Here is a 57,671-nt window from a genome sequence, read left to right as displayed (position 1 = left end):
TAGCTAAAGAGTGTGACTTTTCACACCGTTTATTCGGATTTTCGTTGGCGTAGATATCACTCAGAGAGTTATGTGCCAATTCTACTTTTTTCATTTTAGTTTCTAAAGATCAATCAAAAATACATTGACAAACTGACCCAAACAAAGTATATTTTAATACGAAATCATTCTTATCAACGTACAAAAATACGATGATAAAGTAGTTGAAGCATTCGTGCTTCTTCCAGCCTGGTTCTTTTAGGATCAGGTTTTTTTGTTGTTTTTTAATAGATTAGATAAACCAAAATAAAAAAAACAGAAAAAGTCAGCAATCGCTTTTCCTGTTTTCTATTTTAATTAACCAATGTTAGTTTGTGTAAACTGAACAACAGTACCGTACGCAAATATTTCTACTACCCACTTACCTTGATACTCAACATATTTTTCTTCAAAGTGACAATTAATCACCGCATCTGCTTCGTATTCAAAAGCGATCACTTTCAATTGGCGATAGACACCACTGAACACATCATTCGGATTAACTTCTGGTGAAAATAAGTCTGTTTCAATTCGATCTGTTGCAAAAACGATGTCGCGAAGGATATATTTTTTATTCACATTTCCAGTAGATAATGTAATAGCATCTATTCGATTTTCCATTTCTTGTTCTGAAAACCCATCTTTTTTTGCTCGTCTCATAATAAAGACCTCCCCTTCTTAGTATCCTAATTTTACTGATAATACAGAATAAATGCAAAGCTAAAGACCGTGTATAATAAGTAAACAGTGTTGCGAAAATAAAAAAAATATGCTATTCTATGTCAAGAAATTAATAGGAATTGATGCAGTGAAAGTGCTAGATCCAACCTGAAAAAATAAGGGTGGAGTGGGCGCTTTTTTTGTAGCCAAAAACTGTTTTTACATAGTTTTATTGTGTTAATTAGAATCTAAAATACTAGCGAAATTAACTTAAAAGCACCAGTAAATGTTCATTTCAGCTGAACAAAGAAAGGAAGTCAATCATGCAACAAGTTACACTAGAATTTGATACAATTGCAGCTATTTCCACGCCACCAGGTGAAGGAGCAATTAGCATTGTCCGTTTAAGTGGGGACGAAGCGATCTCAATTGCAGCGAAAGTTTATCGTTCAGGCAATAAACAATTACTGGATGTTCCTACACATACGATTCATTATGGATATATTTTTGATCCAAAAGATGATAGTTTGCTAGATGAAGTGATGGTCTCAGTCATGCGGGCGCCCAAAACATTTACGCGGGAAGACGTTGTTGAAATTAACTGTCATGGAGGAATTGTAGTTGTTAATCAGTTATTGCAGCTACTTTTAAGAGAAGGGGCACGTTTAGCTGAACCAGGCGAATTTACGAAAAGAGCCTTTTTAAATGGACGAATGGATTTATCTCAAGCAGAAGCTGTCATGGATCTTATTCGAGCAAAAACAGATAAAGCAATGCATGTGGCACTGGATCAATTAGACGGAAACTTATCTTCATTGATTCGCTCACTTAGACAAGAGATTCTGGAAACCTTAGCACAAGTAGAAGTAAATATTGATTATCCAGAATACGATGATGTAGAAGAATTAACGACAAAATTATTACTTGAAAAAGCTGGTTTTGTTAAAGCGCAGATCGAGGGATTGTTAACCACTGCTAAACAAGGGAAAATCTTGCGAGAAGGCTTGAGTACGGCAATTATTGGTCGACCAAACGTTGGGAAATCAAGTTTGCTCAATCATTTATTACAGGAAGAAAAAGCGATTGTGACAGATATCGCCGGAACAACTCGAGACGTAATTGAAGAGTATGTTAATGTTCGTGGTGTACCTTTGAAACTGATCGATACTGCCGGAATTCGTGAAACAGAAGATATTGTTGAACGTATCGGTGTGGAACGTAGCCGTAAAGCATTGGCGGAATCAGATTTAATATTACTGGTGCTAAACCAAAACGAATCCTTAACCGAAGAGGATAAACAATTATTAGCAGCGACTGATGGTTTAAAACGTGTGATCCTATTAAATAAAATGGATTTACCATCAAAATTAGACCGGGAAGAGTTAGACCAATTAGTTAGTGATGAAGAAATTTTACCAGTCTCCGTTTTATCCAATACAGGAATGGAGCAGCTGGAGCTTAAAATCGCAGATCTATTCTTTGGTGGACAAACAGGCGAAAAAGATGCTACTTACGTTTCAAACACACGACATATCGCTCTATTAGATCAAGCTGCATTAGCTTTAGACGAAGTGATTCGCGGAATAGAAGCAGGTATGCCAGTTGATTTAGTTCAAATGGATATGACACGTTGCTGGGACTTTTTAGGTGAAATTGTTGGAGATAGCGTGCAAGACGAATTAATCACACAATTGTTTAGTCAATTTTGTTTAGGAAAATAGAGAGGAAGAGTCGATGAATCAATTTAAAGCAGAATCTTATGATGTTATTGTCGTTGGCGCAGGTCATGCTGGCTCAGAAGCCGCTTTAGCCTCAGCTCGAATGGGCAGTAAAACATTACTTTTAACCATTAATTTAGATATGGTTGCATTTATGCCATGTAATCCTTCTGTCGGCGGACCAGCAAAAGGTGTTGTCGTAAGAGAGATCGATGCACTAGGCGGTGAAATGGGTCATAATATAGACAAAACATACATCCAAATGCGGATGCTGAACACAGGAAAAGGGCCTGCCGTTCGCGCGTTGCGCGCCCAAGCAGACAAGCATGCTTACGCAACAGAAATGAAACATACAATCGAACGCACAGATAATTTATCCTTGCGTCAAGGAATCGTAGAACGTTTAATTGTTGAAGACGGTATCTGTCAAGGTGTTGTTACAACAACAGGGGCACAATATCATAGTAAAGCGGTCATTATAACGGCTGGAACTGCACTACGTGGTGAAATCATTATCGGTGAATTAAAATATTCTTCTGGTCCTAATAACTCATTGCCGTCAATCGGTTTAGCGGATCACTTAAAAGAATTAGGTCTTGAAATGGATCGTTTTAAAACAGGAACACCACCACGTGTAAAATCAAGTACCATTGATTATTCAGTTACAGAAGAACAGCCCGGAGATGAAAAACCAAATCACTTTAGTTTTAGCACACCTGACAGTGCCTATAACTTAGATCAACGTTCATGCTGGTTGACCTATACTAACGAAGGAACTCACGAAATTATTCAAGACAACTTACACCGTGCACCGATGTTTACAGGGATTGTCGAAGGTGTCGGCGCCCGTTATTGTCCATCAATCGAAGATAAAATAGTTCGTTTTTCTGATAAGCCTCGCCATCAATTATTTTTAGAACCTGAAGGCTTAAATACAGAAGAAGTATACGTACAAGGATTGTCTACATCTTTACCGGAAGATGTTCAGACGGACATTTTACACTCAATAGCAGGCTTAGAAAAAGCTGAGATGATGCGGACGGGTTATGCAATTGAATACGATGTTGTTGTACCTCACCAATTACGTCCAACCTTAGAAACAAAGGTCATTGAGAACTTGTTTACAGCTGGACAAACAAATGGGACTAGCGGCTACGAAGAAGCAGCGGGTCAAGGCTTGATCGCCGGAATCAATGCTGCCTTAAAAGTTCAAGAAAAAGAGCCTTTTGTGATGAAACGCAGTGATGGTTATATCGGAGTGATGATTGATGACTTAGTAACAAAGGGAACTAATGAACCTTATCGTTTACTGACATCAAGAGCAGAATACCGTTTGATTTTGCGCCATGACAATGCTGATTTACGTTTGACTGAACAAGGACATGAGATTGGCTTAGTCAAAGAAGACCGATATAACGCATACTTAGAAAAGAAAAAAGCTGTAGAAACAGAAATCGCCCGCTTAAGTTCAGTTAGAGTGAAGCCTACAGCAGATGTACAAGCATTTTTAGAAGCAAAAGGCTCAGTTCCATTAAAAGATGGCGTACTTGCCAGCGACTTTTTAAAACGCCCGGAAATGACTTATCACGAGGTCCTACAATTTATTCCAAATTCGGAAGAAACATTAGACGAAAAAGTTATTGAACAGGTAGAAATTCAACTAAAATATGAAGGTTATATCAAAAAAGCCTTAGATAAAGTTGAAAAATTAAAACGTATGGAAGCAAAACGTATTCCAGAAAATATTGATTATGAAGCGATTAATGGTTTAGCTACAGAAGCAAAACAAAAATTACAAAAAATTCAACCAGAAACCATTGCTCAAGCAAGCCGTATTAGTGGAGTGAATCCAGCTGATTTGAGTATTTTGATGGTTTATATCGAACAAGGGAAGATAGCGAAAACGACTTCTAAAAGTGAGTAACCATAAGGTTTCAGCTGGTTCAATATAAACCACCATATTTTTAAGTAGGGTATTGAATAGGGTTTTTTAAAATGACATATAGTTTGGAAAATTTTCAGCATCATTTTATTTCGCCTTAGTCACTTTGATATAAATATCCGTTTTGATCTTAGTTGACTTGTGACACAACTTTTGTGAAACATCCTTGATACTAGCACCATTTTCAAAAAGTACCGAAGCATTTGTTTATAGGTAAACTATGAGAACTCAACGCATAAGCTTACAGCTACACAAGTACCAAACGACTTAGGAACTAAGAACGATGGAATTTTTGCGGTAGTAGGTGGCTTTACTAGGCTATGATATGGTTTCCGTACTGGTGTGACGATAGGAGTTACTTGTGTTACTGGTGATGCGTTCAGTAACCTTAAGTATAAGCTTCGTGCTTACTTGCGTGTAGATGTACAAACGATTCATGAACCACACTTCATTATTCTTGATGATATCAAGTAAAAATAGTGATTAAGTGAGTGGTGTTTAGGTATATTTTTTTCCTAATTTAGTAGAAAATAGCATAGAAAGATAATAACTATAAGGTAGATAAGTAGAGAGGTGTTCTTTTTGAAAGAGCATCTCTTTTTCCCTTTATATCAATGTTTATAATGTTCCTGATCCCAATATTTTCAATCAAACTTGTTGAACGGGATATTGGTGGATGGGGTCAACTCCGAAGATGTGAGTACTTATGCACGATCTTCCCTTCCCTCTATAGTGGTCACAAATTGAAAGGAAGGAACGATACAGCCCTTCCTTCGCAGAACTATCGTTTTGTAAATGAGCTTTTTTTAGATATAAACATTGATATAACAGTATTTAACTTCAAAAAATAAGTGTAAAAAAGAGGGGAAATTGCATTTTTTTAAAAGTATATTTTGTTGTTTATTTTTGTTATAATGAAATAAATATAAAAGGAGGCGTTTTGATGGATGAGATTATGAATAAGATTAATGAGTGGGGAATAACCAAGATTATCATTGTTGCTATTATCGTATTAATGGCATTAGTGTTGGTTGGATTTTTGATAGAGAAACTAATTTTGTTTGCACTAAGAAAATTAGATGATGTCAAAGTATATAAAGAAGATAAATTAATAAAAAAATTATTGAAGACTAAAAGAAGAATGAATAAGAGTTATCATGATCCGAAAAATGGACAGATGTATTATGCATGCGAATATTGGAAATGGCAAGAAAATAAATTTTATAGTCTTGATGAAGCTTGCAAAAATAGACCAGATTTAGAAGTAACCAAAGTTATTAGCACAGACCTCAAAAAAAGAAACAATAAACCAAGAAGATATAAAAAACAAATAAGAGCTTATTTCTTAACATGATATTTTTTGAGATATAGGCAAAAACAGCTATTTTCTTGAAATTTATATCAATGATTAAATATTTTTAAATGCCTCCAGCTAACCGTTAAAATTGAATACAGAATATATAAAATATACGTGATTCGTTTTAGTATAAACCTTATATAAAAATCTATGAATCAATATTCATGATTATTAGGTATTTAACTATTCGAGTATATCGATAGCAAAGGTACAACCTTAAAACGTTCATACACTAATGTTTAAAGCTTGTTCAATATGCATCGATAATTTCTAGTTCTAATGTTGAAGGAAATCAAGCTAGTGATTCTAAGCCGATTACTTAAAACAGATTAGATAAATAATATTTAAAAATAAAGTAAAAAGCTTTTCTGAAAAGAGGAGTTTTTTATTTTGCTCGTGGTAATTGATATATTTTTGACTAAGATTTTGACTAAGAAAAATATTTTCTCAGTGGTGTATACTGGTAAAATTTAGGTTATTTTTTGTTTTAAAATGCTTGTATGATGCGTAATGCCTAGTAGTGGCTGTGAAAGTACCGAATATATCGAACAAGGCAAGATAGCGAAGGTACAACCTCAAAACGTTGATGTAGCAGTAGTTCTGAGTTGTTCAATATAAACCCCAATTGTATTGAATAAACTTTTTTAAAAAGCCATGTATTGTAAAATTTTTTCGGCTATTTCGCCTCGCTCTCTTGTGTGATTGAGAAATAGTAGAAATATCTATATACATTTCTATTATTTCATTTCTTTTTGATATATAATTAATTGAAGAATAATAACATACGTGCTACTATTTACTGAAATAAAAAAGTATACATACCCCACAAACTGGTTCGATTCCAGTCTTTTAAAAAAATAATGTATGATGCAATCTTTACTAACCTAATATGGGAGCTTGTCACTTTGGTTTTCAAAACATATTGTGAGGTGAGTTGTGTGGAAAAGAGTACCCTTATTCTTTTGTCACTAGTCGTTATTGGTTGCTTTGGTAAGTTGTGGGGTCATACATAAACATATGCAATCGCGTTCTGTAACAGAGTTAGCGATTGCAATTTTACGGAGCTTGTAACTGAGCTCTTTTTTGTTTTTTATTTTTTAGAGTAATACTTGAAAGTAAATAACGCAATAAAGTATCGTTTTATTTGTTTTGAATAAAAGTTTAATTATAATTAAAAGTAACAAGAATGAAGGGGTAAAAATATGATAAATGAAAAATTATTACTTTCAAAGACTTTTTCAAAACAATTAAATATCGGTACAGCACTCTCAACCTTCATTGAAAATATACTTGGAGTATTCGGTGATGGCACAGTTGTTTTCGATCGCAAACCAATCACCTTTTCCGAATATTTTTACGTGGAATTAATTACTTTTTCAAATGGATGCCAAGTTAGAACTAGTTTGCGGAGAGATCCAACGACACTTGAAATTGAAGCACTAGCATTTTCTGAACCTAACCAAGCTTATTTATCTGAACTGGATTCTGCTGAACTGAGTATGATGTGTTCTTTAGTTAAAAAGGAGCGAGCACAGATAGTCGGTCAAAAATATTCAGAAGTAGACCAAAAAGAACTAGATATTATTTCTTCTTTACTTGCGAAACTAAAAATAATCACTGGTGAAATTATTTAAAATATTTTTTGTTTCATGTGAAACATTTTCTTTGCAAAAACCTTATTATAACAAGAATTAACCAACTATAATTGGAGTGAGAATAAGTGAAAACCAATTTTGTAGAAAGTGAATTTGCACCATTGAAAAGAGTTGTTTTAGCTCAGTCACAATTTTACATCCCTGATGAAAATCAAAACTTAGACACAAATTTTTTATCTGAAACAAATCTTAATTTATTCAGTAACAAAGCTGGAGACATAGCTGAACTTTATCCCGAAATGCAAGAAAAATGGGAACTTGAAAAGGTACGAATGGAACAATTACTAACTTCTTATGGTGTAGAAGTGATCAGACCACGAATGTTATCGGAATACGAAAAAACGGTAGGGAAAGAATCAGGTACTGGCTATGCCAATTTCTTTTCAAGAGATCCTTTTTTTACTGTGGGAAATTTTATCGTTGAAGGAAATTTACGATTTGCTCACCGACGTTTAGAAATATTACCAATTCGAGACATTTTGCTGACTGAATCGAATCATTCAGAAGCTTTCTATTTAGCAGCGCCTCAACCTGATATTTCAGATGGACCAGAAAGTGAAGTAGGACCATTTTTAGAAGGCGGTGATGTTTTAGTTTATGGAAAAACTATTTTCGTCGGTTATTCCGGTTTAGCAAGTAATCTAACTGGTATCCATTGGCTGGAAGCTCTTTTAGCTCATTGGGACTATAAAGTTGTTCCTATCCGCTTGCATCCAGATATCTTACACTTAGATTGTGCTTTAAGTATGGTTCGAGATGGTTTGATGATCTATTGCGAAGAGGCTTTTTTAGACGGATTACCTGAAGAATTAAATGCTTGGGACAAAATAAATATTACTTTAAAAGAAGCATCTCTATTAATGGCAAATGGACTTCCGATCAATGAATCAGTCTATATTACAGATCAATCATTTACCAAATTAATTACAGATTTAGAAGCTTATGGGGTAAAAGTAGAATCCTTGGATTATGAAATCTCCCGAATTTTTGGAGGTTCATTCCGCTGTACAACTCAAGCTTTATTAAGATCAGAAAAATAATGATAGATTAACAATTGAAATAAGCAAAAATTGGTAAAAAAGCAAATTCAGTTTTTTATCAAAAAAACGTAATAAAGAAACCAACTTTTATACACAAAATAGTCACAATTCAGAGTTATTATATATTCATACCAAACAAACAACCCTAACAAAACACTTTTTCATTTTTTAACTCCTTTTCCCGCCTTTCCCCAGAAGGCGGGTATTTGCTGCGAATCACTACACTTCGTTACGATCTCATCAATTTCTAAGAGCTAAAGCTCAAAGAATTGAAGGACTACGATTGGCTTTGCCAGAGTAGATGATGAGCAGTACTTGGCGAGCGCAGTCGAGCGAAGTTACCTTTCTAATAGTCTCCAACACTTCGTTACGATCTCATCAATTTCTAAGAGCTAAAGCTCAAAGAATTGAAGGACTACGATTGGCTCTGCCAGAGTAGATGATGAGCAGTACTTGGCGAACGAGATAACTATCCTTGAAACCCCTCCATTATTTTTCCGCCTTTATAAAATTCTATAAACCCAAACTTCAAGAAAAGAAATACTAAGACAGCAATTCCCTTTTCTACAAATCCCTTTAATTTAGTAAAAAAAATTGATGTTCATTTTTCGAAAGAACCTTCTATTAAGCAGTAGTAAAATAGAGATACAAAATGAAGGGAATGATTATCAATGAAAAAAAATAAAGTAGCATATTTCAGAGAAGTACATAAAAAAGATAAACCCATTGTATTATTAAACATTTGGGATGTAGCAAGCGCGCATGAGTTATCCACTCAAAAGATCAACTTAATTCCAACTGGTAGTTACGCAATGTCTGATTATTACGGCTATCAAGATGGCGAGCAGATGCCATTTAATGAAATACTAGATTATGTAAAACAAATGGATCCAATAAATAATTACATCACAGTAGATATAGAAGCAGGTTATGCAGCAAATTTGGCTGAGTTAGCCAAGAACATTGAGACAATCGTAAAAAGTGGCGTAGTTGGGATTAACATTGAAGATAAAAAATCAAATACAGATGCACTTTATTCTGTAGAGGAACAAAGTGAACGTTTAGTTACATAAAACAAAAGCTTGCAACTCTTAAAAAGGACCTGTTTATCAACGTTAGGACAGATACCTATTTTACTGGCGATAGTAATGAAAACAATCAAAATGAACAGATCTTGGATCAAACAATCACTAGAATCAAAGCCTATGAAAAAACAGGAATAGATGGTATTTTTATACCAGGTTTAAAAAATAAAGAACATATCAAAAAAATTGCAGCACAAACAACATTACCAATTAATATTATGTTGGATATCAAGGAAGATTCAATCTCAGACTACTTAAACATTGGCGTTTCAAGAATCAGCTTTGGTCCTGCTATCTATCTGTTTTATAATGAAAATAAAGATATAGATGAATTTTATCCTTCGATATTGGCTCGTTTCGCTAAGTATGAGGAACAAGATTCCATTGAACTACTTAAACTAACCTAGAAAGGAGAGGATCTTATGATTGGTGAAAGAGAAAAAAAGCAATACTACCAAGCCTTAGTAGCAAAAGATTCCACGTATGACGGAATTTTCTTTGTAGGTATAAAATCAACAGGTGTATTTTGCCATGCAACTTGTCCAGCGAGAAAACCTAAATATGAAAACTGTACTTTTTATGAAACTGCTGAAGAAGCTCTTTTATCAGGTTATCGTCCGTGTAAACGCTGTAAACCATTATCTTATCCAAGGGAAATTCCGCCATTGGTACAACAAATGGTAGAGTTGGTGGAAGAAAACCCGGAAAAACGCTGGAAAGACCAAGATTTTGCTGAATTGGGCATTCATTCAATGACAGCAAGAAGACAATTTAAAAAAGTGTACGGCATGACCTTTGTCCAGTACGCACGCTCAAGAAGGATGGGCATGGCCTTGAAATCAATCAAAAATGGTGAAAAACGCATTGATACGCAATTAGATGTGGGGTACGATTCTCCCAGTGGTTTTTATGATGCCTTTTCAAAAATCATGGGTAGAAATCCCAAACACTCTGATGAGATTAAAATTTTATCAGCTGATTGGATTGATACAATTCTTGGACCGATAATGAGTATTGCAGATGATAACTATTTGTACCTATTAGAATTTGTTGATCGCCGTGGTTTAGAACGAGAGATTGAGCGTTTACGCAACCGAATGAATGCGTCAATTGTTCCTGGGAAAACGAAGATCAATGAGCAGATCAAAACAGAGTTAGAATTATACTTTGAGAAAAAACTGGATCATTTTGAAACGCCGTATATCTGTCTTGGGTCTGATTTTCAAAAAAGTGTCTGGCAAGCTTTAACACAAATTGAACGAGGCAAAACGTCTTCATATAAAGAACTAGCAACAGTGATCGGTAATCCTAACGGCATGCGGGCTGTCGGTAATGCCAATGGAGCCAATCAACTGGCGATTATTATTCCTTGTCATCGTGTAATCCAAACTGATGGCAGCTTAGGCGGCTACGGCGGAGGAATCGAACGGAAAAAATGGTTGCTAAAACATGAAAAAGAGTATGAAATAACGAAAGAATAAATAAAAAGCGATGCGTCCATTTTTACGATGGAACATTGCTTTTTTTATATATTTAGCTTAAAAAAATAAAATTCGTTATTTTATAAAAATTCAAATCAAGACAAAAAAGTAACTATTTTGGTCTAAATGATTTATAAAAACATGTTAATGTAGAGCTGTAGTTAAATAAACGTTTAAAATCTTAAAAGAAAGAGTGGTAAAGAAATTGAAAAAATTGCTATTGAATTTATTACTTGTTGGTTTAAGTGGAGCAGCTTTCTTATCGGCGACAACGAGCGCAAGTGCTCAAAATATCGATATAACTGAAGCGAATAACAATGTCATGGGAAATAACATGAAAAAAGTAGAAGGTGCTAGAAGCAAACGTTCTATATCTGATCCAACGTTGTTACCAAGAATGGATTTCATTGATATTTCTTCATGGAATGGCGAGCTTTCTGTTGAATCGTTTGAAATGATGAAGTCCCAAGGTGTTAAAGGTGTGGTGGTAAAATTAACGGAATATACTACGTACAAAAATCCTTTTGCTAAAATTCAAATAGAAAATGCTAAAAAAGCAGGTTTAACCGTTTCTACGTATCACTATTCTTGGTTTGTAGATGAACAAAAAGCGGTAGAAGAAGCCAATTACTTTGCTGATTTTGCAGAAGAACTAGGCTTGAACAAAAATACAGTGATGGTTAACGATGCTGAAGAAGCTGAAATGATTCCGGCAGATGTAACAATCACCTCAACAGCTTTCAAAAACCAATTGAACAAACGCGGATTTAGCAATGTTATTCATTACAGCATGGCAAGCTGGTTCACCAATAATTGGCTGGAGTTTGATGTTTTAGGTAAGGAAAATAGCTGGGTAGCCGAATGGCCGAAAAATCCATCAAGTGATAATCTCTTACACTCAGATACAGCAGCTTGGCAATGGAGTTCACAAATTGAATTTGCAGGGATTTCAGGAGTGTTTGATGTTAACGTAGATTATTTAGGCAGATTTACTAATGCACTGGAATTTAAATTAGGCACATATACCAAACCTGTTCAGTATTACCAAGGCGAAAGAGTTGCTTACCAAGGGAAAAATTATACTGTTACTCAAACACATAAAAATTATGGTGATCCAAATGGAGTACCAGGAGTAGCGAAGGATTTATTTGAATTAGCGGAATGATTTAGATGAAAAACTAGTATGGAAACAGTAGTTACTTTGCTGTGGGTCCATGCTAGTTTTTTTAGAGTAGTTATCTTGAGGTCTTCTTGAACAGCATCTATATAAGCATAATGAAGAAATAAAAAATTAATATGATACATGATTAAAATCAATTTCTGATTTTCTAAAATAAATGAAATCGGATTAGAAAAAACATTAGTAAAGGTTAAAATTGTAAAAATAGCAGTAAATAATTATTTAATAAAGATAGACTGTTGACTAATAAAGGAAGCCATACAGTCAATTTTTATTAATTACAATATAGTGAATGAATAATCATTTTAGAAAAAGACAAAAATAAAAAATTATTGAATGCTTTTTTCTGTGACTAACTCTTTATCAATACTTTTTTGGGAATATTCTTTAGGGAATCTATATTTCATAAATGAAATAATTAGATATCTTGCTGAATAGATTGATATGAAGTATATACAGAATATCAACAATAACAATAAGAGATAAGGATTCTTATTGAATAATCCGATAGATCCTATTCCTATAAAAATTGAGTATAAAAATATATTTTTTCCTTCCAATAAAATGCTTTGATTTTTATATTTCTCTTCAAGCTGTTTTGATTTTTCGGAATCTTTATGTGAGACCTTGTTTTTTATTTTAAATAAAATATTTAATAAAGAATATAAGAATAAAACAAGTGGAATTATAAATAAAAATTTGTTAATTAACACGTCAGTTTTAGTTAATAGTTGTTCACTAGAAATAAAATAATTGTATCCAACTACGATTATTAGGTATGAAAAAGTCCACCTGTAAAATATATAAAAGCTTCATAAGTTCTTATTCTTGATAAAAAGAAGGAGGCTACTTGTATAAAAAGCATGAGTATGAAAAAATAAAATGCTATTTTAAAAATTATAGAGCTTTGGTATATTTCAGTATTTGATTTTTTTATATACATGAAAAAAATAAAGGTACTTATGATGCTCGCTTTGATTAAAAACTTCATGCTTTTTATATCAGAATAATTTAATGTGTATTTTAGCGGTAATATAAACAAGTAATAATCGTCTGCAGTATTTTTCAAAGTCCTCTCTCCTTCATTCTTAGCCGAATGCCCATTTTCCAATGTGTATATTGGAATCCATCGCTGTATTAACAGTTTTGCTTAGGAATCTTTTAGAGTCCGTTAGTACTTGATTAGTTTTTTCTTTAGAAACATTTGCAATTTCTTTTGGTTGGGGGAAAAATCTGGATAAATTTCATAGACTTCATAACGGAGCGACTAGGTTTCGCAAAAATCAAATTTTATAACGATAGTTTAATTTAAGATACATTCTATCTAATGATAACACAAAGGAAGAATAATTTTTGTCAAATAAGAAAAGAGTAAAAAAGTACTACGAAATAGTAATTTTTTACTCTGCGAATAGTTACGTATTAAATTTTTTTGTCTTAATTCATCAAGTTGTTTTTCCATTTTTGGTAGTATTTGCGAAAAGTCGTTATGAAACGAAGAGAAGATTTTGGAGTAAGCATAATAATCGCTTGCGATCTTTTTTTTATTGATTGGCATTTGTTTATCACTAAAAAAATCATTTAGTAGATTCAGTGTATTTTGCCAAGAGTTGAGTTGATCTAAAAGATCGTGTAATGAGTAGATATCTTGATGGCTGACATCTTCATGGTAACTATCAATCGTTAATAAATTAGCGAATAATAAAAGAGAAAAGGTCTATTTACCGCATATTGAAAGGATAGCTGATGCCTTAGATATTAGTGATATATCTGAGATAATTCGATTAAAATAAAAAACATGTGTAAATATCCTAGTTACGATATTTACATATGCTTTTTATTATACTGTTTGAAAAGATGTTTTTATTCAGTAGCTCTAGAAATGGCGCTTTTATAATTATAATATCTAACCATAAATACTATAACGCAAATAACTAATATAATCTCAAAAAGGCCGTAGTTAAAGAAAATCATGTTCTGGCTCACAACAGAGCCTAAACTTGCAAAGCCAACACCTAAACAGCTTATAAAGATTAGCCATGCAATTATAGCAGATAGGCTAGTCTTCATTTTATTAATTAAATAAATTGTTATGATACCTTGGAGGAGTGATCTGAAGATTACTCCTCCAAACGGTGTACTGCTTGCAACAGTTGTCGTCATAATGAATAATGCCCAAGCAACTGTTTTAAGCATAGTAATTACTTGCATTACTAGTAAAACGTTTAACATGTTATCTAGTTTATTTAGTGAAATACTTACTTTCATGCAGTTGTCTCCGTAGTTTCATTTTCAGTATATTCAATTTCTCTACAAAAATGAATAACTAAATCATAATCTTTAGGTGTTATCTCTTGATCTTCGTAGCGATCATTACCAAAATCAATTAAATCAAGTCTGGCATTTTTAGGTGATAACTCTTGGTAACAATTTTTATTTGTTCTCAAAAGCCCTTGGAAATAAGGCTTTCCAAAAACAGAAAGTGTTACACCTATTTCAACTTCTTTGATTGGTTTTCCTGTTTGGTTAACTAAGAGATATTCTAAAACCATATTACCTTCTTGGATTGTCATGTTTCCTGCCAAAATGACTAGTTCATTAGAAGGAAGAGTAGTTTTTTGATGGTCTAGAAAGGCTTGCCAAGCATTGATATAGTCTCGGTTTTCAACCATAAGTTTGTATTCGGGTATTTCTTGTAGATACTTTGACCATTCAATTTTCATTATTATTGTCCACCTTTTCTCCGTTAATTTCTAGGTCAGTGATGTCGAAACTTAAATCAGCTACTTTAATATCTCGCAATTTAGGCTCATATTCTATCGGAGCGGAAATATTCATAGGGAATGCAACTATCCCTTTGTATGGTAATAAGCCCAGTTCATTCTCTGACAAAGTAATATCTAAAGGTGGGACGTTCTCGATTGTTTTGAATTTTGGTGTTCCTATTATATGAATTGAATGAATATCTTTGTTGAAATTATTTACTAAAAAGTAATTTATGGTTAAGGTTTCTTCACTTAAATTGTATTGAATACCAAATGGGAGTACTTCTATTTTTTTATTTTGAGAGATTCTATCTTTATAATTATCAAAATTATTTATTATGGTAGTATCAAAATTCTGAAGTAAAGATGTTGATGCTGTTTGATTTTTTTTTTGAAAGTCCATAATATAAAAATGGTAGTCCCCTAGATTATACCCATGTTCAATTATGTCCAAATGTTTTTTACTAATCGTTTGCCCTTCACTAGTGCCAGTTTCTTTGTGTTCCTTATCTGTAGCAATTTTCTCACTTACACATCCACTTAGAAATATTAGAAGAGAGATCATTAAACATAATTTAAGTATTTTTTTTAATGTCATTTTTCTTTTCTTTCCCTTCTCTTAGTACTTTTAAAGATCTATATTGATATCTATTAATTCTATTCTCCCACCAGATACGCTAATCCCGACTAAGCCAGGAGTCCCTACTTTTATTCCATCTGCTGCTAGCTTTGCTTTTATTTCTGCAGATAGAATAGTTACATCAATACCAGCTTTATAACGATACAAATCATCTTCTGAAAATATATACTCAAAATTGAATTCTGCCAAGTTTGCTCCTAAGGTTACTTCAGCTCCTTTTTGATTTATTGATGCGGAACCAGAAGCATTTCCTATACTATAGTTCATATTGCCAGTATCACCCTGTACCATATTTACTCCCATAGATGCATTTGCACCAAATCCTGAACTCATAGAGCCTTCTGTTCCAGCTTTTATATTCTTATCTAATGATGCAGAGGGGTTGAGTAGATTGGCATCAGCCGATGTCTCAAAGTTAAAGAAGCTGATATTATTCTCTAAATCAACATACTTCACTTTGTATTTCCCGTTTTCGATAACTAGTAGAGCTTTCTTATTATCCACATCTTTACCAGAAAGTTCATTTGCCTGATGCATATAATATTTTAATACTTCTGCAATATCTTCATCGCTTAAATTACGATAATGTTTACGTATTTCTTTTAACATTTCTTCTTCAGTTAGTAAAACTCCTTTATGTGCAAAACGATTAGCGATATCTCTGAAATAATACGGCTAGTACAGCTAAAAAAGTGTAGTTATCACAAACAATGATAACCACACTTTTTAGTTATATTAGAGCCAAATACCCTTTGGTACCAGCAGATGGACTAGTAGAACTACTAGCCAAGGTAGCGGTATTTTGATTCATCAAATCACTAGCCTGTTTGTCTGCTTCTTCGAATGCCTCAGCCATGCTATCTACATAAGTATTCAATTGTTTTAAACTTTTTCCTAAATGTTTATTACAGTTGCTTAATTGTTTCATAGCATTTTCTAAGACAGATTTACTATCATCGGTTATAGAGGTACTAATAGATTCCATAATTTCTGGTAAATCGTTTGATATAATCGTAGTTTTGATAGTGCCTACTTCAATTTTTTGCATGGTTTTACCTCACATTTATTATAGTTTAAGCTGTTAATTTTCTTTTTCTGAAAACCATTTTAAAAAGTCTTCAATAGAATGGATTGTGTGTTCCTCGTTATCTGTACTATATTTAGAATCAAGGACTACACCTTCCCAAGGATCTGTATTTTTAGGAACTAATAATTTAGCAAGTTCTTCTGCAGACGGAGGAGCTTGAGAATAGTCAATGTAACCAAATCCATCATTGTCAAAGATTTTTTTTGTTTCTGGATATTTTTCTTCTAAAGCAATTGATTTTGGATTTTCTTTTTTATTTCCTATTAGGATTTGTTGATTGGGGTTAGTTAGGGAAACAAAAAAACCACTATTATCAACGACCTTTCTATCTTGAAAATTTGTAACTGAAATAAATTTATATTCTTTTGGTACTTGGTTAGCTTCAGCAGTTTTCTTTAATATTTCTTGATCCATTTCTGCTTCTTTAAATATTTTTTCATCAGATAAATCAAGATAGAAACTTTCATTAACTGCATGGATTGAGAAGTTAACGAAATTCTCATCATAAGTAAAACTATATATATTATCTACTGTATAATTTTTATTGATCTCTTTAACTTTTTTTTGTAAATCGATATCTTTTATTTTTTTTATTGATTGTCTTTCAATTGAATATATTTCTAATTGATATGTTACAGAAAAATCAGGCTTATTCCCACCATTCATTGGAGAAAAACGTTCTTGATTTATAAGAATTAATTTTGTTAATCCAATAATAGGAGAAGTTGTTTCATATTCAATACTTTTATTACTTTCATAATAATTTTTAGGTAATTTTGTGCTCTTAGCACTAACCAATAACCATGTATTGTCATTCAGCCAATCTATTCCAGTGATATCTGGTTTTAAACCAGTTATCCATCGTTCAGTAATTTCAAGGATATCAAATTCTTCTTTCTTTTTTGATTCCTTTAAGAAAAGAAAGAAGATGAATCCGATAATTAAGATTAGGATAAATATTGAGATATATTTTTTTTTCATTTATAGTTTCTCCCTAAGCCTATTTGTTTTTAGGATCCATGAACCATTTACTTGCTTCTTTAGCGAGTTTCTCTTTATCATTTAAATTTGTACTGTTAATTGCATCTCTTAAAACATTCTGTATTTGGTCAATATTTACTTTGGACAAATCTCCACCATTTTTAATGAAATTTATTACAGGGAGAATATCTTTATTTTTCTCGCCTTTATTTTTTAAAGCATTTAATATCTCGCCTTTGGCATTATTATTCAGTTGGTTAAAGAAACTTTGATATCCATTCTCTGTAAAATCTATAAGTCTAAGTTGTTGTTCAAAAGTCATCTTATCCACTGGTGTTAGCAAAGTATGTGTTGTTGTATCATTCTGTTTGATTTCAAGTCCACCAATGTCTAATATATTATGAAGAACTTTCATTTCTTGCGCATCAATATCTTTAGTCATTTGATCCCAATTGGCCCATAGATCTGCAATTCCCCCCATAATATCTCCTGCACCGCCACGAATCTTATTTTTTATATTATTATCATAGTTGTTTTTCCAAACTTTGAATCCTTCAGTATCATCTCCAAAGCGTTGCTTTTGGTAAGTGATTATTCCTTTATCAAACAGTTCATTCATACTTTTCGTTTGATTTAGGCTGCTGCTGACAGTTCCTGCAGCATTAGCAATTGCTGAAACAATTCCAATGACACCTGCTACTTCTGGTGCAAAAATTCCTAGACCAACAGTAACAGAGGTTAATAAGACTTCTTGAACGAATTGAGCTTTTTTAGTTCGTAGATCTGCTAACTTTTGGTTATCTTCGGCTTTAGAAAAATCAAATATCTCATCGTAGCGGATGCTGGCAATTTCTTTTACACCATTTTTTAATCCATATTCCTCATACCCAACAAGAGATTTGTAATTCTTTAAATCAAAAGAAACGTTACCATCTTTTCCAAAATTTAAACCCTCTAATTTTGAATAGTAGTTTACCCATTGAGAGCCAAATCCCCAGTCCTCCATAGTCCTTTTTACAGGATTTAAAACATACAATGATTCAAAAAGTGTATCCACAGAACGTACTTTATCATATCGAGCGAGTAAATCTGGATCATTATTATCTAACATTAGAATTACCCCAAGTTGAGCAAATTGAAGTGCAGTTTGTTCGGAGAATTTTTCCAGATATTTGGCAACTCTCTCTCCTGCCCCTTCACCAGTTTGCGAAAGTAATGCACTTAAGAATTTTTCTAAATCAGCCGGAGCATCCTCCCCCAAAGTAACTTGATCAATTACTTTATTTGTTAAAACACCATGGAGCTGATCGCTGAGTTGATTTGGATCTAGTTTGAATAGCTTGTCATATTCGCCTTCACCTAAATAATTTAGTGCTTCTACATCCTTTTTATTCATTTTACCAGAAACTATAGCATTACCAAAGCCCTGTGAAATAAGTTTTATCATATTTGCTGGTTTCAATCCGCTTTTTGGGTCAGTCAAATTCATCGTATTTTCAATGGAAGTCAAACATTGTGCTAACTCACTGGCTACTTCTTCTAATTTTGATTTAAAAGCTGTTTGTGCTTGTTGGACTGTTGATCGAGTATTTTTTATTTCATTTGTCTTACCTTGTAAATCTGTATGGAGTGTATTCAAGAGAGTCTCTACTTTAGAATCTGGTACCTCGGGCAATACTCCAGCTATTTCAGTAATAACAGATTTTATGTCATTCGCTTTTTCTTCAAACGTTTGGAATTCCGTATTCGTTACTTTCTGGCAATAGTCTTCTTCTACAACGGGTTTTGTTGATTTTATTAAATTATCAAAACCTGCTCCTTTTAAAGCGGAATGATAATTTTGTAATGCTTGTGCGAAATTTGTTGTCGCTTCTGGTAGTTTTGCGAAAGCATCAGATTTTAATTGATTCATAACACCAACAAACTGATTAACAGAGTCTGCTGCTGATCCTTCAAGTTTTGCACTAAAGGTCGTTTGAGCTGAACTTGAAGCACTTGTCATAGAGGAGCTATACTGCTTGATCTTTGATCCTAGCTCTTCTAAATCATTAATTTGTTCAATTTTTACTGCCATGTTATGCCTCCTTTGTTTATCATTTGTTTTTTGCTTTTTCTGCTTTTTCTTTTGCCTCGGCAACTTTTCTTGCTGCTTCGGCTTTTTCAGCTGCAACAGCTACTTTATACTGTCCCTCTAGATTTTCTAGATCGGTTTCTAGTTTGCCAATTTTAGTGGCTAAAGCTTCCAAAGCAGAACTCTTTTCACTCGTTACACTACTTTTAAAAGTAGTAAAACTTTCTTTTACATTTTCGTGTTGTTCTTTATATTTTGTCCCAGCCATACCATCTGTATTTCTCGTGACAGACATCTTTCCAGGCATTGATTTCCCGGAAAGCTTTGTTTGTAAAGATTGTAATTGTGCTTTTTCTTGGCTGACGTAATTCATTGCACTTCGTATACTTGCTGAACTCATCTATTGTTCACCCCATTTTTTATGCTCGCTTTATTTGTATTGTTTAATTGGATAGGCAACGTTATTAACAAGATAGTATGCTTCGTCTTCAGCTAACATTGCTTCCTTATAGTTTTTATTACTTGGACTAAAGATGTTTTGGTCATTTAAACGAACATTTAAGATTACTTCCTCTGCACGTTTTAATACCTTACTAATATCATCATAACCTTTTGATAATTCAAAAATATCTGCAATTGAAACAAAGTAGATGCCGACTTGGTGTGCTTCTGTTAATAATTTTACCAATAAAGTTTGATTTAGGGTATCCATTTCACTAACGACCTTGTTAACATTGTTTAGTAAAATATACATTGGTTTTAAACCTCTATAAAAATCTGTAGGGGAAAGTTGACCTTGTTTTTCTCTTTCAATCGTGTATTGTTCTTCACGTTCTTGTAAACGTATTTTTAAAGCATTTAGCAAATCGTGATACTGTTCTTTTTCTGTTGCTAGTGCAGATACTTTATCGTGGAGCTCATATAATGGACTATTTGCTGTATCGAGTAAAATAACTTGGTGTTCTTTTTGTAATAATTGAGAGATGAGTTGTTTACCGAATTGCTCAGCTTCTTGTATTTTTCCATAAGCAAATAGGAGGTTACTTCTATAACTATCCCAAGAAACACTTTGTACTTCTTCAAAGTCGATCCCAACAGGGAACAGGTTAGGGGTGGTCATATCACGTTGTACGCTCGGTATGTTAACGAAATATTCTTCGGTCAATATTTCAGGCACCATCGGAATCGGTTCTGGTCTAGCCCCAGTCCAATGCTCATCCATCTGGCTAACTTCTTCTTGAATCGCTTCAATAATCTGTAACGTATCTTCACCTTCAGCTGGCAACGCAGTCTGGAATAATTCTGGTTCATCCAACTTAATCAACCCACGTCCAGGTAAATCATCAATCGTTAACGTTGTTCGTCCAACAATCGCTCTTGGTTCACTGTCATCAATCATCTTCAACACAACTTGCGTTTTGATATTACTTGAAAGCGTGGCTCTTATTGAATTTTGTCTCCCTGCAGAAAGAAGTAAATGAACCCCGATCCCAGCACCTTCACGAGCCACTTGGGTAATAACTTTTTCAAGAATTTCATTGAACTTCGCATCTTTCAATCCTTCAAAACCATCCAACAAGATAAGAATAATTGGTTCTTCTTTACCACTCGCTCGTTCATACATATCCAAACTAGCCACAGAATACTCACTAAGAAGTTTCTTACGGCGTTTCAATTCATCATTGATCCGACGTGCGAATTTCTCAATTTTCTCTTCTTCATCAATACTCATCGTATCAGCCACATGTGGTAATTTCTTAAGCGGTAATAGCCCATTCGTTCCGAAATCAAGCAAGTACACATTCAATCTTTCAGGATTATGTACACGCGCTAAATCCATCACAACTGTCTGCATAAACGTACTTTTTCCATATCCCGGACTACTAAACACGATCATATGTCCTTCTTGCGTCATGTTTAAGCGTAACGTTTCTTGTGCCTGCATGCTTGGCACATCGACAACCCCGAGTACAGGTTCAAGCGGTTGTTTCTCCGTCAACCATTCTTCTCTAAAGTTAATTGGATGAAGGGTAGAAGAAGCAATCCGTTCTTCCAATGGCGGTAACCAAGGTCTCGGTAGAGGCGTGATATTCTCACGTTCCGCTACTTCATGAATCCCATCAATAATCGCATCTAATTCAGTCGGAATCTGTTTCACATCATCCGCATTTTCCAGTCCACTTAAATCTTCACTTAAAATTTCATACTGACCAAGATCATTCACTAGGTAAATCGTATGATCTTCAATCTGCTGGTCATCTTTTTCAGGCTGGTAATCCGCGCCACTCCACGCGCTTTGGAACAATTCATAAATCTCATTATTCCCAACTTGTAGATACGCACGACCCGCTTGTGTGATTTCCGCCGCATCAGGTGTTTTTAACATTTCCATCGAATCGGCACGGTCTGCTACTTTTAAGGCAAGTTTAAATTTCGAGTTACTCCAGATTTGGTCATTCACGACACCACTTGGTTTTTGTGTCGCAAGAATCAAGTGAATCCCTAATGAACGTCCAATACGAGCAGTAGAAACCAATTCTTTCATAAATTCCGGCTGTTCAGTTTTCAACTCCGCAAACTCATCACTGATTAAGAAAAGGTGAGGCATGGGTTCATCCACATCGCCATTTTTGTATAATTTTTGGTACTGATTAATATGATTCACGTTATTCTCTGAGAACAGGCGCTGACGGCGTTTTAGCTCGGCATTGATCGAGATTAAGGCACGCATACTTTGAGCACCGTCTAAGTTGGTAATACTCCCTAATAAGTGAGGCAGATTACGGAACAAGTTCGCCATTCCTCCACCTTTGTAGTCAATCAGTAGGAAAGCGACATCGTACGGATGGAAATTTACCGCTAAACTCAAGATATAACTTTGCACAATCTCAGATTTACCAGAACCGGTTGTCCCGGCAACTAAACCATGGGGACCATGGGCTTTTTCATGCAAGTTCAAATACACAATATCGTCTTTTCCACGTAAACCAAGCGGTACAGCTAAGGTTTTATGTGGGGAATGTTCCGCCCAGCGTTGGGTCACGTTAAATTCATCAAAGGTTTCAATCCCGTACATTTCTAAAAATGTCACAGCTTCAGGAATACTTGATTTCAAGTTTTGTAAGTGATTCAACGGCGCTAATAAACGCGGTAATTGTTCTTTGTCAAACCCAGCAGGGAAGTGATCCAATTGGAACGGCGTGTTTTTCAACTGACCTTCTTCCAATAACAGAACCCCTGTATTGCGGTCACGGATATCAATAACGGTTTTGATATTATCGGATAAACTACTCATGACATCTTCTACAAAAATTACACTACAGCCAAGTTCACTTGGATCTTCGTTAAAGAATTCCATGATGACATGATCCAGAATCAATTTTTCATCGGTAATCATGACCACATAGTGAGGGGAGAAGATCGTACTATCGCGATTATTGCGGTTTTCTTCCATCGAGTTTTTCCGATTTTTCAAGATTTGATTTAAACTATTCAAAACTTGATCCCGACTACGTTGGTTATAGACAAAACCACGTACATTGACGTCTTGCATCTTCGCATGAGGTAACCAGCGCATCCATTCCCATTGGTCTTTTTCAGCTTCCGGGAAGATGGAGATAAATTGTAAATCATGGTAGCTATGAAATACCGATAATTGATTAACGAGTAAATGTAATTGTTCTAATACCAATTTTCTTGGCCCAATATACCCCACAGGTCCATTCATTAAATTGGCTAAAACAGGCATTTCGTTTAGTTCTAAACTTTTGGTATATAGTTCATATCCGCTTTTTTCCAAATCATCTGTTTCTTTCCCACGTTCTTTGTTCGAGTAAGAAATGTCACTAGATGACAGAACATTCCCTAAGCCTAAACGATAGAAGAGAAAGTCAAAGTGCAGCGGTGTTTTTTCATAAATCCGTGGGCTGTAGGTTTTGGTCATATCCAGTAATTCAGAAACGCTAGGATAATGATACAGCTGTCCTTGTTTTTGTTCTTGATTTAATTGGTGTAATTCAACTGATTTATCGACTAAATATTTTTTGTAGCTGATTTCTCTATCGATTAAGCTTTGTTTATGGTCTTTTCGACCTTTAAAATAGTTAGTAATCGAGAAAATAATGGTAATCATCGTTGTAGCAGCACTGGCTAAAACGAATAAGCCATTTGGACGGAAGAATGCCATAGCGACTGTTACCATCAACATCACGATTGGCGGTAAAATTGTTTTAATCAACTGATCTTTTGGTGCATCTTTTGGATCACTTGGCGCATTAATCGTAATTTTTTCTTCTGGCTCACGATAAATAATCCGTGGTGAACGGTGGAAATCTGGATAATCTTCGTAGACATCATAACGAGAGGCATAGATTTCGCATAAATCAGATTTGACAATCGTTCCTTCTGTTGCATGGATTTCATGTGGAAAGACTTTAAGAGTATGTTCTAAGAAAGATAATTCATCTCCTTTATGCAGCACATATTCTGTCTCGGTAAACAGCTGATTGTTAATCATTAATTCACCAGAAATCCGTGTTAATAGCCATTCATTTTCTTGTTTCTTCAAAATAACGGTCAGAGGTTCTGTATGTCCCTCAGTTGGTAATTCCAGTGTTGCGCCTTTATCCGTGCTTAAGATGATTTCTTTTTTATCTAATAAATCAAAAATATGCAGTTTTTTTACAGGTGCTAAAATGACCGTCGCTTTTTGATCGTCAGATAGTGAAAAAGTAAGGGGAGTAGCTAATTCAAGTACATGATCTTGGTCTTGATAAGTTAATACCCAGTTTTCTTTCATTTCGATCGTAAAGGCATCTGCCTCTGTCAATAAAGGTAAATGCAACGCAGCTTGGTTATCACTGCCGATTTGTTGGGCTTTTTCTTCATCAAGGATTAGTTGGTAACGGTATCCCTGAAGGTAGATGAGTGCTTGTATCTTATGCATCTAGTTTCCCTCCTGAGCAGTAGATCCTTGTGTTTCTTCAGCTGCAGCAGCGTTCACACTTTCATCACGTTTTTCTTTATATTTTTTGTAATCATCTTCAAGTTTATTGATTGTTTCTTCTTTTTCAGTTCCGGTCATTTTTGTATCTTTTCTAACTTGTTCGATTTTTTGAGTAATACCATAAAGAATTAAGTCAGAGTCTTCTAAGTTTTTCGCCACATCTAAGGCTTCATCCAGATTTCCGCGACCATTTTCGATCCAGTAATCTAAGTAGTTTTCGTCAGATCTTAGTGTAATGTTGTTTAAAATAACCTTTTTCTGTTGTTCCTGCAAAGCTTCTCCTTGAATAAAACTGTAAGCCAATTCGTATTTTTGGGTAAATGGAATATTGGCTGTTTGAACAGGTTCTAACGTTGTGATAACTGCTTCATAATCATTTTTCAAGAAAGCCGTATCTGTGTTTTGCATGCGATCTAAGAAAGGTAAACGGAAAAATAGTAGATACGCTAATGGAATCACTAAAATAACAGCTAATACAGACATCCAAATTGACAATTGTTTTGTGATTTGGAATTTTGTTTTGCTTACTTTCTTGATTGTTTTATTTGTGTGTTCCACTGTTTGATCGTAGTTTTCGATAAGGTATTGTCGAATCTCTTCAAAACTTTCTTTTTTAAGAATTGTTTGGATAAATTCTGAGCCTTTTTTGATCTCCAATTGACCTTCATATAATTTTGAAAAATCTTGATTTTTTTCGAATAAGGCAATGATTAAGCTTTTGTATTGTCTCAATAACAAGTCATAGCTTGTCAACTTAGGCGGCATTTTACCTGCTAGTCCGCGATAAGCGATTTTAGGCAATAAGTTATAGTCAAATAAGATATTTTCTGGATGGATAAAGAATGTTAAAGGTAAATCCAATAATTGCTCAATTTTCGCCATATTTGCCATTGCTCGTAATTTATCTTCTTTTGATGCTGTTTTTAATTCGTCAAAAGTAAGACGTTCTTTCGGCAACTCATAAGTAAAGGTAACCGTATCTTCTTCCCATTGGATAGTTGTATCCATCAACAATGGATGTGATACTTTCAGTAAAGCTAAATCTTTTTCTTCATTGACTTGGACTTCTGATTTTCTTAAAGCTAGCGTCCAGTTTTCCTCGGTTTTGTTAAATTCATATGTGTGTTTTTCAATAATTACGTCTAGTTTTTTCGTGGTTTCCATCAATTTTACTCTCCCAACACTTCTATTATGTCCCCATTAGTAATCGGATAATCTTTTAGTTTTTTTTCTTCATCTAAAAGAATTCCTTTATTTAACACCTTAATTTGGTATTTCTTCAATGCTTTTTCTTTATTAAAAATCTGATTCAACTCTCGAATAAAACGGTAAACAGTAATATTATTCGGAATTCTTAAATCAACTTGTTTACTCTCATTTTCTTGATATAACAAGGTAATATTGATATGTTCTTGATTATCTGCCATCTTGCTGACCTCTTTTTCTACTGTGATACAACACTAATGTTACGACTGTGACTAGTACCAATCCTAAAATTAAGGGAAATAACGCCATAGGGGAAGAAACTGTTGTAACAGTTTCTTCTTTCCTAATTGCTGCTTGATTATTTTCATTTCCTGCAAACAATTGTGTGTGATCGGTCTCTTTAGTTCTAGGTAGTCTGTTTAAAAATAATTTAGATTCTTCTTCTTCACGTTGTTTCGTTGCTACTTGTTTTGCGTGTGTAACCTTTTCGATCATTTCTTCTTCAAACAAACGGTCGGTTGCAACAAAACTTTGTGCATTTTTATTATCTTCTTGTTTTTGGTTTAGTCGATCTGTTTTTAAATCTAAGTTGTTATCTAATAATGTTTCGGTTGCAAATGATGTGTTAGAAAAGGAGAGGAGTCCTACTCCTAGTAAGAATAAGGTCATTAATTTTTTCACTTTTTCGCCACTTCCTTCACTCGTCTTCTTGGTTTCCAAATGAAAATATTGAATGCAACCAATGCTGCGATTATTAGTAGATATAAAATAATATGAACGACATTTAATGCATTATTCGCTAAAATATCAGCTAGATTATTTTCGCCAATAGACAATGGATTAATTGCACGAATTACGTCGACCATCGGGTTATTGCCTTTGGTTTTTCCAATTGCGTTGGTGACAAAGACATAACTAATAAATAAGAAGAGACTCACTGCAAAACCTGCAATATGGAACTGTTTTAGTGCATAGTGATTTAATAATGAGAAGATCAGCATAAATAATACGACCATCATTACCCAGACAATCTGTGCTTCTTTAGCGATTCCTAATTCGCTGATACTTAAAATACCTAAAATAATCCCCATACCAACGGCACTTAAGCTAAGAAGAATTGTTTCTAAGATATTGTCTTTCAACCAAAGTTTTTCACGTTTAAATTTATTTTTCACTTTTTTCACAACGGGTTGCGTAGCAAATAGGTAAGCTACAAATAAACTCAATGTAAACATAATCAAAATCCAAGTGAATGGTTCGTTGATTTCGGTTGTTTTAATCGTTGCTTCGGCTTTACCGTTAACAGGATTAGCGATAAATTGCAACAATGTGTTATTTGGGACACCGTCTTTATGAGCATTGTTCAAGACTTTGATAAATGCAGAAACAAAGTCATTGTTGTTTGCTAGTTCTTTGTTTAGGTTGTCCATGATTACGTCGGCGTTATCGGATAGATCTTCACCGTTTTTCTGGGCTTGCGCTACATCTTTATCAAAAGAAGTAAAGATCGATTTCACACTTTCAGCTTCTTTTACATTCATGTCAGAAGCATCTTTTAGCATTTCGGCTTGTGTTTTTATTGTTTCTAACATTGAGTTAATTGCCGAAATTTCTGTGTCAGTTTCAGTATTATCGGAAGCAACTTTTATTTCTGATTCGTTGATAGTAGACATGTTTTTTTGCCAATCTTCGAGTTGGTTTAAATGGCTTTGAACATTCGTATTTAGATTCATAGTGTTTCCTTGGATTTCTTGAAGCTTTTCTCCAATTCGTTCGGACTGCCGATCAATGTCACTAGCTTGTCTTTTTAAAGAATCAAGTTTTGTATACTGATCTTTATAATGTCCTGAGGCAAATGTTCCGTTAAGCACTTCTTTAAACATGTCAGTCATGTTCATGTCCAATAAATTGTTAAAAATATCGAATGGGTACTTGTCAAACTCCTGTAGCTCAATATTGACTGTTTTATATAATTCGATTGATTTTCCTAATTCTTCGGCATACTTTCTGTTTGCGTATTGATAGCTTTCTGAAAGGAATGCTGAAACATCTGTTTTCTGGTTCCATGAAATAGAGTATACTCCGTTAACTGCACGACTAGTATATGTTTCTACAGGTGTAGATTCCATTGATTTTTCTTCTGTTGATTGTGAGATAGTTGTCTTATCCTCTTCAGTATCTGTACTTGTAGTCTCTTCTTCTGGTTTTGTCTCATCCGGTATAACATCGACTGATGGAACAAGATCAGAAGTAACGGCACTTCTTGTAACATCTGGTGGAATTGTAGCTGTAACAGTAATTGGTATCTCAGGTGCTCCTTGCGTTTCATCAAAATCAGTAGAAAAAGTATACTTAACCCTAATTGAACTACTTGAATCAATTGGAATTGGACTATTTGGAATAACTGGAGTATCAGGGTAACCGTAAGTAATACTTTCTACACCCTCAGGAAAGTTACCAAACATGATACTGCCAATATTTCTATAATTTGTAAGTGAAATAGTGAAAGATTTTTCTTTTGTGAGAGCATTTTCTCTTTGATTAACTAGTCTATCGTAAGCCGTTCTTAAACTTTGGTGATAGGAACTAGCACCAATGATCTCACTGTCAACTTTCCACTCTAGTTCTTTTATTGGTGTATTTTCAGGATACTTTTCATTTGTTTCTCTAATTTTTTGATTTATCTTTTCTACATATTCCAGCATACCGTTATATCCATAGATATAGTCGCGAATTTTTTCAATTGCAGGATCAGTTGTGTATGGTAAATAACCATATAAGAAAACTTCATTGAATTCATTAATATCTCGCGTATCTTGTTTAAATGGTAGGCTGTCTAAACGTTTTTGCATTTTTTCTAAATAGCTATCATTGAATCTAGAGACGGAATTTAGTTGGCTATAGTCGTAATCCATTTTTGTTAGAACATCTTTAAATGTAACTTTAGTTGCTTCTTCTGGATTACTAATTCTAAATTGTTTAAAGAACTCCGTACTATACGTATCGAAATATTTCTCTTGAATAGCTTCTAACTCGGTAATTTGCTTTTCCACATCTGCTTTGGATGCTACTAGCTGATCATTTAATGCATTCATTTGCTGAATGTACTGTCCATCACCATCTTCTGAAGCCACAAAATCTGCTTGCAAAGATTGATTTAAACTCTCCAATGTACTGTAGATTTTACTTGTTTCTGAACTTAAGATGCTTTCATCCATAGAAGTTAATCTTGATACAAATTCTTCATATGTTAGTTTTCCATCTGCTCTTTGTTTTAACAACTGTTCCAATAACGAAGAGAAGTCTTGGTGACTACTAACAAGTGACTCAGGATTTTTGATAAATTCAGTTAAGGTGTTTGTCAGCATATCATTGGCTTGCAAAGCACTTTGGGATTGAGAGGTGATACTTGGCAAATACTCTTTAAAGTTAATCGTCGGTTGATAAAGAATATCTTGGAACGTGCCCACCGAAGCTGTTTGATTTGTATAAACTTTTTCAATATTTCTTTGTGCAGTATACAAATTGTCAACAATGCTCACTACATATAAATCCACGAGTTGCTGATTCAAGTCGCTAACAATTCTTCTCCCAACGCTTCTTGATTCATTTTCTAAAGTCGCATTTCCGTTTGCATTGATTTTATAATTTACTTGAACTTTTTCTGGTGCTTGGCTATCTAATTCTAGTAATTTACTTGAGAAGTTACTTGGAATCGTTACGAGCAAGTTGTATGTCCCATTTTTCAACCCATTTTCAGCAATTCCTCGACTGACTGTGAACCAATTATAGGTAACATCTTTTTCAATTTTTTTGACATAATCGGAACCAAGATTATAGTCTATGTTATTTTTATTAACTCCAGCATCTTCATTTACTAGAGCAATATTTAGCCTCATATCCTCTTCTTCTTGGTCTTTTTTAGCAGAGATATCCGTAAAATCCCGATTCATGAATATAAGCATAATAAGTAATATTAAAACCATCCAAACAGATTTTAAAATGTAATAAAGTTTTTTACTGTTCATGTCTCCATTCTCCTAAAAAAAGAGGAATAGTGAGAAGCAAGAAGCCCTCCCTATTCCTCAGTTATATGATTGCCTATAGGCCTCTTCCAATTGCAGAAGAAATATTTTGGTCTGTTTCTTCCATGATGTCAGCAACTTGGATTAATTGTTGGTTGATTTGCTCTAATAATTCAGCAAACTCTGATACTTTAGGTTTTAATGCGCTGAATTGATCGTTAAAGCTGTCAAAACCGCTACCTTCCCAGTTTCCTTGGATAGTATCTTGTTCACTTTGTAATTTTTGCAAGATATCGTTTACTTGGTTTGATCCGTCATTGTATTTTGTTGCTGAAGTTTTTAGTTCTTGTGGGGATAATTTAATTCTATCGCCTGCCATTTTTCATTCCTCCAAATTTTTATAATCTAGTAGGTATCTAAAAAGATACCTAGCTTATGTAAAGACTATCATATAAAAGTACTATAAAAACCATTGACGTAATAAAATGCGAATTTAATGTAATAAATAGCTAATTATTAGTTTTTTCGTTAGACCTTAGTGGTCTTTATATATGGTTATTTGCGTTTTCTTTCAAACTGGATGTAAAGAAAAATAATTTAATTTTTATTTAAAAATTTTACATATTTACTTCTTAATTGATCCTTAAATTTTCGACTTATGGGGATAGCAAGGATGTCGTGTTGTTCCGTGTTTTCCACATTTTTGAGAATAACTTCATTTTTAATAATTTCATTAACATAATTTAAATTTAGTACATAGCTTCCGTGCGTTTTAACAAAGTAGTTCAAATCTAGCTTATCCAATATTTCAGACATGGTTAAATAAGTTTTGTAGGCTTTTTCCCTAGTATGAATGTAGGCAATACGGCCGCTTTTCGCTATATATATAATTTCGTTCATTGATAAAACAATTGTTTTTCTATTAAATGAAAAATCAAAATATGTATTAGCTGTATTTAAATAGTTTTGTGCTCTAAGCATGGTTTCAAGCAGTTTTTCCTTAGTTAGGGGTCTGATTAAGTAGTCAAAGGCATGGACTTTAAAAGCTTCCGACATATAAAAGTTGCTGTTTGAAACAAAAATGATTAACGCTGCTAAATCAAACTCTCGAATTTTTTGAGCTAAATGAAGACCATTGTTTTTGGCCATTTCTATTGAAATAAAATAAATACTGTATCGTGTGTCTACTTTATGAATGTATTTTAGTAATTTTGTTTCGCTGCTAAAAAAATCAAAATCATATTTTTGTTGGTAATATAAAGTTAAAAACTGTTCAATTCTTCCTATTTCAACTGTATCATCGTCACACAATGCGATTTTCAAGAATTTACCTCCTTTTGCTATAAATTTTAATTTAGTAAGAAATCAATCTACCTTTTATCGTTATTTTTTTTCATTTATAAAGTTCTTGTGTACCTATTGTATTACTTATATTTATCATATCATAACTAGCAAAACATTTTAACTGAATTTTTATCATTTTTAAGTAATAATTTTTCTAAAAAAGATATAATTTTATAGCATCAGTAGGAATAAAGATAGTTATTTGTTAAACTAGTTGAAACAGGAGGCGATTATTTGGAAAAAGCAAGAACAAATAAATACAATCAACCAATTGGGTACCCTGTAACTAACTGGAATAAGCGGGAATTTCCTAAAAAAAATTTACTAGAAGGAACGTATTGCAATTTAGAAAAAATTGATCCGGAGAAACATTTTGCGGATTTATATAAAATTTATGGACCGGAAAGTAATCCTGAAACATGGACGTACATACCTATGGAAGCATTTCAAAGTGAAAGTGAATTTTTAGATCATCTGACATTTATCAGTCAATCACAAGAATTTGTTCAATATGCAATTATCGACAAAGTAAGTGGAAAAGCACTTGGTACATTAGCACTGATGCGTATAGATGAGCAGCAGGGGAGTATTGAAGTTGGTTATGTGATTTATTCAGATCAATTGAAAAAAACACGGATTGCCACAGAAGCGCAGTATCTTTTAGCTTGTTATGCTATAGATGAATTAGGATATCGTCGCTATGAGTGGAAATGTGATGCACTAAATGGACCGTCTAGAAATGCAGCACTACGTTTGGGATTTATTTTTGAAGGGATTTTTCGAAATGCGCTTGTTTACAAAAATCGTAACAGAGATACAGCTTGGTTTTCGATTATTGATAGCGAGTGGGGAAAAAACAAGGCTCGTTTAGAAGCGTGGTTAGCGGAAACTAATTTTACTGCTGATGGTAAACAAAAGCTTCGTTTAGAAGAATGTTAGGTTTTGAAAAAATTAAAAAAACTAGGATGGGATGACTCAAATGAATAATGTAAATGTCCAACTTGCTAAGATTGAAAAACCAATGATTTTTAATGATGTTGCGGCAACATATTTAACCGATGAAACGATGAATGAAAGAAAACAAAAAGTTTTGGAAAACATGGCTTCAGAAGGTTTTGATGCATTGGTAATTTATGCAGATAAAGAACATGGAGGGAATTTCGAGTATTTAACAGGATTTATTCCTCGATTTGAAGAAGCGTTATTAGTTTTATATAGTCACGGTGCATGTACATTGATACTTGGAAATGAAAATTTAAAAATGGCAAAAGTTTCTCGCATCGAAAATCAACTCGTTCATTCGCCATTGTTTTCTTTACCAAATCAACCGATGGATAATGAAGCAAGGCTGGAAACTATTTTTGAATCAATCGGTTTAGCTGAAAAAAATAAAATTGGCGTTGTTGGCTGGAAAATGTTTACAACCAATGAATCAGATAATTCTGAGTATTTTGATTTGCCGTATTTTATTATCCAAGCACTTTTAACAAGTAAAAATCCGCAAGCTGTGCTCGAAAATGCTGCCCACTTATTTATTCGAGGTGATAAAGGTGCACGTACAGTCAATAATGCTAACGAAATTGCTCATTATGAATATGGTGCGAATCTATCATCTAATTGTATTTTAAAAGCGATGGATGCTGTAGGCTTGGAAGTAACTGAAGCGATGTTAGGTAATATTTTAACAGCAGATGGGCAAACCAACACAGTAGTGACAATCGCCGCGACTGGTCAACGTTTTGAATATGCTAATGTTTATCCTACGCATAAAACAGTGAAACTTGGTGATCCATTATCACTGACAACAGCTTTTAAAGGAGGGTTATCTAGTCGAACGGGTTTTGTAATTGAAAATGAAAGTCAGCTTCCGGAAAATCAAAAAGATTATTTAGACAGAGTAGCAAAGCCTTATTATAAAGCTGTCGCAACCTGGTTAGAAACAATCAAAATTGGGATGGCTGGAGATGAACTTTATCAAACGATTGAATTAGTTTTTCCAAAAACTAATTATCATTGGCATTTAAATCCTGGACATCTAGTTTCTGATGAAGAATGGATGTCTTCACCAATCTATGCAGGATCTAATGAAAAACTTAAGAGTGGGATGATTTTGCAAATTGATATTATTCCATCAATTGCTGGCTATACAGGAGTTAGTGCAGAAGAATGTGTGGCTTTGGCCGATGAAAAACTACAAAACCAGCTTCAAACAGAATATCCTGAGTTATGGAAACGAATTGCAGCAAGAAAAGCTTACATTAAAGAAGTGTTGAATATTGAATTGAGTGAGGATATTATCCCATTGTCTAATACAGTCGGATATTTACGTCCATTTTACTTAGCAAAAGATCATGCTTTTCATTGCGAGTAATCAGTGAATAAAATTAGAGTTTGGATTAAGCGATGTTATTTGCTGGATTCAAACTCTTATTTTATGAGTAAAATACACTGTTACACGTGAAACATTTATGTCGTTAATCTATCTGTGTGCGAACCTTAAAAATACACGTATTTATGTTAGCAAAATAAACAAATAAATTTGTATCTTTATATAGAAAGAAAACTTTTATTACAACTACTATAAAAACATCTAAAACCATTGCAAGAAATCTCTATTTGCGTTAAAGTAAGAAAAGACAATTGTGAAACATTTTCTGTTTCACGCAAGAAAGGGAACTTATGACACCAGAAGAATTTAAGCAGTTACTTAGCCACAAAGGTATCCATTTATCCGAACAGCAAATGGCACAATTTTCCCGTTATTTCTCTTTGCTTGTTGAATGGAATGAGAAGATGAACTTGACGGCAATTACAGAAGAAAAAGAAGTCTACTTGAAGCATTTTTATGATTCAATTTCATTAGCATTTTTTGAAGATTTTGCTACAAATAAATCTATTTGTGATGTAGGCGCGGGAGCGGGATTTCCTAGTATTCCGTTAAAAATTGTTTTTCCTTCATTACAAGTAACGATTGTTGACTCATTAAATAAACGCATTACATTTTTAACAGAGTTAGTGAATCAATTAGGTTTAGAAAATGTATCATTATACCATGATCGTGCAGAGTCATTTGGTCAGCGTGAAGAATTTCGTGCGGCATTTGATTATGTGACAGCTCGTGCAGTTGCCCGTTTAAATGTGTTAAGCGAACTTTGTTTACCGTTAGTTAAAAAAGACGGATTTTTCTTAGCATTGAAAGCAGCTAAAAGTGAAGAAGAAATTTCAGAAGCGAAACCTGCGATTGCTTTATTAGGCGGGAAATTCCAAAAAGAAGTTTCATTTGAACTACCAGTCACCGCTGATGAACGGCATATTGTCGTGATTCAAAAGAAAAAAGAAACACCTAAAAAATATCCGAGAAAACCTGGATTACCAAATAAACAACCAATCAAGTAAGATGGAGGGACACAAATGGCACGAATTATTTCTGTAGCAAATCAAAAAGGCGGTGTTGGTAAAACGACAACCACTGTGAATCTAGGTGCTTGTCTTGCTTATTACGGCAAGAAAGTGTTGCTGATCGATATTGATGCTCAAGGAAATGCAACTAGCGGAATCGGCGTGCGTAAACCTGATGTAGCGCATGATGTTTATGATGTATTAGTTAATGAAGAGCCAATTAAAGAAGTAATTCAGCAAACATCAAGAGAAAATCTAGATATCGTTCCTGCCACAATTCAATTAGCAGGTGCCGAAATCGAATTGACTTCAATGATGGCTCGTGAATCTCGGCTAAAAGCTGCAATCGGTGAAGTCAGTGATATCTATGATTTTATTTTGATTGATTGTCCGCCGTCTTTAGGACATTTGACGATCAATGCTTTTACAGCCAGTGATTCAATTTTGATTCCGGTTCAATGTGAATATTATGCATTAGAAGGGTTAAGTCAGTTGTTAAATACTATTCGCCTAGTTCAAAAGCACTTCAATCCTGATTTACGTATTGAAGGTGTCTTATTGACGATGTATGATGCTCGTACTAATTTGGGGGCGGAAGTGGTAGAAGAAGTACGAAAATATTTCCGTGAAAAAGTCTATGATACGATTATTCCGAGAAATGTTCGCTTATCCGAAGCGCCAAGCCATGGTTTATCAATTATTGATTATGATCCCCGTTCACGTGGTGCCGAGGTGTACCAAGCACTAGCAAAGGAAGTGTTGGAGAATGAGTAAAGGAAAAGGTTTAGGTAGAGGCATTGATGCATTGTTTCAAGATTTTGCTAGTTTAGAAGATGTTGACGTTCAAAAAGAAGAAGTCATTGAGATTGCTTTAAATGAGCTTCGTCCGAATCCATATCAGCCAAGAAAGACTTTCGATGAGGCGTCTTTACAAGAACTAGCAAACTCAATTCAGCAATCAGGTGTTTTTCAACCGATTATTGTTCGAAAATCAGCTGTCAAAGGATATGAAATTATTGCAGGTGAAAGACGTTTCCGTGCTTCAAAATTAGCAGAGAAAGAAACAATTCCAGCAATTGTCCGTGAATTTGACGAAGAAGCAATGATGCAAGTCGCTGTTTTAGAAAATTTACAGCGTGAAGATTTAAATCCTTTAGAAGAAGCTGAAGCTTACGATATGTTGATGAAAAATCTGAAACTAACACAAGTAGAAGTCGCAGAACGCTTAGGGAAAAGCCGACCTTATATTGCAAACTATTTACGTTTGTTAACGTTACCTGTACAAGTTAAAGAGATGGTTCAAGGTGAAACATTATCAATGGGACAAGCTAGAACCTTGCTTGGTTTAAAAGACAAAGACTTGATTTTAACATTAGCCAAACGGGTGGTCGCAGAAAATTTGACTGTTCGTCAGTTAGAACAAATCGTAAATGACTTAAATGAAAACCAAGGCAAAAAAGCTGCTAAAAAAGAGAAGAAAGTAATAGCTGAAAAACCTTATTACATTCGTGAAAGTGAAGATCGCTTAATGGATAAGTTTGGTACAACAGTTGCTATCCAAGAAAAAGAAGGGAAAGGGAAGATCGAAATCGAATACCTTTCACAATCTGATTTAGCAAGAATTTTAGATATTTTAGAAATCAATTTTGATGAATCTTAATTAAAAAAGTGGTACATACAAAACTGTTTAAGTTTTATATGTACCACTTTTTAATTTTGTTAGATTTATGAAGTAGTTTATTAAATATTAACTTAAATAACTTTTTTGAAAATCAAATTTTTTAAAAATAGTTATATGTAATAAAAAAACATAATATTTCTTATTTTTGTATAAAATAAGAAATATTCATAATTGTTAAAATAAAGTATCTAGATATCGAATAAATAGGCGTTTAAACAGATGTTTCTCTTTTAAGTATACAATAACCAATTTGGACATGTCAATGAAGAATAAAAAATAACAATATATTTAATTTATGTATAATATAGTCAGCTTACTGAGCTTGAAACACACAATTAACGTTAAACATTGATATCTAGCTGAATGATTATGTAAAATTTTAAAAAATTACACTACTGTTTTTTATAGTTCCTATTAGAAAATAGCATAGGATAATTTACTTATTTTTATTCGCCGTCAAATGAACCGTCAAATAAATGATCTAAACCATTGATTTTTTCTCTGAAAAATAAAGAGGAAAAGAAAAAGGTTCTTTTTATCGTTCCAAAAGCAGCAAAGTTTCTTTATTTCTTGAATTCTTCTTTTTATAATTTTTTTCAATCTATTTTGGCATTTGACCGTCAATAGACCGTCAACTAAAGTTATAAAGAACCATATAATTCTGTATTAGACATAATATTTCTTATTTTATACAAGAATAGGAAATCTCTACTTTCTAAGTATTTTCAGAGTGCAAGAAATAAACTTCCTTTAAATCTACTAAAAGTACATGTGAAGGAACTTTGATTAAACATGAATGGTTGGCTATTTTATTATACAAATTACAAAAAACAGAGGAGGATTTTCTATTTATGAGGAAAAAAATTATTATACTAACAGATACTCTTAGTGCTAATGGATTATTGCAAAATAGTTTGTTGAACATGGATTATGAAATTATGGTTTCTAAAGATATACTTACTCAACCCAAAGATAAAGAATTTTATTTTCTGCAAAACTTTGATCTTATTATTTATCAACAATCTATGTACAGTGGGTTAAAAGAATCATTTTTGGATAATTTAGCGCTATTGAACAAACCGATCGTTGTTTTGACATTTGAATCAGAGGAAGCTAATACGTCCAAGTATTTAAATAGTGGTAATGTGGTTTTTATTCGCTATCCAATATCTGTGACAGATTTAGCAAGTCGATTGGCAACTATTTTTGAAGAAGAAGCTAGCCGCGCAGGCAAAAATGGTCAAGAAAACAATGTAACATCTTTTATCGATAGTGAAGGAACAAGCTCAAGTAGCACATCTTTCTCAAATATTGGCAAAGTTAAAAAACAACATTCTTATCAATTGAAGGATCGTACCTTAATCATTGATAGCTGGTTGATCCCTCTGACTAAAAAAGAACATCAAGTGTTGGAGCATTTTATTAAGTCGGAGCAAAGAGTATTTTCAAGTCAGGCTTTGTGTGAAGCGATCTGGACAAATGCAAAACAAAAGAACAAGCAAGCTTTGTTAAGTAACTTAATTAATAGAATCAAGCAAAAAATTATGGAAAAAACATCAATTTTTGAGCCCTTTATTCTAAATAAAAAAGGCATAGGTTATTATTTGAATCAAGAATTCATAGAAATAGATGAGCAGCAAAATGAAATAATAAGAGAATTACTCGTTGGTAGCGTTTAATGTAGAACAGAAATGGTAAAAGGGGAGCGGGAAATTTGGCAATGTTTAACAGAAAAAAGAAAAAACGGAACTACGATGATGATTATGAAGATTACTATGATGAACATGACGAATATGATGAGTTTGATGATTACGACGATGATTACGATGATGATGAATTTGAAGAAGAAATCTACAAGTCTACTAAAAAGAGTCGACCAGAAAATTCAATTAAGAGAGAGCCTTCGGAGGGCGCTATGAGAAAACAAGAACTAGAATTACAGCAGGAACAAGCAACTGTAATCGAGCATTTAACAAATGAAAATCAACAATTTCAAAAAGAAGTACATCGTCAAAAAACAATGTCTGAACGCTTAAAATCAGAAGTTGAAAACAAGCAGCAGGAAATTGATCAATTAACGATGAGACTAACAAGTTCATCAAAGTCTAAAGAACGAATCCTGTTACTAGAAGAGAAAGTTAGAAAAGCAGAAGAATTGGGAACACAATTGGAAGAACAATTATTAGATGAACGCAATAAGAATTTAGAAAATGAAAAACAAATGCGGCAGCAGGATTTAATGAAAAATCAAATTGCTGAAGTCTTAATGGAAGCAAAAGAAAAAGCACAGCAAATTATTGAACGTGCCACAATTGAAGCAGATAGAACAGTTGAAGCAGCAAGACATGAAACAAAAAAAGCAGTTTCGGAAGCTTCAATTGAGCTGAAAATGATTAATCAAGAAGCTGCGAATTACCACACTCGTATACTTCGTTTACAAAATGAGACAAGCATTTTGATGGAAGATTTATTGAATAAATCTAGCCGACTAGCTGACCAATCACTAGATTAAGGGGAGGAGGTTAGGAAGTGGTTTATCAAAATATTATGGTTGACATTTATCAAGCCGCTTCTCCAGCAGTGGGTGAACGACTCTTTGACGATGATATGTTACGGGATATCTACTATATCTGTGAAGAAATTTTTCAAAGTAAAAATAAGGGAATCCCATATCCTCGTAAAGATGTAGAAGAATATTTTGAAGAATTTCATACTATAATTTCTTTTTTTAAACATATGGAGATTACTCTAGATTTTGTGGATCTTGATTGGTCTGCATTGTTAGATGAGCTGATTCATACATTTCCTCAAATTGCTTGGATAGGCGGATCTAAAGAAAAAGAAGATAATCGTGTGATTTATTATATTGACTTTGTTCCTATTGCTTATAGAGAAGCAGGCTTTCCTTTTATGGTTAATTTAACGCAGTCATTAGAACAACAGTTGTTCGATGATGATGAAGATATTTTGGAATCGTTTGTAGATGAGATTGAACGACTAGTATCTAAATTTATCAAACCTCTACAGTCTATTAAGCCTACCCCAGTAGAAAAAAATGAAGTTAAAGAACCTGAAGAAGCTGATAATAGCACTGTAAACTACATCCAAAAAATTGAAGAAGAAGTAAACAGAGAAAGATACGCTAAAGAAAGAATGCGACTTGCAAATAAAAAATTGGAAGTTGTTATTGATCAAATGGAACGGCAGAATTTATCTAGAGCCATCACAGAGTTAAGTAAATCTAATAGTGAAGAAAATGAAAATTGGGATCAAGTATTGAGAGTGGACTTAAGAGAATATTCTCAGTTACTACAAAAGGCGAAATTTTTGGAACAATCTTGGCTAATGAATAAAGATTTAATGACAAAATCAGAAAAAATGACGATTTCGGATAATCAGCTTACTTATGAGAGAGAACAAGTTAGAAGTTTTAAAGATTCAGTATCTACAAATGAGATATACTTAATCTTGGATGAATGCAAGTTAATTGAATCTAGGGTGAAAATTAAAAAAAAGTCATGGTTTCATCAGCCGCATGCTCGGATTATGAAAATGGATTATGACAGTTTGTTAAACAAAGCAGCTTATTTTGATCTTATCCAAGGTGAAAATTACTTTTTAGAACGGCTTGTAATAAACGAAGATGAACTAAAAGATACTGAATTTGCATTTTAATTGCATAGAAAGCTTAGAAATAAAAGGGGTTGGGAAATTATCATTTTTTCCCATCCACTGTACATATATCTTTAGTGGAAACATCGATAAACTGAATAGAAATTATGCAGGTTTATTAAACATAATTCAAACTGAAGTTTGTCAAGAGCGTATAATATGTTTTTTCCAATGTGCTTACATATGATTTTATTATGCAGGGAGCTTAAAATTGATGACAAATAAACGAAAATCAGTTCATATGGGTATTGTGATGCTCGGATTTTTTCTTTTATTGTTTGTATCGGTAGTGGTCAAAACTGAAAGATGTTTGGCTGTTTCAGTTCAGCCGATTTTACCCAAAAATCAACATAATGTAGAGGCCACTTATTATGATCTAAGAGTAACCCCAGGACAGGAGCAAGAGTTAAAATTAGAGCTGATAAATACTTCAGATGTGGAACAAAAGGTTGTTATTCAAATTAACGATGCTACAACCAATGAAAAGGGCGATATAGATTATTCAGATCGCACGTCTGTCGCCGCTAAAGATGATAGTTTAAACATCTCATTAAAAGACATTGCAACAACTGATCCAGAAATAAGCGTTCCTGCTAAGGAAACTAAAATTGCAACGGTTCGGCTAAAAATGCCTAAAGATCAATTTAACGGGATGATTTTAGGCGGAATCAAAGTTATTTCATTTGAAGAAAAAAATACTGATAAGCACGAAGAAAAGGTATATATAGTAGCTGTTAAATTAACAGAAACAGATGTCCCTGTTAAAGCAGAATTGGATTTACTAAAATTATCTCCTTCACAAATATCTGGTGAAAATGTCTTTAAAGCGACAATTCAAAATAATCAAGCAATTAACTTAGAAGATATTGAATATGTTGCAGAAGTATATACAAAAGAATCAAATGAACTCGTCCAAAAAACGAAAGTAACTGGTTATCGAATGGCTCCTAATTCAACCTTTATTTGGACAGTTAAAGGTGAGAAACAAGCATTCCAGTCAGGAAAATATAAAATTCATCTTACGGCAAAATCTCAAGATACAAACCAAGAATGGCAGTGGGATGAAGATGTTGAATTTGCTCAAATAAAAGAAGAAAAAAATGGCAACTCTATAATGGGTACAGATAAAAAACATCTAATGTTTTACACAATTATTAGTGTTATTACATTTGTTTTCTTATTAGTGCTTTTACTGGTTTTATTAATTTTAAGAAAGCGTAAAGAAAAACGATACAAAGAAGCAATATATTATGAAAAGAAAAGGCGCAAAAGAAAGCAGGAGAATGCTCAACGTAACGGTAAGTCTCAAGTCAAGGGTCGAAAAAGGCGCCTACCAAGGAACTATCAAGAAAATAACTGATTAGATTTATCATTTTCTAACATTGATAGAATGTGGTCGGAAAATAATGTCTAGTATAGGAATTTTAGGAGCTGGCGGATATGAGCGAAATGGTAAATAAGCCTCAAAAACAAGGAAAGAAAATCTTAAAAAAATACATTCTCCATCAAAAAGTAAATCCCAAACTTTTGGGAGTAGAATTGTTTAATAATAATTTAATGACGCCATATGAAGCATTTTTGTCTTGCAAATTAATCTTTAAAGAAGATATTCAAACATTGGCGAATCTTGAAAAGATTGTAAATAAAGTACAAGAAGTTTGGTCTAAAAAAAATAATGTGGTGCATATAAAAAAAATAAATGTTTTTACAGCGCCGGCGTATATTGTCCTAACATTTACTTTAGGTTTTTTTGAGCAAGAACAAGCAGTCTATCTACGGGATTTAAAGCAATGTGCTAAGGAGCTTATTGAAGGATACGATCATATTGTTAGCCAAGAACAAGCTGCTGAGAACAAAAGAAAAGAAAGAGAAATTTATGATGTTTTAGAACGTTGTAATCTGCTAACTGAGAAATTAGAAGGACTAGAAGGCAGACTGATAAAGAATGAATCTATTGTTCTAGATTCAGGAGAGTTAATCAAAATCGAGTTGGACAAAGTAAGTAAAACAATCAAAGAGCAAATGAAACAAACGGAGCAAGGAATAAAAAATATTCAAGAATATGAACCAGTTCAAGAGCGCAATAAGGTAAAGTTAAATGAGAAAAAGGCAACTATAGGCTCAAATCATCTACCGAAAAAAAAAATAAATAAAACACGAAAATATTTATTTAATCGGACTCAGCAAACAGCACTTTCTATCAATGTAAAAGATTGGATATCTGCATCTACACAGTTATCATTAAAAAAAATAACTACAAAAAAAACTAGTCAGAGGATTGTAGCACATGAGAATACTTCTGTATTAGAAATAGAAATTTTAAAGTGTTTTACTGAGGCGAAAGACGTGCATAAAAAACGAATGATACCTAGAAAGCAATTTTTAGAGTTGAAGACAAGAGTAGAGTTTATAGATTATTTATGGATGTTGATTGAATTAGAGGGTAAAGACGAGATTATTATTGCTGAAAAACTAAGTTGTAGACAATTGGTAGAAGATTTAGGTCAGTTCTTGGAAAATGTAGAAGCAGTTATTTCGGGACCTGCAATTTTAAATTACTGGGTATATTGTTCCGAAGAGCTGTTAATCAAGTTAAATGGATATGTTGCATTGAAAAATTTTTTAAGCCGTTCCTTGCAGTTACAGTTCTAATAACAGTAGATGATTTCCAAGAGGGGTGGTAGGCATGGAACTATAATGTTTCTTGTGGACGACACCTCTTTATTTTTTGTTTAAATGGAATAGATTTAGTAAAAAATAAAACGTTACATTCAAAATTTTCTTGTTTTTTGGGATTTTTTGAAAGTATAAGAAAAAAATTTAAATCATACTTAGGATAGTAAAAAAACTATATTGTAAAATTAAAATAAAGGAAATTACAAAATGTTTGAATTAGTTTGAAGAGACATATAAAACTCAATTTAGAGAGGAGCTTAACAATGGCTAGAAGAGGAGAAAACATATATAAAAGAAAAGACGGCCGCTGGGAAGGTCGATACATAAAAGGCAGACAAGAAAATGGAAAAATTCACTACGGATATATCTACGGCTATAAATATTCTGAAGTGAAGCACCAACTTATTCTTATGAAATATGAAAAACAGTCAAATAATAATAAAAATGTGCAGCCTTACGAAGGAACTTTGGTAGAGTGGACGAATCACTGGTTGGAAAATTTTGTTCGCCCAAAAGTGAAGAGTAGTACCTATGCTAGCTATAAAAATAAAATAAATGTTCATGTATTACCATATGTTGGTTCAATTAAGCTTCAAAAATTAAAACAACAAGACATTAGACTCCTTCTAAAGGAGATGACTATCACGCTAAAAGCCAGCTCGATTAGATCTATATTTTCTGTGCTGAAAAACTGTATGAGTAAAGCTGTTTCAATAAATCTACTTACAGAAAATCCTTGTACAGGACTAGAACTTCCTAAAACAAAACGGAAAACTGTTCAAGCCCTATCAACAAAAGATCAAGAAAAATTACTCAAAGAAATTAATTCAAGCCAAAAGTTCTTTTCAATTACACTTGCTTTACAAACTGGTCTTCGAATAGGAGAAATTTGTGGTTTAAAATGGACAGATATTGATTTTGACAGTAATACTCTTTGGGTTAATCGAACTGTATTGCGTATACAAACAGAAGAAAAATCAGGAAGAAAAACAGAAATTATTGAAGTGACGCCTAAAAGTAACAATTCCCAAAGAAGAATTCCAATTACTGAAGCATTGAAGAAAAATTTGTTAGAACTTCAACAAATATCAACAAGCGATTATGTTATTTCAAATAAACATAAAGCACTTGAACCGCGAACAATAGCCTACCGATTCCAGATGATCCGTAAAAAAATAGGCTTAGAAGGTTTTTCATTCCACTCACTAAGACATACCTTCGCTACCCGGTGTTTAGAAGCTGGCGGGAATATTGCGACGATTAGTTCGTTATTAGGGCACTCATCAACAAAAATGACACTCGATTGCTATACAAATTCATTTTTTACAGAAGAACGTCAATTAGTCGAAAAGCTTGAGTTTGCATAAAATTTAGAGGCTTCAAATAGAGGTTACAATTGATTGAAGTGATATTCTTTGATAAAGCTATGCTGACCTATGATAGTTACTTAGCAGCTCGAAGAATAAAGATCATTTAATAGATAATCAAGGTTAATTATATCTAGGTTCTCTTGATAGTTAGTCAGAAAGTAGAAGTGTTTCCCTCTTTTTTGAAGTTGAGGATAATTAACATTACTGATAATTAAATCATAAGATTTGTTGCGGGACAAAGGTTCAGCTAATGCGATTGAAGTGAGCTCAATATGTTTAATCCACCATTCAGTAAATTTGTTTTTATTAAAGAAATCGCCTTCGAAAAAAATCCCAACAGATATTCTATTTTTCGTATGATCTTCATAAAAATTAATTATATGAGTGATTTTTGCAATAAGTATCGTATCATGAGCATCATTTATCGTAATTTCCGAATATTTTTGTTTTATAAATGTAGTGAAATAATCTATTTTTTTGAGTGGTTGTAAGTTATCCTGCTGTGGTTTCCAGTAGTTGTCGATATGTCCTCTGAATATAAGATGGCGGTAGATGCTAGATTTTAGATAATGATGAAGCAATGTTCTCTGCTCATCGTTAAAGCTAGTATTGGGATAGTGTTGTTCTATAAAATTTAACAACTCTGTACTCAATGACCAAACAAAGAATCGATTATTCGCTTCAATTAAGTTTAGTTTATTTAGATAAGTAGAGTCGTTAGGGATGATTTCTTCAGTAACCATAAAAACCAATAATAAAATTTCTTCATCAGGATGCATTTCAAAAGAATAGTAAACTAAAAATGATCTTAGTACTATATGAACTTGTTTAAATAATGGAGTTGTTTTGAGTACGTGTATGAATTTCTTCTGATTATGCTTATTAATCCGATCATAAAAAATTAGCCTGTGCTGATTGAAAGTCATTACGCAATTGTGTACATATCTTCTCTTTAGTAGACAAAAATAAATAATTAGCTTTTTTTTAGCAGAAAATGAAAATGAACTTTCCGACAATTGTTGTATGGTATTGACTAATGTTAAAATTCGAGGATCAATATTTGATGATGTTACTTTCTCTCCAAGATCAGTTATTAAGCAAAGTGACATGTAAAAAAAGCGAATTTGCAATTCTGATCCAAACAGTACTCCTTTTTGAATAATCAGCTCAAATTCCTCCAGCAATTCGTTTAGTTCCTTTATCTTTCTAAAATAAGTTGATTGGCTGATTCCAATTTTTTTACATAAATTCCGTGGATTAATTGTCCCATGTAGAAATAGTTCTTCAAGAATTCGATATTTTGGTGCATGTTTAATTAAGGCATTATAGAGCAGCTGGAGAGAGTATTCAGCTTTTTTTTGAAATAGGACATTTTTTCGATTCACTTCAATTGAAAAGTTAGTATCGGATTTTTGAGCTAAGCTGATTAGATTTTCAATTAATTTAGTTAAGAAATACTCACTTATGTTTAAATGAACTAATAGGTCTTTTTTTGTTGCTGATCCCCCTGTATCAATTAAATACATTAGTAATTCAATTTGATAAACTTCAAATTTTTCTAATAAGTCAAACTTTCTCAATAGAAAACTCCTTTAATCATTAGTCCTCAGTAATAATATTTTCATTATTATCCAATAAGGAACTAAAAAATACAATCTCATTTAAAAAGTATTTTTATATTCATTTTTTTGAAATAATATCGTGTATTTTTAATCGATTTTTGAAAATGTAAGACTAAAAAAAATAGTTTTTGCTTGATTGTTAAAAAAATGGTATTGTATCTTTGTATGTTTATGTCCAATTTGATGAAAATCATCCATTATTTTTAGAAGGGATATGGCTGTAATGTATGATCTTGGTGATATTGTAGAAATGAAAAAACCGCATGCTTGTCAGGCAAACCGTTGGGAAATTATTCGGATGGGTGCTGATATTAAAATAAAATGCACAAATTGCGGGCATATTGTTATGATGTCGCGTCGTGATTTCGAAAAGAAAATGAAGAAAATTTTAGAAAAAAAAGACTGATAAAGGAAGAGTGAATAATTAATGGCATTAACAGCTGGAATCGTAGGTTTACCGAACGTTGGGAAATCTACCCTTTTTAACGCAATTACAAAAGCAGGAGCGGAAGCAGCAAATTATCCGTTTGCAACCATAGATCCAAATGTGGGAATGGTTGAGGTACCAGATGATCGGTTGCTACGCTTAACTGAATTAGTAAAACCTAAAAAAACTGTTCCAACAACATTTGAATTTACAGATATCGCGGGAATAGTTAAAGGCGCAAGTAAAGGTGAAGGATTAGGGAATCAATTTCTAAGCCACATTCGCCAAGTAGATGCTATTTGTCATGTCGTTCGTTGCTTTGATGACGATAATATTACCCATGTTGAAGGACGTGTAGATCCTTTGGCAGATATTGATACAATTAATCTGGAATTAGTATTAGCCGATTTAGATTCAATTAACAAACGTTATACACGTGTAGCAAAAATTGCTAAAACGAAAGACAAAGACGCAGTAGCTGAATTAGCTGTATTAGATAAGCTTAAACCCGTTTTAGAAGAAGGTTTGTCTGCTCGTACAGTTGAATTTACTGAAGAAGAACAAAAGATTGTTAGAAGTTTGTTCTTATTAACTGCTAAACCAATTTTATATGTAGCGAATGTTTCAGAAGATGAAGTTTCTGATTCCGACAATAATCCTTATGTTCAGCAAGTACGTACGTTTGCAGCTAATGAGAATGCTGAGGTAATTGTTGTTTGTGCGCGTGCAGAGGAAGAAATAGCTGAGTTAGATGAAGAAGATAAAGCTGAGTTCTTAGAAGCACTAGGTATTGAAGAATCTGGATTGGATCAATTGATTCGTGCAGCTTATGATTTATTAGGTTTGGCAACATATTTTACTGCTGGTGAACAAGAGGTTCGTGCGTGGACTTTCCGCAAGGGAATTAAAGCTCCGCAAGCAGCTGGGATCATCCACACTGATTTTGAACGCGGTTTTATCCGTGCAGAAACAGTTTCTTTCGATGATTTAAACACATACGGAAACATGCAGGCAGCAAAAGAAGCAGGAAAAGTTCGCTTAGAAGGAAAAGAATATATTGTTCAAGATGGCGATGTAATGCTATTCCGTTTCAATGTATAGGAAAAAATTGCTAAAAACTGTTTTTCTCCCTAAAAAATGTGTTAGAATACTTTTTAGGTAAAGACTGCCCCGTTTGGTCATGGGCGAGGAGGACGCAAAAAATGGAATCAGAAACACTTCGAGATATTGTTTCAGAAAATCGTGAACTTGAACAGAAATTGACAAAGAGAAACGAACAATACATTTTTGATTTGAAAAAATCATTAGTCGCTGCCAATCTTTCAGAAGAAGCACAAACACTAGCTTTACATGAGATTTTACCACATTTGGTAGAAGGTCAAAAAAGCGGTAAAACGGCACGACAATTGTTTGGTACAGTCGCGGAACGAACGGAAGCAATTTTAAATAAGCCAGAAGAACTGCCGGAATCAACACCAGTTCTAATGTGGCTAGATAATACGTTGTTATTATTTGGTGTAATGACGATTATGTTTTCTATTATGATGATGTGGTCAAAAGGCAAATCACAACCATTAGGTCTGTTAACATTAGTGTTAGCTTCAATGGCAGGTGGGTATGTATTTTATCTGATGTATAAACATGTTTACCAATATGATCGTCCTGGTGCAGATAAATCTAAACGTCCAGGTTGGTTCAAAACCGGTTTAATTTTAGTTGGGGCAATGCTTCTATGGCTAGTGGTATTTGCAGGTTCGGCTATGCTGCCTGTTGTTATAAACCCAGTTTTAGATCCCGTTGTCGTGATTATTATTGGAGGACTAGCTTTAGGGGTTCGCCACTTATTAAAGAAAAAATACAATATGCGCAGCAGTTTAGCGCGTTAATTAGCATAGAGAGTGGGACAATAGCCCTATCTCCAAAAGAAAATAAGTCCGATTTTGATGAACAGTGTCAAAATCGGACTTGTTTTTTCTATTCTGTGTGCTTTTCTCTTCATGTATTTCTAAGACGCATTCTCAGAGGGGAATGTATCTTTTTTTATTTATCTTGAATTTAAACATTTTAAGAATCAAAGGGTTCTTATTTGAAAGAAAATCTTGGGCATTATACCATAGTTATGAGGAATGAAAATTTCAATTTATTTTCAATACATACGGAAGAGGTGAATGGATGAAATTATGGATTGATAAACATAGTAGGATATTGATAATTTTAAGTTTCAGTCTACTTAGTTTTCTATCGTTGTATATTGTATACTTTCGAAACGGAAATATTTTAATTGGGGATGACTATCATTTTCATCAAAATCGAATTGAAGGACTTGCTTTATCTTTGCAGCAAGGCACATTATTACCTAGAATCAGTTACTTTTTTATTGGTGGATATGGTTATGCATCAAGCTTGTTTTATCCGGATTTTTATTTATATTTTCCAGCAATCTTGCGAGCGTGTGGTTTATCGTTAGCATCTAGTTTTATTATCTTCGCTATTGTGATTAATATGGGTACTTTTGTGATTACTTATCTATCAGGTAGATGGATGACTTTGTCCAAAGGGAAAAGTTACTTATTTTCATTATTGTATACACTATCCATTTATCGTTTGCAGGATTTTTTAAACCGACAAGCAATTGGTGAACTGCTGGCAATGAGTTTTTTTCCACTCGTGTTAGTAAGTCTACATTATTTAAAAAATGGAGATTATAAGAAGTGGCCTCTCTTAACTTTGGCAATGACAGGGATTGGGTTAGCTCATTTTATTTCGTTGGAAATTATTAGTATTTTTATCGCTTGTTATATCTTGTTAAATGCAAGGATTTTTTTCAAGAAACAGCCTATAATAGCTATCTTAAAAGCGGCTGGGTTAACCATTTTATTGTTGGCTTTTTACTTATTACCTGTTTTTGAACAGATGGCGCATGTTACGTTTCAGGTGACTTCGAATCCTTTAACAATGATTTCAGATAGAAGTTATTCCGTAGGAGAATTGTTTGTAAATAGTTTTAAAAATAGTGTATTTCATGCTTCATCTGCAAATATCGGGATTATTTTGTTAATCGGTTTGGTTGTGTACACAATATCTTTGTTCAAAAAAAATTCAGCTAATCGGGATTTAATTATTCTTGCTTTATTTTTTATGCTTATGACGACAAACTTGTTTCCATGGCAATTATTTAATCAGACACCATTAAATACAATTCAATTTCCATGGCGTTTTTTGTCAGTAGTCACGTTACTACTTTCTTATCTAGTAGCAAATGATGATATTGGTTTCTTTCAAAAATTTCCTGGAAGCAAGGTCTTTTTAGTAGCGGTTATTTTGTTTGGTGTGGTAATTTATGAAGCTGAAAGCCTTAGCACGGAAGGAAAACGAATTCTCTCCCATCAAAAATACGATCAAACAAACAGCTACTATATTGGTGCCGGACATGAATACTTACCCAAAGAAGCGAATTATTCAATAATTAAGAAAAATAAAACCCGTAAAGTTGTCTATGATTCAAATGAGGTCGAAATAGCGAATGTGAAATTGGATTTTGATTCGGTTACGTTTGATTATGATGTTAAAGACTCCGAAAACAGTACGGTCACTATTCCGTTTATCTACTACCATGGTTACCAAGCAAAAATAATAGATGAAAATAACGAAGCACAAATCAAAACATCTTTAAATGCTAAAAACGGACTGGTTGATGTAAACTTAACTGGGAAAGGAAAAGCAACTATTTACTATCAAACTACTTTAGTGCAAAGGCTGGCTTTAGTTTTGTCGCTCCTAACACTTTTAATCTGTGTATCATGGAAGTTTGTTGATGTTTCTAAATACAAATCAAAGAAAAAAACTTGATTATCCTTTTATTTTGATAACAGAAAAATGAGAAAATGCTCATGTTTTGGAAAACAGTAAGAAAATCTCTGCAAACAAGGAAATCAGGTTGACTTCCCTTATAATATCTGTTATTTTCTTATATAAAATTAAATAGAGGAGTGGTCTAGAAAATGTCAAACTGGGAAACAAAATTCGCGAAAAAAGGTCTTACATTTGATGATGTTTTATTGATTCCTGCAGAAAGTCACGTACTGCCGAATGAAGTAGATATGAGTGTACAGTTAGCGAAAAATATTAAGTTGAATATTCCTCTAATCAGTGCAAGTATGGATACCGTAACAGATAGCAAAATGGCGATCTCAATGGCGCGTCAAGGCGGATTAGGTGTTGTCCATAAAAATATGAGCATTGCCCAACAAGCTGATGAAGTACGCAAAGTAAAACGTTCTGAGAGCGGAGTTATCATTGATCCATTTTTCCTAACACCTTCAAATTTAGTAGCAGATGCTGAAAATTTAATGAGTAAATATCGAATTAGCGGTGTGCCGATTGTAGAAACGATGGATAATCGTATTTTAGTTGGAATCATCACTAACCGAGACATGCGTTTTGTCACTGATTATCAAATGAAAATTGACGAAGTTATGACAAAAGACCACTTAGTAACAGCCCCAGTTGGCACTTCTCTGAAAGATGCTGAAAAGATTTTACAAAAACACAAAATTGAAAAATTACCAATCGTTGATGAAAATAATCGTTTAAGCGGTTTAATTACAATTAAAGATATTGAAAAAGTAATCGAGTTCCCTAACGCTGCTAAAGATGAGCATGGACGTTTACTAGTAGCGGCTGCGGTCGGCGTGACAAGTGATACATTTGAGCGTGCGGAAGCGTTATTAGAAGCAGGGGCAGATGCGATTGTCATTGATACAGCTCACGGACACAGTGCAGGTGTAATCCGTAAAATTAAAGAAATTCGTGATACGTTCCCGGAAGCTACATTGATTGCTGGAAATATCGCAACTGCAGAGGGTGCCAAAGCACTTTATGATGCAGGTATTGATGTTGTTAAAGTCGGGATCGGACCAGGTTCAATTTGTACAACTCGTGTAGTAGCAGGTGTTGGTGTACCTCAATTAACAGCTATTTATGATGCAGCTTCTGTTGCACGTCAATATGGAAAAGCAATTATCGCTGATGGCGGAATTAAATATTCAGGTGATATCGTAAAAGCATTAGCTGCTGGTGGACATGCTGTCATGTTAGGTAGTATGTTAGCTGGAACGGATGAATCACCAGGTGAATTCGAGATTTATCAAGGTCGTCGTTTTAAAACCTATCGTGGTATGGGGTCATTAGGCGCAATGGAAAAAGGTTCAAGTGACCGTTACTTCCAAGGCGGCGTAAATGAGGCGAACAAACTAGTTCCAGAAGGAATTGAAGGTCGTGTTGCTTACAAAGGTAGTGTATCGGATATCGTTTTCCAAATGATTGGCGGTTTAAAATCTGGTATGGGTTATGTAGGTGCGGCAGATCTAAAACAATTGCGTGAAGAAGCACAGTTTGTTCAAATGAGTGGTAATGGATTGAAAGAATCTCATCCTCATGATGTTCAAATTACAAAAGAAGCACCTAATTATTCTGTAGAACAATAAAATAGTAAAAGTGAGTGGGACAAAACTAAAGATCAGTTTTGTTTCACTCACTAGAACCGAATAAACGGCGAGAAAAAAGCAGCTCCTTCGGAAATAAGCTGAAATTCACAAAAATTTGAAGAGCACCGAGTAGGTACCAATTATCATCCATTCGCAAGCTCATGGTGATTCTTGGCAATTTTTGTGAATCCCTTCTTATTTCTCGGAGCTAGACGCTTTTTTCTCAGCCTCTTTTTTATTGTACCGGACGTTCATCTTTAGAACCATAATACATGTGTAAAGGTTTCGCTTTTTTACCTAATAATTCTCTAGAAGGTAAAATCTCATAACCTTCTTCACGCAAACAGTCAATGACTCTAGGTACTGCATCTACTGTATCCGGATGAATATCATGCATTAAGACAATAGTGTCATTATAGGCAGTTTCATTAACACGTTTGATGATGGCATCTGCATTGTGACTTTGCCAATCTTGAGAATCTACCGACCACTGGATAATTGGTTTACCAATTATTGCGGCAACATCTTTATTTACAGCTCCATAAGGTGGTCTAAAATCAGTAGGAAGCTTACCGGTAGCATGATAAATGGCTTTATCGGTTTTTTGGACCTCGTCTTTCACTCTTTGAGCATCAACTTTTGTTAATTGTGGATGAGAGTATGAGTGACTGGCAACTTCATGACCTTCGTCGGCTACCCGTTTAGCTAGCGCTTCATGTTTTACAACGTTTTGCCCTAACATAAAGAAAGTTGCTTTAACACCTTTTTCTTTTAAAATATCTAAAAGTCTTGGTGTAGTCTCAGGGTTGGGCCCATCGTCAAAAGTTAAAGAAATGTATTTTTTATTTGGATCTAAAGGTTCAGGCAGTGCATCTTTGACACTATCAGGATCAATTAATTCAGAATTGATATACCCAGCAATATCTTTGTACGGCAGAGTAATTTCTGTTTTACCCGCAATATTTTCAGGCAATGTCAGAGTGATTTTATCTGAGTAATACGTAAAGCTAGTTGTATCTAACGGAAGATTCGGCATATTAAGTACCTGGTCAATGACCGCATTACCGTCAGAACTTTCATCCAGTAATTTTTGCTGAATGACTTGTTTTACTGCGAGAAAGTTAGCATCATCCGTAAACAAATCTACCAGCTTTAGCTGTTGATTTGTTGTCTCATTAACGTAGGAGATGAGCTTACCGGTTTCCGTTTTTTCAGTCCAGTTATCTTTTTTTTGATCCCAAGTATACGTTTCAAGTTTTGCTTGGTAGCCAAGAATTTGTTGATTTAGCTGGAGCCTTTTTATCTGTCCTACAATTTTTATTTGTGTTTCTGTGGGTTGGATCTTTTTATTTGTTTCTATTAAAGTAGTTAGTTCATTTTTTAATTCTGGTAATTGAGGGATAGAGTCAGTGGCAACTGGTTCATAGAGTAGTGTTTGAATGTTGCCATCTGTATTTTCGTGCTCAGTACTTTCAATATTTTCTTGTTTTTGCGATGCGCGAATATTTTCTAGTAGAGCGGCTTCTTTTTGCTCATATTGCTTGTTGTCTGCAGCAGTGTCGTCTTGTTTCGGTTTTTGCTGAATAGTGTATGCAGCATATGCTCCACCACAGATCAAACATAGAGAAACGAAGGATATAACGCCCAAACCAATTTTTTTCGGAAATTTCTTTTTGTTTCTTTCACGACGAGTGTCTCGTCTAGCGCGTGGGTGATTATTTCTGTCCATAACGTTTAATCCTTCTATTTATAATTTAGCTCATGTAATAATCATAATGTAGCACGCACAATTTATACTTTCAATAAATATTTGAGGAAATTTCCTTTTATTTAATTAATTTTAAATTACCCATATAAGGAACTAAAACTTCTGGAATAGTTACTGAACCATCTTCATTTTGATAATTCTCTAGAATTGCTGCAACTGTCCGTCCCACAGCTAAACCAGAACCGTTTAGTGTATGCGCATATTGAACTCTATCATTTTCATCACGGTAACGAATCATTGCACGGCGAGCTTGGAAGTCTTCACAGTTTGAACAAGAACTAATTTCGCGATACGCATTTTGAGCAGGAATCCAAACTTCTAAATCATATGTTTTGGCAGCAGAAAAGCCCATGTCGCCAGTAGATAACTTCATCACTCGGTAAGGTAGGTTCAATTTTTGTAAGATTTCTTCCGCATTAGCTGTCATTTTTTCAAGTTCTTCGTATGAATGATCTGCATCACTAAATTTAACCATTTCAACTTTATTAAACTGATGCAGACGAATCAATCCGCGTGTATCACGACCGGCACTACCAGCTTCAGAACGGAAAGATGGGCTCAATGCAGTGAAATAAATTGGCAAATCTTTGCCTTCCAAAATTTCATTATTATAGTAGTTGGTTAATGGAACCTCAGCAGTTGGGATCAATGTTAAATCAGTGCCTTCCAATTGGAAAACATCTTCTTTAAATTTAGGGAACTGTCCAGTACCAAACATAGAATTGCTATTTACAATATATGGTGTCATCATTTCAGTATAGCCATGATCGTATACATGCATGTCCAACATAAAGTTATACAAAGCCCGTTCTAAACGAGCACCTAGATCTTTATAATAAACAAAACGACTTCCTGAAACCTTTGCACCTCGTTCAAAATCTAGAATGCCTAAGTTTTCAGCTACATCCCAATGTGGTTTTGGCTCAAAAGCGAAGCTTCTAGGCTCACTCCAACGACGGATTTCTACATTATCATCTTCGTCAGTACCAACAGGGACAGAATCGTGAGGGAGGTTTGGCAACGTAGTAGAAATTGTCAGAAGTTGTGCATCAATCTCCTCAATTTCAGTATCAAGCGCTTTGATGTTTCCACCGACTTCTTTCATTTCATTAATTTTTTCAGTAGCATCTTCTTTGTTTCGTTTTAATTGTGCGATTTCAGCTGAAACGTCATTTCGATACTTTTTTAATTCTTCAGCTTTTACCAATAAATTACGGCGACTTTCATCTAAACGTAAGAACTCTACAAGGATTTCTTCTTTTACTCCGCGCGTTTTTAATTTTGCCTGAACCTCATCAAAATTTTGACGAATCATTTTTACATCTAACATATAAACTCCTCCTTAAAATAAAAGCATAGCGGGATCATTCAGTTTTGACAGATTGTCGAAACATAACCCATAAAGCTAAATAACATGGTAGTAAAATAAAAAGCCACTCCATCCCAAAAAATATCTTGGGACGAAATGACTTGAATTTCGCGGTACCACCCAAGTTCAGCTTAAATGCTGCCCTTGTAAATGCAGATAACGGCTGCGACCGATCTAACTTATTTCGTCAGATACATCTAAAAGAGATGGAATTCGTTATAGTAGAATATTTGCTCACACCACCGCAAACTCTCTTTAATTCTAGGCTATAAGTACTTTTTCTCTTTGCTTGTCACTAGAATACAAAATTTTCATTTGAATGTCAACCGTAGTTAACAAAGAGCATCAATTTACTGCGGACATATTTCTTTTTAAGGGTAGATGAATGATGAAAGACGTCCAGTGGTTATCAGAAGTTGCATAGATATATCCACCGTGCAAAGCAACGATACTTTGAGCAATAGCTAAACCTAAACCAGTTCCGCCTGTTTCTTGAGAGCGGGATTCTTCCACACGATAAAACCGATCGAACAATTGATCCAAAGATTTTTTAGGAATTGGCGGGCCATCATTTCTAACAGAGATAACTGCTTCGGTACCGATTTTTTCGACATCAATGACAATATTTTTCCCGCCTTTCCCATATTTTAAGGCATTTGATAGTAAGTTGTTAAAAACACGTACAAGTTTTTCAGTATCTCCATCCATCTTAAGTGAAGCAGGATTAGCGTTTACTTGGATAACCATACCGTTTTTATCAGCTTCAAGTTCAAAATCAGCAGCCAGCTGTTCAATCAATTGGGCCATATCAAAATGGATAGCATTGATAGGAACAGTTGGTTGTCGAACTTTTGTATATTCAAAAAGATCATCTACAAGCAATTTCATTTGTTTAGCTTTAACATAAGCAGTATGTGTATACTTTAGTAAATCTTCTTCATTATGGAACTGACGATCTTCGATTAATCCCAAATAACCTATAATAGAAGTTAACGGTGTTCGAATATCATGACTAACGTTAGTAATTAATTCATCTTTTGATTTTTCGATTTTCCGTTCATCCTCAATCGCTGCTACAGTGCTGTCAACCAAACCATTAACACTTGTAACGATTTTAGCTAAATCACCACTTAGTTCAAAAGGAATTCGATGATCGTAGTTTCCATCTGCTATATAATGAAGTTCACTGATGATATGACGTAATTGCATTTGACGATAGCGCCGGATTAAACGCCAATATAATACGCCAACGTCTACCACAAAGAAAATGGGAATAATAAATTTCCCCCAACTCCAAAATAAATCAGTATTTAGTTCTTGAGCAAACGCACCTTTAGTTGCCCAGATTAAACCCTTGATAGTTGGACTACCACTTAAAATAACCGTAATAGAAACATTTAATAGAAGTAACAGAACAATTGTGACGATTCCCTCCGCTAATAATTCACTAATTTCTTTAGATGTTAAAGTAATACGCTTTTGTTTTTCAACTTTTTTTTGTCTAACGAGCATCGATTTTATATCCAACTCCCCAAACTGTTTGAATGACTTTTTCTCCACCGGTTGCCTCTTCAATCTTGTCCCTTAAGTGACTAACGTGAACCATAACGGTTTTAGCTGAAACAATACTTTCTTGCTGCCATACCCGCTCAAAAATCTCATCGGCACTAAATACCCGATTGGGATGACTTGCCAATAAATACAAAATCCCAAATTCTAATGCAGTTAATTGGATTTCTTTTCCTTCTATTGTTTTAACTTCATGTGAATCTTTATTAATAATCAAAGATCCAACTTCCAAAATATCTGGCTCATCAGCTTTTTGCTGCATTTGGCTGCGTCGCAAAATTGATTTAACACGAGCCATCACTTCTAATGGATTGAATGGTTTAGTTACGTAGTCATCTGCACCAGCAACCAAACCTTTGATTTTGTCCATGTCAGTTGTTTTAGCAGTAAGCATGATAATAGGTATTTGCGATTCTTTCCTTAACTCTTTAACAACTTGCATACCATCCATAATTGGCATCATGATATCTAAGATAAGTAAATCAATATCCGATATTGTTCTAATTTTAGATAAGGCTTCTTTACCATCATAAGCTTTAATTACCTCGTAGCCTTCATTATGAATATAAATACTCAGTAGTTCTACAATCTCTTTATCGTCATCAGCAACTAAAATTTTCATCTCTTTTATTTCCTCCATTACTATAGTAGAATTCTTCTCTTACATTCTATCAAAAAAAGCAGAAAATTGACAAAAACTAGGAGATATTACGTGAAATTTAGAATATGTTACTAAAAATTAAGAATTGAAGCAAAAAGGACTCTTTTTCGAGCCAAAAACGAACAATAAACAACAAAAGTAATAAAACAATCGGTAACGAAAAAAAGTTTAAAAAAAATGCAAATTTTAGTTGACCAAAGCTCGGAAACTTGGTATATTATATCTTGTCGCAAGGCACGGATGAAACATGCCGAGTGATGAAAATAGAATAACATTTCAAGTTTCAAAAAAACTTGAAAAATCAGGAAGAAAGTTGTTGACAAATAACAAACAACCTGATAAACTAATGAAGTTGTCGCGAAACATTCGATAACATCAAGCAGAAAAAACTTTGAAACTTTTTTAAAAAAAGTGTTGACATCAAATCGAAGATTTGATATGATATAAAAGTTGCTGCGAGGTAACAACGTAGACCTTTGAAAACTGAACAAAGTAAGACGAACCAAATGTGTAGGTTGTTTTTACAACGGTAAAAACAACCAACAATTTTTAACAAGCGAAGCAATATGCTAGCAAACAAATGAGCTTAACAATCGCAAGATTGTGTTCAACTTTTATTATGAGAGTTTGATCCTGGCTCAGGACGAACGCTGGCGGCGTGCCTAATACATGCAAGTCGAACGCTTCTTTCCTGCCGAGTGCTTGCACTCA

The 57,671-nt window shown here is 33.8% G+C and carries 46 protein-coding genes, 1 rRNA gene, 2 pseudogenes and 1 other annotated feature; of the genes and pseudogenes, 27 read left to right on the top strand and 22 right to left on the bottom strand.

Annotated features, from left to right (window positions below; translation table 11 throughout):
• Window positions 1-336: 336 nt before the first annotated feature.
• On the bottom strand, window positions 337-678 hold the full coding sequence (locus C240_RS06365; protein WP_271492454.1) for a hypothetical protein: 342 nt from the start codon (window positions 676-678) through the stop codon (window positions 337-339).
• Between the two features lie 323 nt (window positions 679-1,001).
• On the opposite strand from C240_RS06365, the gene mnmE reads away from it, so the two are divergent.
• The 10 genes and pseudogenes from mnmE to C240_RS06315 form a co-directional block, all read left to right on the top strand.
• Window positions 1,002-2,399, top strand: a complete 1,398-nt coding sequence (gene mnmE / locus C240_RS06360) for a tRNA uridine-5-carboxymethylaminomethyl(34) synthesis GTPase MnmE (protein ID WP_271492452.1) — start codon at window positions 1,002-1,004, stop codon at window positions 2,397-2,399.
• 13 nt (window positions 2,400-2,412) lie between these two features.
• Entirely contained in the window at window positions 2,413-4,320 is a 1,908-nt protein-coding gene (gene mnmG, locus C240_RS06355) for a tRNA uridine-5-carboxymethylaminomethyl(34) synthesis enzyme MnmG (protein ID WP_271492450.1), read from the top strand.
• Window positions 4,321-5,281: 961 nt separating this feature from the next.
• A complete protein-coding gene (locus tag C240_RS06350) occupies window positions 5,282-5,692 on the top strand; it encodes a hypothetical protein (RefSeq protein ID WP_271492448.1) in 411 nt (136 codons plus the stop codon).
• A gap of 1,205 nt (window positions 5,693-6,897) precedes the next feature.
• A complete protein-coding gene (locus tag C240_RS06345; protein ID WP_271492446.1) occupies window positions 6,898-7,329 on the top strand; it encodes a hypothetical protein in 432 nt (143 codons plus the stop codon).
• An 86-nt stretch (window positions 7,330-7,415) separates the two neighbouring features.
• Complete coding sequence (locus C240_RS06340; protein ID WP_271492443.1) at window positions 7,416-8,390, top strand: dimethylarginine dimethylaminohydrolase family protein; 975 nt, start codon at window positions 7,416-7,418, stop codon at window positions 8,388-8,390.
• Window positions 8,391-9,061: 671 nt separating this feature from the next.
• A complete protein-coding gene (locus tag C240_RS06335; protein WP_271492441.1) occupies window positions 9,062-9,463 on the top strand; it encodes an isocitrate lyase/phosphoenolpyruvate mutase family protein in 402 nt (133 codons plus the stop codon).
• On the top strand, window positions 9,460-9,882 hold the full coding sequence (locus C240_RS06330) for an isocitrate lyase/phosphoenolpyruvate mutase family protein (RefSeq protein WP_333908804.1): 423 nt from the start codon (window positions 9,460-9,462) through the stop codon (window positions 9,880-9,882). Before C240_RS06335 ends, C240_RS06330 begins: the two co-directional genes overlap by 4 nt.
• Window positions 9,883-9,897: 15 nt before the next feature.
• On the top strand, window positions 9,898-10,956 hold the full coding sequence (locus C240_RS06325) for a bifunctional transcriptional activator/DNA repair enzyme AdaA (RefSeq protein WP_271492440.1): 1,059 nt from the start codon (window positions 9,898-9,900) through the stop codon (window positions 10,954-10,956).
• 205 nt (window positions 10,957-11,161) lie between these two features.
• Window positions 11,162-12,121, top strand: a complete 960-nt coding sequence (locus C240_RS06320; RefSeq protein ID WP_271492438.1) for a GH25 family lysozyme — start codon at window positions 11,162-11,164, stop codon at window positions 12,119-12,121.
• Between the two features lie 1,691 nt (window positions 12,122-13,812).
• A pseudogene (locus C240_RS06315) lies at window positions 13,813-13,929 on the top strand (helix-turn-helix domain-containing protein); the annotation flags it as partial.
• Between the two features lie 70 nt (window positions 13,930-13,999).
• On the opposite strand, the gene C240_RS06310 reads toward C240_RS06315, so the two are convergent.
• The 15 genes from C240_RS06310 to C240_RS06240 all read right to left on the bottom strand — a co-directional run bounded on the left by C240_RS06310 (window position 14,000) and on the right by C240_RS06240 (window position 31,239).
• The gene (locus C240_RS06310) at window positions 14,000-14,404 is read right to left on the bottom strand and encodes a hypothetical protein (protein WP_271492436.1); all 405 of its coding nucleotides are present in this window, start codon (window positions 14,402-14,404) and stop codon (window positions 14,000-14,002) included.
• Window positions 14,401-14,859 (bottom strand): hypothetical protein, encoded by a 459-nt coding sequence (locus tag C240_RS06305; RefSeq protein ID WP_271492434.1) that lies wholly within the window; start codon window positions 14,857-14,859, stop codon window positions 14,401-14,403. The genes C240_RS06310 and C240_RS06305 overlap by 4 nt, the downstream gene beginning before the upstream one ends.
• The gene (locus C240_RS06300; RefSeq protein ID WP_271492432.1) at window positions 14,849-15,499 is read right to left on the bottom strand and encodes a hypothetical protein; all 651 of its coding nucleotides are present in this window, start codon (window positions 15,497-15,499) and stop codon (window positions 14,849-14,851) included. Before C240_RS06300 ends, C240_RS06305 begins: the two co-directional genes overlap by 11 nt.
• A 30-nt stretch (window positions 15,500-15,529) precedes the next feature.
• A complete protein-coding gene (locus tag C240_RS06295) occupies window positions 15,530-16,150 on the bottom strand; it encodes a hypothetical protein (protein ID WP_271492430.1) in 621 nt (206 codons plus the stop codon).
• A gap of 121 nt (window positions 16,151-16,271) precedes the next feature.
• A complete protein-coding gene (locus C240_RS06290; protein WP_271492429.1) occupies window positions 16,272-16,589 on the bottom strand; it encodes a hypothetical protein in 318 nt (105 codons plus the stop codon).
• Window positions 16,590-16,622: 33 nt separating this feature from the next.
• Window positions 16,623-17,609, bottom strand: coding sequence for a hypothetical protein (locus C240_RS06285; protein WP_271492427.1), 987 nt, complete (start codon window positions 17,607-17,609; stop codon window positions 16,623-16,625).
• 19 nt (window positions 17,610-17,628) lie between these two features.
• Window positions 17,629-19,683, bottom strand: coding sequence for a hypothetical protein (locus tag C240_RS06280; protein ID WP_271492426.1), 2,055 nt, complete (start codon window positions 19,681-19,683; stop codon window positions 17,629-17,631).
• A 19-nt stretch (window positions 19,684-19,702) separates the two neighbouring features.
• Complete coding sequence (locus tag C240_RS06275) at window positions 19,703-20,080, bottom strand: hypothetical protein (protein ID WP_271492424.1); 378 nt, start codon at window positions 20,078-20,080, stop codon at window positions 19,703-19,705.
• A gap of 30 nt (window positions 20,081-20,110) precedes the next feature.
• Window positions 20,111-24,625, bottom strand: a complete 4,515-nt coding sequence (gene essC, locus C240_RS06270; RefSeq protein WP_271492423.1) for a type VII secretion protein EssC — start codon at window positions 24,623-24,625, stop codon at window positions 20,111-20,113.
• Window positions 24,626-25,849 (bottom strand): type VII secretion protein EssB, encoded by a 1,224-nt coding sequence (gene essB, locus C240_RS06265; RefSeq protein WP_271492421.1) that lies wholly within the window; start codon window positions 25,847-25,849, stop codon window positions 24,626-24,628.
• A 5-nt stretch (window positions 25,850-25,854) separates the two neighbouring features.
• Entirely contained in the window at window positions 25,855-26,112 is a 258-nt protein-coding gene (locus C240_RS06260; protein WP_271492419.1) for an EsaB/YukD family protein, read from the bottom strand.
• Window positions 26,102-26,572, bottom strand: coding sequence for a type VII secretion EssA family protein (locus C240_RS06255; RefSeq protein WP_271492417.1), 471 nt, complete (start codon window positions 26,570-26,572; stop codon window positions 26,102-26,104). The genes C240_RS06260 and C240_RS06255 overlap by 11 nt, the downstream gene beginning before the upstream one ends.
• On the bottom strand, window positions 26,569-29,919 hold the full coding sequence (esaA, locus tag C240_RS06250; protein WP_271492415.1) for a type VII secretion protein EsaA: 3,351 nt from the start codon (window positions 29,917-29,919) through the stop codon (window positions 26,569-26,571). The genes C240_RS06255 and esaA overlap by 4 nt, the downstream gene beginning before the upstream one ends.
• A 73-nt stretch (window positions 29,920-29,992) precedes the next feature.
• Entirely contained in the window at window positions 29,993-30,295 is a 303-nt protein-coding gene (locus C240_RS06245) for a WXG100 family type VII secretion target (protein ID WP_271492414.1), read from the bottom strand.
• A gap of 218 nt (window positions 30,296-30,513) precedes the next feature.
• Entirely contained in the window at window positions 30,514-31,239 is a 726-nt protein-coding gene (locus C240_RS06240; RefSeq protein WP_271492413.1) for a LytR/AlgR family response regulator transcription factor, read from the bottom strand.
• 255 nt (window positions 31,240-31,494) lie between these two features.
• On the opposite strand from C240_RS06240, the gene C240_RS06235 reads away from it, so the two are divergent.
• The 11 genes from C240_RS06235 to C240_RS06185 all read left to right on the top strand — a co-directional run bounded on the left by C240_RS06235 (window position 31,495) and on the right by C240_RS06185 (window position 44,055).
• Entirely contained in the window at window positions 31,495-32,199 is a 705-nt protein-coding gene (locus C240_RS06235; protein ID WP_271492412.1) for a GNAT family N-acetyltransferase, read from the top strand.
• Window positions 32,200-32,239: 40 nt separating this feature from the next.
• Window positions 32,240-33,631 (top strand): M24 family metallopeptidase, encoded by a 1,392-nt coding sequence (locus tag C240_RS06230; protein ID WP_271492410.1) that lies wholly within the window; start codon window positions 32,240-32,242, stop codon window positions 33,629-33,631.
• Between the two features lie 308 nt (window positions 33,632-33,939).
• The gene (gene rsmG, locus C240_RS06225; RefSeq protein ID WP_271492408.1) at window positions 33,940-34,656 is read left to right on the top strand and encodes a 16S rRNA (guanine(527)-N(7))-methyltransferase RsmG; all 717 of its coding nucleotides are present in this window, start codon (window positions 33,940-33,942) and stop codon (window positions 34,654-34,656) included.
• A 15-nt stretch (window positions 34,657-34,671) separates the two neighbouring features.
• Window positions 34,672-35,433 carry a ParA family protein gene (locus C240_RS06220; RefSeq protein ID WP_271492407.1) on the top strand — a complete coding sequence of 254 codons (762 nt, stop codon included), beginning with the start codon at window positions 34,672-34,674 and terminating at the stop codon, window positions 35,431-35,433.
• Entirely contained in the window at window positions 35,426-36,319 is an 894-nt protein-coding gene (locus tag C240_RS06215; protein WP_271492405.1) for a ParB/RepB/Spo0J family partition protein, read from the top strand. Before C240_RS06220 ends, C240_RS06215 begins: the two co-directional genes overlap by 8 nt.
• A gap of 872 nt (window positions 36,320-37,191) precedes the next feature.
• The gene (locus C240_RS06210; protein WP_271492403.1) at window positions 37,192-38,019 is read left to right on the top strand and encodes a winged helix-turn-helix domain-containing protein; all 828 of its coding nucleotides are present in this window, start codon (window positions 37,192-37,194) and stop codon (window positions 38,017-38,019) included.
• 41 nt (window positions 38,020-38,060) lie between these two features.
• The gene (locus C240_RS06205; RefSeq protein WP_271494178.1) at window positions 38,061-38,852 is read left to right on the top strand and encodes a hypothetical protein; all 792 of its coding nucleotides are present in this window, start codon (window positions 38,061-38,063) and stop codon (window positions 38,850-38,852) included.
• A gap of 17 nt (window positions 38,853-38,869) precedes the next feature.
• Window positions 38,870-40,015 (top strand): hypothetical protein, encoded by a 1,146-nt coding sequence (locus tag C240_RS06200; protein WP_271492401.1) that lies wholly within the window; start codon window positions 38,870-38,872, stop codon window positions 40,013-40,015.
• A 211-nt stretch (window positions 40,016-40,226) separates the two neighbouring features.
• Entirely contained in the window at window positions 40,227-41,372 is a 1,146-nt protein-coding gene (locus tag C240_RS06195; RefSeq protein WP_271492372.1) for a DUF916 and DUF3324 domain-containing protein, read from the top strand.
• 80 nt (window positions 41,373-41,452) lie between these two features.
• Window positions 41,453-42,664, top strand: a complete 1,212-nt coding sequence (locus C240_RS06190; RefSeq protein ID WP_271492370.1) for a hypothetical protein — start codon at window positions 41,453-41,455, stop codon at window positions 42,662-42,664.
• Between the two features lie 287 nt (window positions 42,665-42,951).
• On the top strand, window positions 42,952-44,055 hold the full coding sequence (locus C240_RS06185; protein ID WP_271492368.1) for a tyrosine-type recombinase/integrase: 1,104 nt from the start codon (window positions 42,952-42,954) through the stop codon (window positions 44,053-44,055).
• Window positions 44,056-44,135: 80 nt separating this feature from the next.
• On the opposite strand, the gene C240_RS06180 is transcribed toward C240_RS06185, so the two are convergent.
• Window positions 44,136-45,638, bottom strand: a complete 1,503-nt coding sequence (locus C240_RS06180) for a helix-turn-helix domain-containing protein (RefSeq protein WP_271492366.1) — start codon at window positions 45,636-45,638, stop codon at window positions 44,136-44,138.
• A 265-nt stretch (window positions 45,639-45,903) separates the two neighbouring features.
• On the opposite strand from C240_RS06180, the gene C240_RS06175 reads away from it, so the two are divergent.
• The 5 genes from C240_RS06175 (at window position 45,904) to guaB (ending at window position 51,593) form a co-directional block, all read left to right on the top strand.
• Entirely contained in the window at window positions 45,904-46,086 is a 183-nt protein-coding gene (locus C240_RS06175) for a DUF951 domain-containing protein (protein ID WP_271494175.1), read from the top strand.
• A 21-nt stretch (window positions 46,087-46,107) separates the two neighbouring features.
• On the top strand, window positions 46,108-47,208 hold the full coding sequence (gene ychF / locus C240_RS06170; RefSeq protein WP_271492364.1) for a redox-regulated ATPase YchF: 1,101 nt from the start codon (window positions 46,108-46,110) through the stop codon (window positions 47,206-47,208).
• Window positions 47,209-47,309: 101 nt separating this feature from the next.
• Window positions 47,310-47,993, top strand: a complete 684-nt coding sequence (locus tag C240_RS06165) for a DUF1129 domain-containing protein (protein ID WP_271492362.1) — start codon at window positions 47,310-47,312, stop codon at window positions 47,991-47,993.
• A 286-nt stretch (window positions 47,994-48,279) separates the two neighbouring features.
• Window positions 48,280-49,956 carry a hypothetical protein gene (locus C240_RS06160; protein ID WP_271492360.1) on the top strand — a complete coding sequence of 559 codons (1,677 nt, stop codon included), beginning with the start codon at window positions 48,280-48,282 and terminating at the stop codon, window positions 49,954-49,956.
• 152 nt (window positions 49,957-50,108) lie between these two features.
• Window positions 50,109-51,593: an IMP dehydrogenase gene (gene guaB / locus C240_RS06155; protein WP_271492358.1), complete on the top strand. Its 1,485-nt coding sequence runs from the start codon at window positions 50,109-50,111 to the stop codon at window positions 51,591-51,593.
• Between the two features lie 50 nt (window positions 51,594-51,643).
• On the opposite strand, the pseudogene C240_RS16315 reads toward guaB, so the two are convergent.
• The 5 genes and pseudogenes from C240_RS16315 to C240_RS06135 all read right to left on the bottom strand — a co-directional run bounded on the left by C240_RS16315 (window position 51,644) and on the right by C240_RS06135 (window position 56,921).
• A pseudogene (locus C240_RS16315) lies at window positions 51,644-51,832 on the bottom strand (hypothetical protein).
• Window positions 51,829-53,322, bottom strand: a complete 1,494-nt coding sequence (locus tag C240_RS06150; protein WP_271492356.1) for a polysaccharide deacetylase family protein — start codon at window positions 53,320-53,322, stop codon at window positions 51,829-51,831. Before C240_RS06150 ends, C240_RS16315 begins: the two are co-directional and overlap by 4 nt.
• 97 nt (window positions 53,323-53,419) lie before the next feature.
• A complete protein-coding gene (gene serS / locus C240_RS06145) occupies window positions 53,420-54,691 on the bottom strand; it encodes a serine--tRNA ligase (RefSeq protein ID WP_271492354.1) in 1,272 nt (423 codons plus the stop codon).
• A gap of 123 nt (window positions 54,692-54,814) precedes the next feature.
• Window positions 54,815-55,028 (bottom strand) — a binding site (T-box leader).
• A gap of 47 nt (window positions 55,029-55,075) precedes the next feature.
• Window positions 55,076-56,242, bottom strand: a complete 1,167-nt coding sequence (locus C240_RS06140; RefSeq protein ID WP_271492352.1) for a sensor histidine kinase — start codon at window positions 56,240-56,242, stop codon at window positions 55,076-55,078.
• Window positions 56,232-56,921, bottom strand: coding sequence for a response regulator transcription factor (locus tag C240_RS06135; RefSeq protein WP_271492350.1), 690 nt, complete (start codon window positions 56,919-56,921; stop codon window positions 56,232-56,234). Before C240_RS06135 ends, C240_RS06140 begins: the two co-directional genes overlap by 11 nt.
• 654 nt (window positions 56,922-57,575) lie before the next feature.
• On the opposite strand from C240_RS06135, the gene C240_RS06130 reads away from it, so the two are divergent.
• Window positions 57,576-57,671 (top strand): 16S ribosomal RNA (locus C240_RS06130); the annotation flags it as partial.

This window comes from Enterococcus sp. 5H (assembly GCF_028128615.1).
Lineage (GTDB): Bacteria > Bacillota > Bacilli > Lactobacillales > Enterococcaceae > Enterococcus_L.
Note: the sequence above shows the minus strand (reverse complement) of the source record. Positions and strands in the feature narration are given on the sequence as shown.

Coding starts and splice junctions, on each gene's coding strand:
- C240_RS06365 (WP_271492454.1), bottom strand. CDS start 678: ATGAGACGAGCAAAAAAAGATGGGTTTTCAGAACAAGAAATGGAAAAT.
- mnmE (WP_271492452.1), top strand. CDS start 1,002: ATGCAACAAGTTACACTAGAATTTGATACAATTGCAGCTATTTCCACG.
- mnmG (WP_271492450.1), top strand. CDS start 2,413: ATGAATCAATTTAAAGCAGAATCTTATGATGTTATTGTCGTTGGCGCA.
- C240_RS06350 (WP_271492448.1), top strand. CDS start 5,282: ATGGATGAGATTATGAATAAGATTAATGAGTGGGGAATAACCAAGATT.
- C240_RS06345 (WP_271492446.1), top strand. CDS start 6,898: ATGATAAATGAAAAATTATTACTTTCAAAGACTTTTTCAAAACAATTA.
- C240_RS06335 (WP_271492441.1), top strand. CDS start 9,062: ATGAAAAAAAATAAAGTAGCATATTTCAGAGAAGTACATAAAAAAGAT.
- C240_RS06325 (WP_271492440.1), top strand. CDS start 9,898: ATGATTGGTGAAAGAGAAAAAAAGCAATACTACCAAGCCTTAGTAGCA.
- C240_RS06310 (WP_271492436.1), bottom strand. CDS start 14,404: ATGAAAGTAAGTATTTCACTAAATAAACTAGATAACATGTTAAACGTT.
- C240_RS06305 (WP_271492434.1), bottom strand. CDS start 14,859: ATGAAAATTGAATGGTCAAAGTATCTACAAGAAATACCCGAATACAAA.
- C240_RS06300 (WP_271492432.1), bottom strand. CDS start 15,499: ATGACATTAAAAAAAATACTTAAATTATGTTTAATGATCTCTCTTCTA.
- C240_RS06295 (WP_271492430.1), bottom strand. CDS start 16,150: ATGTTAAAAGAAATACGTAAACATTATCGTAATTTAAGCGATGAAGAT.
- C240_RS06290 (WP_271492429.1), bottom strand. CDS start 16,589: ATGCAAAAAATTGAAGTAGGCACTATCAAAACTACGATTATATCAAAC.
- C240_RS06285 (WP_271492427.1), bottom strand. CDS start 17,609: ATGAAAAAAAAATATATCTCAATATTTATCCTAATCTTAATTATCGGA.
- C240_RS06280 (WP_271492426.1), bottom strand. CDS start 19,683: ATGGCAGTAAAAATTGAACAAATTAATGATTTAGAAGAGCTAGGATCA.
- C240_RS06275 (WP_271492424.1), bottom strand. CDS start 20,080: ATGAGTTCAGCAAGTATACGAAGTGCAATGAATTACGTCAGCCAAGAA.
- essC (WP_271492423.1), bottom strand. CDS start 24,625: ATGCATAAGATACAAGCACTCATCTACCTTCAGGGATACCGTTACCAA.
- essB (WP_271492421.1), bottom strand. CDS start 25,849: ATGGAAACCACGAAAAAACTAGACGTAATTATTGAAAAACACACATAT.
- C240_RS06260 (WP_271492419.1), bottom strand. CDS start 26,112: ATGGCAGATAATCAAGAACATATCAATATTACCTTGTTATATCAAGAA.
- esaA (WP_271492415.1), bottom strand. CDS start 29,919: ATGAACAGTAAAAAACTTTATTACATTTTAAAATCTGTTTGGATGGTT.
- C240_RS06245 (WP_271492414.1), bottom strand. CDS start 30,295: ATGGCAGGCGATAGAATTAAATTATCCCCACAAGAACTAAAAACTTCA.
- C240_RS06230 (WP_271492410.1), top strand. CDS start 32,240: ATGAATAATGTAAATGTCCAACTTGCTAAGATTGAAAAACCAATGATT.
- rsmG (WP_271492408.1), top strand. CDS start 33,940: ATGACACCAGAAGAATTTAAGCAGTTACTTAGCCACAAAGGTATCCAT.
- C240_RS06220 (WP_271492407.1), top strand. CDS start 34,672: ATGGCACGAATTATTTCTGTAGCAAATCAAAAAGGCGGTGTTGGTAAA.
- C240_RS06215 (WP_271492405.1), top strand. CDS start 35,426: ATGAGTAAAGGAAAAGGTTTAGGTAGAGGCATTGATGCATTGTTTCAA.
- C240_RS06210 (WP_271492403.1), top strand. CDS start 37,192: ATGAGGAAAAAAATTATTATACTAACAGATACTCTTAGTGCTAATGGA.
- C240_RS06205 (WP_271494178.1), top strand. CDS start 38,061: ATGTTTAACAGAAAAAAGAAAAAACGGAACTACGATGATGATTATGAA.
- C240_RS06195 (WP_271492372.1), top strand. CDS start 40,227: ATGACAAATAAACGAAAATCAGTTCATATGGGTATTGTGATGCTCGGA.
- C240_RS06190 (WP_271492370.1), top strand. CDS start 41,453: ATGAGCGAAATGGTAAATAAGCCTCAAAAACAAGGAAAGAAAATCTTA.
- C240_RS06185 (WP_271492368.1), top strand. CDS start 42,952: ATGGCTAGAAGAGGAGAAAACATATATAAAAGAAAAGACGGCCGCTGG.
- C240_RS06175 (WP_271494175.1), top strand. CDS start 45,904: ATGTATGATCTTGGTGATATTGTAGAAATGAAAAAACCGCATGCTTGT.
- ychF (WP_271492364.1), top strand. CDS start 46,108: ATGGCATTAACAGCTGGAATCGTAGGTTTACCGAACGTTGGGAAATCT.
- C240_RS06165 (WP_271492362.1), top strand. CDS start 47,310: ATGGAATCAGAAACACTTCGAGATATTGTTTCAGAAAATCGTGAACTT.
- C240_RS06160 (WP_271492360.1), top strand. CDS start 48,280: ATGAAATTATGGATTGATAAACATAGTAGGATATTGATAATTTTAAGT.
- guaB (WP_271492358.1), top strand. CDS start 50,109: ATGTCAAACTGGGAAACAAAATTCGCGAAAAAAGGTCTTACATTTGAT.
- C240_RS06150 (WP_271492356.1), bottom strand. CDS start 53,322: ATGGACAGAAATAATCACCCACGCGCTAGACGAGACACTCGTCGTGAA.
- serS (WP_271492354.1), bottom strand. CDS start 54,691: ATGTTAGATGTAAAAATGATTCGTCAAAATTTTGATGAGGTTCAGGCA.
- C240_RS06140 (WP_271492352.1), bottom strand. CDS start 56,242: ATGCTCGTTAGACAAAAAAAAGTTGAAAAACAAAAGCGTATTACTTTA.
- C240_RS06135 (WP_271492350.1), bottom strand. CDS start 56,921: ATGAAAATTTTAGTTGCTGATGACGATAAAGAGATTGTAGAACTACTG.